Source organism: Novosphingobium sp., from assembly GCF_020852455.1.
Taxonomy (GTDB): Bacteria; Pseudomonadota; Alphaproteobacteria; order Sphingomonadales; family Sphingomonadaceae; genus Novosphingobium.
The window spans coordinates 113,216-164,046 of sequence record NZ_JADZAT010000007.1 but is presented as its reverse complement, the minus strand read 5'-3'; the positions used below and the strand labels follow the sequence as shown (position 1 = coordinate 164,046).

The 50,831-nt window shown below is 65.4% G+C and carries 52 protein-coding genes and 2 riboswitches (1 of these 54 cut by a window edge); of the genes, 30 read left to right on the top strand and 22 right to left on the bottom strand.

The annotated features are described in order from the left end of the window. On the top strand, window positions 1-532 hold a 532-nt coding region (locus IT549_RS03260; protein WP_292969924.1), incomplete at its 5' end, for a DNA translocase FtsK. A 276-nt stretch (window positions 533-808) separates the two neighbouring features. On the opposite strand, the gene IT549_RS03255 is transcribed toward IT549_RS03260, so the two are convergent. From IT549_RS03255 to IT549_RS03245, 3 genes are all read right to left on the bottom strand, one after another. Beyond that, window positions 809-4,627, bottom strand: a complete 3,819-nt coding sequence (locus tag IT549_RS03255; protein WP_292969922.1) for a DUF2339 domain-containing protein — start codon at window positions 4,625-4,627, stop codon at window positions 809-811. A gap of 74 nt (window positions 4,628-4,701) precedes the next feature. Next, the gene (locus IT549_RS03250) at window positions 4,702-5,478 is read right to left on the bottom strand and encodes an SDR family oxidoreductase (RefSeq protein WP_292969920.1); all 777 of its coding nucleotides are present in this window, start codon (window positions 5,476-5,478) and stop codon (window positions 4,702-4,704) included. 129 nt (window positions 5,479-5,607) lie between these two features. Continuing rightward, window positions 5,608-7,026 carry a sigma-54 dependent transcriptional regulator gene (locus IT549_RS03245; protein WP_292969919.1) on the bottom strand — a complete coding sequence of 473 codons (1,419 nt, stop codon included), beginning with the start codon at window positions 7,024-7,026 and terminating at the stop codon, window positions 5,608-5,610. A gap of 173 nt (window positions 7,027-7,199) precedes the next feature. On the opposite strand from IT549_RS03245, the gene IT549_RS03240 reads away from it, so the two are divergent. The 19 genes from IT549_RS03240 (at window position 7,200) to IT549_RS03150 (ending at window position 23,614) form a co-directional block, all read left to right on the top strand. Then, window positions 7,200-7,325, top strand: coding sequence for an aa3-type cytochrome c oxidase subunit IV (locus IT549_RS03240; RefSeq protein ID WP_292969918.1), 126 nt, complete (start codon window positions 7,200-7,202; stop codon window positions 7,323-7,325). A 16-nt stretch (window positions 7,326-7,341) separates the two neighbouring features. Beyond that, window positions 7,342-8,457 carry an NAD(P) transhydrogenase subunit alpha gene (locus IT549_RS03235; RefSeq protein ID WP_292969917.1) on the top strand — a complete coding sequence of 372 codons (1,116 nt, stop codon included), beginning with the start codon at window positions 7,342-7,344 and terminating at the stop codon, window positions 8,455-8,457. Beyond that, entirely contained in the window at window positions 8,454-8,924 is a 471-nt protein-coding gene (locus tag IT549_RS03230; RefSeq protein ID WP_365776086.1) for an endonuclease domain-containing protein, read from the top strand. Before IT549_RS03235 ends, IT549_RS03230 begins: the two co-directional genes overlap by 4 nt. Then, a complete protein-coding gene (locus tag IT549_RS03225; RefSeq protein ID WP_292969916.1) occupies window positions 8,924-9,205 on the top strand; it encodes an NAD(P) transhydrogenase subunit alpha in 282 nt (93 codons plus the stop codon). Before IT549_RS03230 ends, IT549_RS03225 begins: the two co-directional genes overlap by 1 nt. A 52-nt stretch (window positions 9,206-9,257) precedes the next feature. Continuing rightward, the gene (locus tag IT549_RS03220; RefSeq protein WP_292969915.1) at window positions 9,258-10,745 is read left to right on the top strand and encodes an NAD(P)(+) transhydrogenase (Re/Si-specific) subunit beta; all 1,488 of its coding nucleotides are present in this window, start codon (window positions 9,258-9,260) and stop codon (window positions 10,743-10,745) included. 1 nt (window position 10,746) lies between these two features. Then, the gene (locus IT549_RS03215; protein ID WP_292969914.1) at window positions 10,747-12,117 is read left to right on the top strand and encodes an APC family permease; all 1,371 of its coding nucleotides are present in this window, start codon (window positions 10,747-10,749) and stop codon (window positions 12,115-12,117) included. Continuing rightward, the gene (locus IT549_RS03210; RefSeq protein ID WP_292969912.1) at window positions 12,107-12,439 is read left to right on the top strand and encodes a hypothetical protein; all 333 of its coding nucleotides are present in this window, start codon (window positions 12,107-12,109) and stop codon (window positions 12,437-12,439) included. The genes IT549_RS03215 and IT549_RS03210 overlap by 11 nt, the downstream gene beginning before the upstream one ends. A gap of 52 nt (window positions 12,440-12,491) precedes the next feature. After that, entirely contained in the window at window positions 12,492-13,700 is a 1,209-nt protein-coding gene (locus tag IT549_RS03205; RefSeq protein ID WP_365776083.1) for a parallel beta-helix domain-containing protein, read from the top strand. After that, the gene (locus tag IT549_RS03200) at window positions 13,697-14,680 is read left to right on the top strand and encodes an SO2930 family diheme c-type cytochrome (RefSeq protein ID WP_292969910.1); all 984 of its coding nucleotides are present in this window, start codon (window positions 13,697-13,699) and stop codon (window positions 14,678-14,680) included. Before IT549_RS03205 ends, IT549_RS03200 begins: the two co-directional genes overlap by 4 nt. Window positions 14,681-14,758: 78 nt before the next feature. After that, window positions 14,759-15,454, top strand: coding sequence for an amino acid racemase (locus tag IT549_RS03195; protein ID WP_292969908.1), 696 nt, complete (start codon window positions 14,759-14,761; stop codon window positions 15,452-15,454). Window positions 15,455-15,526: 72 nt separating this feature from the next. Next, entirely contained in the window at window positions 15,527-15,940 is a 414-nt protein-coding gene (locus IT549_RS03190) for a DUF559 domain-containing protein (protein ID WP_292969907.1), read from the top strand. Next, window positions 15,937-17,094, top strand: a complete 1,158-nt coding sequence (locus tag IT549_RS03185; protein WP_292969906.1) for a deoxyguanosinetriphosphate triphosphohydrolase — start codon at window positions 15,937-15,939, stop codon at window positions 17,092-17,094. Before IT549_RS03190 ends, IT549_RS03185 begins: the two co-directional genes overlap by 4 nt. After that, a complete protein-coding gene (locus IT549_RS03180; RefSeq protein ID WP_292969904.1) occupies window positions 17,087-17,761 on the top strand; it encodes an NAD(P)H-binding protein in 675 nt (224 codons plus the stop codon). The genes IT549_RS03185 and IT549_RS03180 overlap by 8 nt, the downstream gene beginning before the upstream one ends. Before the next feature lie 75 nt (window positions 17,762-17,836). Next, window positions 17,837-17,930: riboswitch (glycine riboswitch) on the top strand. Next, window positions 17,931-18,031, top strand: a riboswitch (glycine riboswitch). It begins immediately after the preceding riboswitch. Window positions 18,032-18,060: 29 nt separating this feature from the next. Next, the gene (gene gcvT, locus IT549_RS03175) at window positions 18,061-19,185 is read left to right on the top strand and encodes a glycine cleavage system aminomethyltransferase GcvT (RefSeq protein WP_292969903.1); all 1,125 of its coding nucleotides are present in this window, start codon (window positions 18,061-18,063) and stop codon (window positions 19,183-19,185) included. Between the two features lie 12 nt (window positions 19,186-19,197). Beyond that, a complete protein-coding gene (gcvH, locus tag IT549_RS03170) occupies window positions 19,198-19,569 on the top strand; it encodes a glycine cleavage system protein GcvH (protein ID WP_292969902.1) in 372 nt (123 codons plus the stop codon). A 139-nt stretch (window positions 19,570-19,708) separates the two neighbouring features. Beyond that, complete coding sequence (gene gcvPA / locus IT549_RS03165) at window positions 19,709-21,067, top strand: aminomethyl-transferring glycine dehydrogenase subunit GcvPA (protein ID WP_292969901.1); 1,359 nt, start codon at window positions 19,709-19,711, stop codon at window positions 21,065-21,067. Next, window positions 21,064-22,626: an aminomethyl-transferring glycine dehydrogenase subunit GcvPB gene (gene gcvPB, locus IT549_RS03160; protein WP_292969899.1), complete on the top strand. Its 1,563-nt coding sequence runs from the start codon at window positions 21,064-21,066 to the stop codon at window positions 22,624-22,626. The genes gcvPA and gcvPB overlap by 4 nt, the downstream gene beginning before the upstream one ends. A 10-nt stretch (window positions 22,627-22,636) precedes the next feature. Then, window positions 22,637-23,158, top strand: coding sequence for a CcdC protein domain-containing protein (locus IT549_RS03155; protein ID WP_292969897.1), 522 nt, complete (start codon window positions 22,637-22,639; stop codon window positions 23,156-23,158). 3 nt (window positions 23,159-23,161) lie between these two features. Continuing rightward, a complete protein-coding gene (locus IT549_RS03150) occupies window positions 23,162-23,614 on the top strand; it encodes an ABA4-like family protein (RefSeq protein WP_292969895.1) in 453 nt (150 codons plus the stop codon). Here IT549_RS03150 and IT549_RS03145 read toward each other — a convergent pair. From IT549_RS03145 to IT549_RS03135, 3 genes are all read right to left on the bottom strand, one after another. Further along, window positions 23,611-24,807, bottom strand: coding sequence for a hypothetical protein (locus IT549_RS03145; protein WP_292969894.1), 1,197 nt, complete (start codon window positions 24,805-24,807; stop codon window positions 23,611-23,613). The two genes, IT549_RS03150 and IT549_RS03145, sit on opposite strands and share 4 nt — an antisense overlap. Window positions 24,808-24,904: 97 nt before the next feature. Beyond that, entirely contained in the window at window positions 24,905-25,036 is a 132-nt protein-coding gene (locus IT549_RS03140; RefSeq protein WP_292969893.1) for an entericidin A/B family lipoprotein, read from the bottom strand. 97 nt (window positions 25,037-25,133) lie between these two features. Then, window positions 25,134-26,057: a DMT family transporter gene (locus tag IT549_RS03135; RefSeq protein ID WP_292969892.1), complete on the bottom strand. Its 924-nt coding sequence runs from the start codon at window positions 26,055-26,057 to the stop codon at window positions 25,134-25,136. 22 nt (window positions 26,058-26,079) lie between these two features. On the opposite strand from IT549_RS03135, the gene IT549_RS03130 reads away from it, so the two are divergent. Next, entirely contained in the window at window positions 26,080-26,316 is a 237-nt protein-coding gene (locus IT549_RS03130) for a hypothetical protein (RefSeq protein ID WP_292969890.1), read from the top strand. Here IT549_RS03130 and IT549_RS03125 read toward each other — a convergent pair. The 7 genes from IT549_RS03125 to IT549_RS03095 all read right to left on the bottom strand — a co-directional run bounded on the left by IT549_RS03125 (window position 26,313) and on the right by IT549_RS03095 (window position 33,935). Further along, entirely contained in the window at window positions 26,313-27,038 is a 726-nt protein-coding gene (locus IT549_RS03125; protein WP_292969889.1) for a hypothetical protein, read from the bottom strand. The two genes, IT549_RS03130 and IT549_RS03125, sit on opposite strands and share 4 nt — an antisense overlap. Window positions 27,039-27,291: 253 nt before the next feature. Continuing rightward, window positions 27,292-28,824, bottom strand: a complete 1,533-nt coding sequence (locus IT549_RS03120) for a CpaF family protein (RefSeq protein WP_292969887.1) — start codon at window positions 28,822-28,824, stop codon at window positions 27,292-27,294. Between the two features lie 98 nt (window positions 28,825-28,922). Then, the gene (locus tag IT549_RS03115; RefSeq protein WP_292969886.1) at window positions 28,923-29,873 is read right to left on the bottom strand and encodes a hypothetical protein; all 951 of its coding nucleotides are present in this window, start codon (window positions 29,871-29,873) and stop codon (window positions 28,923-28,925) included. Further along, window positions 29,870-30,781, bottom strand: coding sequence for a sulfotransferase (locus IT549_RS03110; protein WP_292969885.1), 912 nt, complete (start codon window positions 30,779-30,781; stop codon window positions 29,870-29,872). The genes IT549_RS03115 and IT549_RS03110 overlap by 4 nt, the downstream gene beginning before the upstream one ends. Beyond that, window positions 30,781-30,918, bottom strand: coding sequence for a hypothetical protein (locus IT549_RS03105; protein WP_292969883.1), 138 nt, complete (start codon window positions 30,916-30,918; stop codon window positions 30,781-30,783). The genes IT549_RS03110 and IT549_RS03105 overlap by 1 nt, the downstream gene beginning before the upstream one ends. 4 nt (window positions 30,919-30,922) lie before the next feature. Then, a complete protein-coding gene (locus tag IT549_RS03100) occupies window positions 30,923-32,068 on the bottom strand; it encodes an MBOAT family O-acyltransferase (RefSeq protein ID WP_292969882.1) in 1,146 nt (381 codons plus the stop codon). 19 nt (window positions 32,069-32,087) lie between these two features. After that, window positions 32,088-33,935, bottom strand: a complete 1,848-nt coding sequence (locus tag IT549_RS03095; protein WP_292969881.1) for an AMP-binding protein — start codon at window positions 33,933-33,935, stop codon at window positions 32,088-32,090. A 177-nt stretch (window positions 33,936-34,112) separates the two neighbouring features. Here IT549_RS03095 and IT549_RS03090 point away from each other — a divergent pair, with 177 nt between their 5' ends. Together IT549_RS03090 and IT549_RS03085 are read left to right on the top strand one after the other, a co-directional pair. Then, on the top strand, window positions 34,113-34,577 hold the full coding sequence (locus tag IT549_RS03090) for a DUF6265 family protein (RefSeq protein ID WP_292969880.1): 465 nt from the start codon (window positions 34,113-34,115) through the stop codon (window positions 34,575-34,577). 11 nt (window positions 34,578-34,588) lie between these two features. Next, on the top strand, window positions 34,589-35,431 hold the full coding sequence (locus tag IT549_RS03085) for a PhzF family phenazine biosynthesis protein (protein ID WP_292969878.1): 843 nt from the start codon (window positions 34,589-34,591) through the stop codon (window positions 35,429-35,431). A 109-nt stretch (window positions 35,432-35,540) separates the two neighbouring features. Here the strand turns inward: IT549_RS03085 and IT549_RS03080 are convergent, their stop codons facing one another. From IT549_RS03080 to IT549_RS03060, 5 genes are all read right to left on the bottom strand, one after another. Beyond that, window positions 35,541-35,798 carry an ATP synthase F1 subunit epsilon gene (locus IT549_RS03080; protein WP_292969876.1) on the bottom strand — a complete coding sequence of 86 codons (258 nt, stop codon included), beginning with the start codon at window positions 35,796-35,798 and terminating at the stop codon, window positions 35,541-35,543. 6 nt (window positions 35,799-35,804) lie between these two features. Further along, complete coding sequence (atpD, locus tag IT549_RS03075) at window positions 35,805-37,310, bottom strand: F0F1 ATP synthase subunit beta (RefSeq protein WP_292969874.1); 1,506 nt, start codon at window positions 37,308-37,310, stop codon at window positions 35,805-35,807. Between the two features lie 26 nt (window positions 37,311-37,336). Then, on the bottom strand, window positions 37,337-38,221 hold the full coding sequence (locus IT549_RS03070) for a F0F1 ATP synthase subunit gamma (RefSeq protein ID WP_292969873.1): 885 nt from the start codon (window positions 38,219-38,221) through the stop codon (window positions 37,337-37,339). A gap of 110 nt (window positions 38,222-38,331) precedes the next feature. Further along, on the bottom strand, window positions 38,332-39,861 hold the full coding sequence (gene atpA / locus IT549_RS03065) for a F0F1 ATP synthase subunit alpha (protein ID WP_292969872.1): 1,530 nt from the start codon (window positions 39,859-39,861) through the stop codon (window positions 38,332-38,334). 6 nt (window positions 39,862-39,867) lie between these two features. Then, complete coding sequence (locus IT549_RS03060) at window positions 39,868-40,434, bottom strand: F0F1 ATP synthase subunit delta (protein ID WP_292969871.1); 567 nt, start codon at window positions 40,432-40,434, stop codon at window positions 39,868-39,870. Window positions 40,435-40,592: 158 nt separating this feature from the next. Here IT549_RS03060 and IT549_RS03055 point away from each other — a divergent pair, with 158 nt between their 5' ends. Together IT549_RS03055 and IT549_RS03050 are read left to right on the top strand one after the other, a co-directional pair. After that, entirely contained in the window at window positions 40,593-41,273 is a 681-nt protein-coding gene (locus IT549_RS03055; RefSeq protein ID WP_292969870.1) for a dienelactone hydrolase family protein, read from the top strand. A 2-nt stretch (window positions 41,274-41,275) separates the two neighbouring features. Next, window positions 41,276-42,001, top strand: a complete 726-nt coding sequence (locus IT549_RS03050) for a type 1 glutamine amidotransferase domain-containing protein (protein ID WP_292969869.1) — start codon at window positions 41,276-41,278, stop codon at window positions 41,999-42,001. On the opposite strand, the gene IT549_RS03045 is transcribed toward IT549_RS03050, so the two are convergent. Then, a complete protein-coding gene (locus tag IT549_RS03045) occupies window positions 41,998-42,540 on the bottom strand; it encodes a DUF2202 domain-containing protein (protein WP_292969867.1) in 543 nt (180 codons plus the stop codon). The two genes, IT549_RS03050 and IT549_RS03045, sit on opposite strands and share 4 nt — an antisense overlap. Window positions 42,541-42,693: 153 nt before the next feature. Here IT549_RS03045 and IT549_RS03040 point away from each other — a divergent pair, with 153 nt between their 5' ends. Genes IT549_RS03040 through IT549_RS03025 form a run of 4 tightly spaced genes read left to right on the top strand, consistent with a single transcriptional unit; the run spans window position 42,694 to window position 45,859 of the window. Beyond that, entirely contained in the window at window positions 42,694-43,170 is a 477-nt protein-coding gene (locus IT549_RS03040; RefSeq protein ID WP_292969866.1) for a DUF1203 domain-containing protein, read from the top strand. Further along, window positions 43,170-44,189 carry a methylated-DNA--[protein]-cysteine S-methyltransferase gene (locus IT549_RS03035; RefSeq protein WP_292969865.1) on the top strand — a complete coding sequence of 340 codons (1,020 nt, stop codon included), beginning with the start codon at window positions 43,170-43,172 and terminating at the stop codon, window positions 44,187-44,189. The genes IT549_RS03040 and IT549_RS03035 overlap by 1 nt, the downstream gene beginning before the upstream one ends. Beyond that, window positions 44,189-44,953: an isocitrate lyase/phosphoenolpyruvate mutase family protein gene (locus tag IT549_RS03030; RefSeq protein WP_292969864.1), complete on the top strand. Its 765-nt coding sequence runs from the start codon at window positions 44,189-44,191 to the stop codon at window positions 44,951-44,953. The genes IT549_RS03035 and IT549_RS03030 overlap by 1 nt, the downstream gene beginning before the upstream one ends. Before the next feature lie 51 nt (window positions 44,954-45,004). After that, a complete protein-coding gene (locus IT549_RS03025; protein WP_292969863.1) occupies window positions 45,005-45,859 on the top strand; it encodes a type II CAAX endopeptidase family protein in 855 nt (284 codons plus the stop codon). On the opposite strand, the gene IT549_RS03020 is transcribed toward IT549_RS03025, so the two are convergent. The 3 genes from IT549_RS03020 to IT549_RS03010 form a co-directional block, all read right to left on the bottom strand. Next, on the bottom strand, window positions 45,851-46,483 hold the full coding sequence (locus IT549_RS03020) for a glutathione S-transferase (protein ID WP_292969861.1): 633 nt from the start codon (window positions 46,481-46,483) through the stop codon (window positions 45,851-45,853). The two genes, IT549_RS03025 and IT549_RS03020, sit on opposite strands and share 9 nt — an antisense overlap. A gap of 99 nt (window positions 46,484-46,582) precedes the next feature. Next, window positions 46,583-48,106 carry a hypothetical protein gene (locus tag IT549_RS03015; protein WP_292969860.1) on the bottom strand — a complete coding sequence of 508 codons (1,524 nt, stop codon included), beginning with the start codon at window positions 48,104-48,106 and terminating at the stop codon, window positions 46,583-46,585. Window positions 48,107-48,152: 46 nt separating this feature from the next. Beyond that, window positions 48,153-50,318, bottom strand: coding sequence for a primosomal protein N' (locus IT549_RS03010; protein ID WP_292969858.1), 2,166 nt, complete (start codon window positions 50,316-50,318; stop codon window positions 48,153-48,155). Between the two features lie 67 nt (window positions 50,319-50,385). On the opposite strand from IT549_RS03010, the gene IT549_RS03005 reads away from it, so the two are divergent. After that, a protein-coding gene (locus tag IT549_RS03005; protein ID WP_292969857.1) for a DUF4197 domain-containing protein crosses the window boundary here: on the top strand, window positions 50,386-50,831 show its 5' portion. 235 nt of this gene lie beyond the right edge of the window; only the first 446 of its 681 coding nucleotides appear in the window; its start codon is at window positions 50,386-50,388; its stop codon lies off the right edge, out of view.

Genomic DNA, 50,831 nt, shown 5'->3' with positions numbered 1-50,831 from the left:
CCCATCGGTCGATGTCATCACCGGGGTGATCAAGGCCAACCTGCCGACCCGGATCAGCTTTGCCGTGACCAGCCGGATCGACAGCCGCACGATTCTGGGCGAACAGGGCGCCGAACAGCTGCTGGGCAAGGGCGACATGCTCTACAAGCCCAACACCGATCCGATCCGCCGCGTCCACGGCCCGTTCGTTTCGGACGAGGAAGTGGAACGGATCGCCGATTTCTGGCGCGGCCAGGGCAGCCCGGAATACGTCGATTCGGTGACCGAAGAACCCGAAGACGGCAGCTTCGGCTTTGACGATCTTGACGCGACCGCATCGGACAACCCCGATGAACGCAAGTATCGCCAGGCCTGCCAGATCGTGTTCGAAAGCCAGAAGGCTTCGGCCTCTTGGCTCCAGCGCCAGATGGGCGTGGGCTACAACACAGCGGCGAAATGGGTCGAACGGATGGAAGCGGACGGTTTCGTCGGCCCCGCCAACCATGTGGGGCGGCGCGAAATCTACCGCGACAAGGACGGCAGCCCGCTTTAGAGCCTGTCCTGTTTAGCTGGAGGCATCGTCATCGCATCAGGAAGGCCGCTGGATAGGAGCGGTGTGCAGAAGGGGCTTGGGTTGCCCCTGAAAGCGACGCGACGCCACCAGAGGCCTTCCTGATGCGACCCCGCAGGGGCGGGCCGAATTTGGCCCAGCGCCGCGTTGCTCGTCGGTCACTATGCAACGGCATGGCTCCCTCCTCGCGCCTCACGCTGAGCCAAATTCGGCTCCGTGCCGACGCTTCCACCTAATCAGGACAGGCTCTAGGTCCGCTTACTCAGCCTTCTGCTCGTCGCGGCGCAATTGGCGGCTGTAGAGCCAGCCGATCCCGATCAGGCTGAAGCCCAGCGCCACAAAGCTGGCGATCCGCAGCAGTCCCTCCAGGCCCGAGGCATCGAGCAGGAAGACCTTGGCCACCGCGACCAGCATCAGCACCAGGCTGGCAATCCGCCAGTCGTGCCGCTTGCGGCGGATCCCCCACAGCAGGAAGCCCACCGCCAGGCCAATCCCCAGGATCGAGCGCAGGATATCTTCCACCTCGCTCACCCCCGGATCGACCAGCAGGGTGCCGTGGAAAGCCTGGCGCAGGCTGGCCCAGGCAAAGGCAACGACCGAGAGCATCAGCACCGGCTGCATGATCCGTCCGATCGGCCCGGCAAGGCGCGGCTGCGCCTGGCCCAGCACGTGCAGCCCCAGCGGCAGCAGCGCGAACAGCGGGGCAATCAGGTTGAGCACTGGCCAGGCGCCAACCTGCTGCGCGCTCCACAGCGGGTTGTGCAGCAGCAGGCTGTACCAGGTGACATGGAAGGCAGCGGTTGCCGCCAGCACCGCCGCGCTGCCCTGCGCGACCGTGCTGCCCGCCTTGCGCCGCAGCAGCAGCCAGCTTGCGCCCAGCAGCAGCGCCGCCCACAGCAAGCGCTGGGCCGGGCCGGTTGCGACAAAATCGGTGCCGAACAGCGCCGCGAACAGGTGGCGGTAAAGCAGGTGGACCGAAAGCAGGCCAAGAGTGCCGGCGATCAGCACCAGCCAGGGCAGGACCCGCTGCGGTACACGCTGGCGCTGGAGCCAGATCGAACCGCCCAGCAGCAGGGCCGGACCCGCGAGGCGCCGGCCCACTTCGAGTGCGGCCAGATCGGGCCGGTCAAGCAGGAAGGGGATCCCCGCGAGCGAGCGCAGCGCCTGATCGAGCCACTGGGCGATCGGCAAGGCCGCCCAGCCGATGATCAGGGCCAGCAGCGCTGCGGAACCCAGCGCCAGCAGCGGCCAGGGCCGCGTGCGGCTCCACCCGCTGACCGCGAGCAGCGCGGCAGGGGCCACCAGCGGCAGCAATTGCAGCGGCACGATTTGCGCCAGCGCGCCATAGCCCAGCAGAGCCGCGCCCACTTCGCCCAGCTGGCGTAGCGGCGTCAGGCGGGACCGCCAGGCGAAGAACGCGCCCAGCAGCGCCACCATGCCCCAGCGCGCGGCAGCCACGCCGCTCAGCGTGCCGTCACCCGTGCCGAACAGCCGCTGCCATTCGCCCGCCGGATCGCTGCCGCTGCACATCAAGAGGCCGATTGCGGCGGCAGCGAAGACCAGCGCCTGCCATTCGGAGCGGGGCTCTGCGCGGCGGGTCAGCCCGTAGAGGCCCAGTGCTGCGATTGCTGCCATCACGATCGGCAGGGTCCATCCGGGCACAACCTGCGCCAGCGCGCCATAGGCAAAGGTCATCGCGCCGAACTGGCCAAGCGTGCGCAGCGGCGCGGTGCGGGCCCGTGCGGCGCAAAGCAGCGCCAGCGCCGCCACCGCCGCCCAGCGCAGCAGCGCCAGCGGGTCTGGCCCGGCGGGACCGCTGTCGCTCAACCGCGCCCAGGCGTCCACCGGGCTATCGCCGGTGATTGCCAGCAAGGCGACGCTGGCAAAGGCAAACAGGGCCACCAGCAGATCGCTTTCGCGGCCTTCGCGCCGGGTCAGGATCAACAGAAGAGCGCCGCTCAGCGCGGCCATGACGATCGGCAGCGTCCATTCGGGGACCAGCTGCGCCAGCGCGCCATAGCTGAGCGCGGTGGTCAGTGCATAACCGGTGATCGCAATCTGCTTCGATCCGGCACGCCAGGCGAACAGCGCAAAGCCTGCGGCCAGCGCGCCCCAGCGCAGCAGCGAATCGAGCCCCAGCGGATCGAGTGCGACGCCCAGCGGCAGGCCGAATTCGCCCATCCGGCCGGTCAGCGCGGTGAAACCCAGCTGGACCAGCGCGACCAGCGACACCACGAAGCCCAGCGGCTCGATCCGCTTGTCGCCCGATGGCGGGGCCAGCAGCAACAGGGCTACCGCGATGGCCATGGTCCAGACCGGGGCTTGCCAGTGCGCGAAGGCGAACCAGGCGGCGGTTACCAGCAAGGCTGCGGCACCGGCGAACAGGATCGCCAGCCGGCTGTCGGCCTGCCGTTCGGGCACTTTCCACCCGCGCGCCGCTGCCGCCAGCAGCATGATCGCGCCGCCCAGCGCGCTCAGCGCCACGGTCAGGTCATTGGCATCGCCTGGGTGATAGACCTGCCGCAGCGCGACAATCGGCGCGGCCAGCGCGATGGCGGCCAGCTCGATCGTGCGTTGCAGCCGGGGCGGGGCTTCCCACAGCCGCACGAACAGCGGGGCGGCATGGATCGCGGCCAGCACCAGGCCGAAGGTCAGCAGCCAGCCGTGATCGGGCTGGGGCCACAGCATCAGCAGGATGAACGCCAGCGCCGCACCGATCGTCGGCACGATCGCGAAGTCACGCTCGCGCCAGGCGATAAACTGGGCGGCGGCCGCAAGCAGCGCGAACAGCCCCCAGTGGAGCGGCTGGAACCCGCCCAGCGCCACCAGCAGGCCAAGCTGGGCCGCACCCACCACCGCCGCCACCGCGCGCAGCAGTTGCCGGCCCTTGTCGGTCATGACGAACAGCGGCAGCGCCAGCGCCAGCAAGGCAACAAAGCCGCCGACCGACAAGGCTCCGACCGTTTCCAGCGCCTTGCCCATGATGATCAGCCACAGGCTCCACCCGGCGCCGCCCAGCAGCGCGATCAGCGCCAGCCAGGGCCAGCGCTGGACCCGCGCCACGCCGACCAGTCCGGCGATGGTGAAGCCCAGATAGACCGCCAGCAGCGGGACATTGGCTTCGTAGCCCAGGGTCAGCGCCGGCGCGGCAAGCCCGCCCGCCAGCCCCAGCAGCGCGGTCGGCATGCCATGCCGCAACGACAGCCACAGCGCTCCGCCGGTGACCAGTGCCAGTCCGAAGAAGGCGGTCAGCGGGGAAATCAGGCCATAGAGGTTCGCCGCCACCAGGGTTGCGGCATAGAGCGTCGATATCCCCGCGCCCGACAGCGCCTGGCTGATCCGCGGGTCGGCCACCTTTTCGCGCTGGCGCCAGGCCCATTCGGCCCCGCCGATCAGTCCCAGACCGAACAGCAGCCCGCAGACCGCCTGGACCCCGGGGGTGAAGATCCGCCCGAAGATCCCCTGGTCGATCGCATATTTGACGATCAGGATGCCCGCGATTGCCAGCGTGATCCCGCCAGCCCAGATCGGCAGGCGGCGCCCGAATAGTTCCTCGAAATTGATCGCCGCGCGCTGCATCGCGGGCGCCGGTTCCTCGCTGCGCACGGGTTCTTCCTGCCGGTCGGCTTCGGGTTCGAACTCGGGTTGGACTTCGGGTTCGGGTTCCGGCTCGACCGGCGCGGTGATCCGGCTGGCGGGAATGTCCATCGCCGCCGCGCGTACCGGTTCGGGTTCGGACTCCTCAAGCACTTCGGGGGGCAGGTCCGCGACCGGCTCAGGCTCGACCGGAAGCGGCTCGGGCTCCGGCTCCGGCTCCGGCTCCGGTTCCGGTTCCGGTTCGGGCGTCCAGGTCTCGCCCGGCTGGTAGTCCTCAACTGGTGCGGGCGGCAGCGGGGCAGCGCCGGGGCGCTTCGCATCGGTGGCGGCGAGCGCGGAATAGAGCTCCAGCTGGATTTCGTGGCGCAGCCACTTGCCCATCAGCGTCCCGGCAAATCCGCCGAGGATGAGGCCGGCCGCGCCATTGTCGGCCAGCAACATTCCGATCAGCGCCCCGGCCACTGCCGCCCACAAGACCATCGGCTACCTCTCTTGCCAAACAGCTGTCCAGCTTGGCAGGATTTGCCGCGAATGGAAGCGCTTGGCGCGTCTTTTCAGGGGGAAGCCGCTGAGCCAGCCAGCAACCCGCCATCGATGTTCAGCTCGCTGCCGGTGATATAGCCCGCCTCGTCGCTGGCCAGCAGTACGGCCAGCGCGGCGACTTCCTCGACCCGGGCAAAGCGTTTGAGCGGGGTATCGGCGACAAAGCTGGCCATGCGGGCCTCGCGATCAGGCCCGTCACCAAGCACGGCTTCCCACATCTCGGTCAGCACGGCGGCGGGGTGGATCGAATTGCAGCGGATCGCCCAGCCGTTCTGCGCGCACCACAGCGCAACCGACTTGGTATGATTGCGCACCGCGGCTTTCGAACTGGCATAGGCCGCCGCGCCGGGGATCCCGACCAGCCCTGAGCGTGACGAGATGTTGATGATCGAGCCGGTGCCCCCGGCTTTCATCGCACCGATCGCATAGCGGCAGCCCAGGAAGGTGCCATCCAGGTTGGTGGCATGAACCGCGCGCCAGTCGGCCAGGCTGGCCTGCTCGGGATCGTGCGGGCCGGGCAGGCTTTCATAGCCGGTGATCCCGGCGTTGTTGACCAGCACGTCCAGCGCCGGGACCTCGCGCGCCAGCGCGGTCCAGTCTGCCTCCTCGCGCACGTCGAGCGGCATGAACCGCGCGCCCAGCTGGTCGGCGGTACGTTGACCGGTCTCGCGGTCGATATCGGTCACGATCACCTGCGCGCCCTCGGCGGCGAAGGCGGCGCAGATCGCCCGGCCGATGCCGCGCGCGGCGCCGGTTACCAGGCACAATTTTCCCTGAAGTCGGGGCATGGAAGTTCCTTTGGAATGCAATTGGTCGGCGCGGGCCCTGGCCGGGCCGCGATGCTGATCAGATCCGCCGGGGCGGTGTCACTGGACCAAGTGCTGGAACTCCTTGCTATCAATCACGCGATAGCCGGTTCAGCCTGCCTCGCCAATCCCCAGCTCGGAGAGCTTGCGGTAGAGCGTCGAGCGGCCGATGCCCAGACGGCGGGCGACTTCGGTCATCCGGCCGCGATAGTGGCCGATCGCCAGCCGGATCACATCGGCTTCGATTTCTTCCAGCGGGCGCAGGTTGCCGTCGGAGGCATAGAGCATCACGCCGACGCCTTCCTGCAGCGGAGCCTGGCTGGCCCCGCCTTCGCCGAGCAGGTCGGACAGTTGGGGGAAATCCTCGGCAGTCAGCGCGTCGCCATCGCAGAACACTGCGGCGCGGAACAGCACCGCCTGCAGCTGGCGGACGTTGCCCGGCCAGTCATAGGCCGAAAGCAATTGCAGCGCGGCATCGGTGATCCCCAGCGGACGCAGCCCCGGCTGTTCGCCGATCCGGGCCAGGAAGTGCCGGGCCAGGGCCGGGATATCGCCCGCGCGGTCGCGCAGCGGCGGCAGGTAAACGGTGGTGCCGGATATGGCGGTCAGCAGTTCGGGCAGGAAATGCCCGCCGGCCGCCATGTCCTTCAGCGGCAGGTTCGAAGCCGCGATCAGCCGCACGTCGATCCGGAATGAATGGCGCGCGCCGATCGGGCGGACATCGCCCTTCTGGACGCTTTCAAGCAGGCGCTGCTGGACGTGGATCGGCAGGCGGTCGATTTCGTCGAGCGCCAGGGTACCCCCGTCGGCATGTTGCAGCGCACCGATGTGACGATCGAAGGCCCCCGGAAAGGCGCCTTTCTCATGCCCGAACAGCGCGCTTTCCACCGAATTGCCGGGTATCGCCCCGATGTTGAGCAGCCGGAACGGGGCCTTGGCCCGCGGGCTGGCAGCCTGCATCGCGCGGACCAGCATTTCCTTGCCGGTCCCGCTTTCGCCCTCGATCAGCACCGGTCCATGCCCGCGCGCCGCCTTGGCGGCTACCGCCAAAGCAGTGCGGAAAGCCGGCGATGCCCCGATCATCGCGTCGAAATCGGGGGTTGAGGGCATCTTTTCGGTCAGCGGCTGCAATTCATCGCGCGGGGCCTCGCGCGTCGTCGCCATCCGCAGCGCCTGCATCATCCGGTCGGGCGCGACCGGTTTGATCAGGTAATCGGTAGCGCCTGCGCGCATCGCCTCGACCGCCAGCAGCGGCGAAGCGCTGGTGGTCAGCATCAGGATCGGCAGGGCCGGGCGGCGGCTGCGCAGTTCGGCGATCAGGCTGCAGGCCTCGTCGCCCGGAACCCATTGATCAAGAATGATTGCGGAAAGCGCCATGCCCTGGCGCGTGCCCAGCGTGGCAATCGCGGTTTCGGCATCGCGGACAACCAGCGTGCGCCAGCCCTCACGCGCGGCAAGCGCCGTGATCAGCCGGCTTTGGGCCGGCTCATCGTCGATCAGCATCAACAATCGCTGTTCGATTTCGGCCATTGGCTTACGCGTATCCCCCAAGTTTCCACCCCGGGGCATAGCGCCAGACAGTAAAGAGCCGATTAAGGCTGGGCATTGACCGCAAAAAGTATCCCGAAGCCCTTGAGCCACGCGGGAACGGGCGATAGGGAAGTCCGCGAAACCGGCGTCACGCCAGAGACAGGGAACAGCACATGGCCAGCGGCAACGACTACAAGGCGCACAATGCAACCTACGAAGGCTTCCTCGGACTGGTGAAGTGGGGGATCGTGGCGACGGTGCTGGTCACCGTGTTCGTTATTTTCATGATCACCAACTAAGCCAGCGGTCCCGGCCATGCGGATCGCGGTGATGAAGGAAACCGCGAACGGGGAAACCCGGGTTGCGGCAAGCCCCGAAACGGTGAAGAAATTCATCGCCTTGGGTGCGGAAGTTGCAGTCCAGCCCGGTGCCGGGGAAAGCGCGGCCATCGCCGATGCCGACTATGCCGCAGTGGGTGCGATCCTGGCCAAGGACGCGGTCAAGGGCGCGCAGATCGTGCTGGGCGTGCAAGGCCCCGATCCCAAGGCGCTGAAGGGTGCGGCCGACGGGGCCTGGATCGTTGCCGGGCTCGATCCGTTCGGCCAGCGCGCTCGCGTAGATCTCTATGCCAAGGGCGGTTTCGAAGCCCTGGCAATGGAATTCATGCCGCGGATCACCCGCGCGCAAAGCATGGATATCCTTTCCAGCCAGTCGAACCTGTCGGGCTACAAGGCGGTGATCGAAGCTGCCAACCTCTATGGCCGCGCCTTCCCGATGATGATGACCGCGGCGGGAACCGTCAGCGCCGCCAAGTGCTTTGTGATGGGCGTGGGCGTGGCCGGCTTGCAGGCGATCGCCACCGCGCGCCGGCTGGGGGCGCAGGTTTCGGCCACCGACGTGCGCTCTGCCACCAAGGAACAGATCCTCTCGCTGGGCGCCAAGCCGATCTTCGTAGAAAGCGTCGCGGGGATCGAGGGTGAGGGTGCGGGCGGCTATGCCACCGAAATGAGCGAGGAATACCAGAAGGCCCAGGCCGAACTGGTGAGCAGCCACATCGCCAAGCAGGATATCGTGATCACCACCGCGCTGATCCCGGGGCGCGCCGCTCCCCGGCTGATCAGCGATGCGCAGATCGCCAGCATGAAGCCGGGCAGCGTGATCTTCGATCTTGCCGTGGCGCAGGGCGGCAATGTCGAGGGATCGAAGCCCGATCAGGTGGTGGAGAAGCACGGCGTCAAGATCCTGGGCTATTCGAACACCCCGGCGCACCTGGCGGCGGATTCCTCGGCACTGTTCGCGCGCAACCTCTACAACTTCCTCTCCGCGTTCTGGGACAAGGAGCAGGGGAGGCCCGTGCTGGACGAGGAAATCGGCGATGCGATCCGGCTGACCCAGGGCGGGAAGGTTGTGAACGCGAGGCTGCTGGGGTGAGGGCAAGCGAACTGGAGCCTCCCCGGAACGGGGAGGGGGACCACGCGAAGCGTGGTGGTGGGGACTCGCGGTTTGTAGCAAGGCCTGCGGTCAAGCACGCGCGCCAATTGCGACGTGAAATGAGTTTGCCTGAGCGCCTGCTGTGGCAACAGCTGCGCTTGCGACCGGCTGGCCTGAGATTTCGCCGCCAGCATCCTATTGGGCCATATATTGTCGATTTCTACTGTTCCTCGGCCCGCATGGCCGTGGAGATCGATGGCATTTCGCACGATATGGGCGACAATCCGGCGCGCGACATCGAGCGAACCAATTTCTTGAAGGAAAACGGGCACAGGGTCCTGCGGGTATCTGCGCAGCGCGTTCTCAGTGATGTCGTCGGCACTGCCGAAGCCATCGCCGCGCGTGCGGAGAATCCCCACCACCGTCCTGCGGACGGTCCCCCTCCCCGTACCGGGGAGGCTAAGTAGTGGACTTCATCTCAATCCTCTCGATATTCGTAATGGCCTGTTTCGTGGGTTATTACGTCGTCTGGTCGGTTACTCCGGCACTGCATACGCCCTTGATGGCGGTGACAAATGCGATCTCCTCGGTGATCATCGTCGGGGCGCTGATCGCGGCGGCGGCGGCAGGTAGCGCAGGCTCGAAGTGGCTGGGGCTGCTGGCGGTGGTGCTGGCCAGCGTCAACATCTTCGGCGGCTTTGCGGTGACGGCGCGGATGCTGGCGATGTACAAGAAGAAGGATCGCTAAGACGATGTGCGAAGAAGCGATCCCCGGTGGCTGCGCCCAAGTGGCCGACGCCATGACTTCCGCGGCTAACGCAGCGCTGCCCCATGCGGCAACGCCGGCTTGGGCGATGCTCGCCTATCTTGCCTCGGGCGTGCTGTTCATCCTGGCGCTGCGCGGGCTTTCCAGCCCCAGCACCAGCCGGGCGGGCAACCGTTATGGCATGATCGGGATGACGATTGCGATGGTGACCACGCTGGTCACGCACATTCCCGTCATTCCCGGTACCGAGCCCGATGAGTTCTATAACGCGGTCTATTGGGATTTTGCCTCGTTTGGCGAAATCCTCGCCGCGATCGCTATCGGCGGCGGGATCGGCTGGGTGATTGCGCGCCGTATCGCGATGACCGACATGCCGCAGCTGGTCGCCGCGTTCCACTCGCTGGTCGGCCTGGCGGCGGTGCTGGTTGGCTGGGCAGCCTATTTGAATCCCGAAGCTTTCGGGATTCTTGGCGCAGACGGTCAGATCAATCCGGTCTCGCGGCTGGAGGCGGGCCTGGGCATTGCCATCGGCGCCATCACGTTCAGCGGCTCGGTGATCGCCTTCCTCAAGCTGGCCGGCAAGATGAGCGGCGCGCCGATCCTGCTGCCACTGCGCCATGTCATCAACCTGGGTACGCTGATCGCGATCCTCGGCCTGACCGGCTATTTCATGACCGACCAGTCGCTGTGGGTGATTGCCACGATCACCGTGCTGGCCTTCCTGATCGGCTTCCTGCTGATCATCCCGATCGGCGGGGCGGACATGCCGGTGGTGGTGTCGATGCTCAACTCGTATTCGGGCTGGGCGGCGGCGGCGATGGGCTTTACGCTGCACAACACCGCGATGATCATAACCGGGGCGCTGGTCGGCTCATCGGGTGCGATCCTGTCCTACATCATGTGCAAGGCGATGAACCGCGGATTCCTTTCAGTGATCGCCGGCGGCTTCGGGGCGGAAGCCGGCCCGGCGGGTGAAGCGAAGGAACAGCGCCCTTGGAAGCGCGGCAGCGCCGAGGACGCGGCCTATATGCTGGGCGAGGCCGAGAAGGTCATCATCATCCCGGGCTATGGCATGGCGGTCAGCCAGGCGCAGCACGCGCTGCGCGAAATGGCCGATCTGCTGAAGGCCAAGGGCGTCGAGGTGAAGTACGCGATCCACCCGGTCGCGGGCCGCATGCCCGGGCACATGAACGTGCTGCTGGCCGAAGCCAACGTCCCCTATGACGAGGTGTTCGAGCTGGAAGACATCAACAGCGAATTCGCCACCGCCGACGTCGCCTTCATCATCGGCGCCAACGACGTGGTCAATCCGGCCGCCAAGACAGACAAGTCATCGCCGATCTATGGCATGCCGGTGTTCGACGTGGACAAGGCCAAGCAGGTGTTCTTCATCAAGCGCTCGATGGGCGGGGTCGGCTATGCCGGGGTCGATAACGACGTGTTCTACATGGACCAGACCCTGATGCTGCTGGCCGACGCCAAGAAGATGGTCGAGGATATCAACAAGGGCCTGGCGCACTAGCGTGGCCGGTGGCGGCCCAAAACTCGACCGGGTGCTGAGCCCGGCCGAAGTGCTGCTGCTGACGCTATCAGCGCTGTCGCCGGTGCTGTCGGTGTTCCTGGGCGGGAATGCCGTGCTGCATCTGGCGGGCACCGGGGCGGCGCTGGCCTTCATCGCCGGCGGGGTGGCGTCGGCGCTGATGGCGCTGCTCTATGCCGAACTGGCCGCGGCCCATCCCGGCGCGGGCGGGGCCTATCCGGCGCTCTATGCATTGCTGGGGCCGCGCTGGACCTTTCCCTATGTGATGCTGCGGATGGTCTATATCTTCCCGATGCTGGCCTTCTTCGCGGTCGGCTTCGGGTCCTATGCGCGCACCATGCTGCCGGGCATTCCGGTCGAGGCGCTGTCGCTGGTGGCAATCGCGCTGGCGGCCACGATCGCGCTGTTCAATGTCAAGCGCAGTTCGCACGTAGTAGCGTTGTTCCTGGCGGTGGAACTGGTTGCACTGCTGGTGCTGGCGGGGGTGGCAGCGCTGCACCTGCAGCGCCCGCTGGCCGAAGTGCTGGCCCATCCGGTCATGCTGAAGGCCGGGGCGATGGTCGCCACCGATCCCTGGACCATGGCGCTGGCCTTTGTCGCCGGGGCATCGATGTGCGCCGGGGCCGAATGGGCGATGTATTTTGCCGAGGACATGGCCGATGCCCAGCGCCGGATCGGGCGGGTGGTGGCCTGGGCCGGGCTGCTCGCCGCGCTGACCATTGCGGTGCCGATGGTGCTGGTGGTGCTGGCGATCGACGATTTGCCGCAAGTGCTGGCGGCCGAAGCGCCGCTGGCCGAATTCCTGTCGCGCAGTGCCGGGCCATGGGTGGGCACGCTGGTGTCGATCGGGGTGGTCGCCGCAATCTTCAACGCGATCGTCGCCGCCATGCTGGGCCTGTCGCGGCAACTGTTCGCGATCGGGCGCGACGGGGCCTTCCCGCCGGCGATCAACCGCCTGCTTTCGACCCTGCACCCACGCTACCACTCGCCAACCTGGGCCGTGCTGGTGCTGGCCGTGCTGGGCGGGCTGTGTGTCCTGCTGGGTGAAAAGCGGCTGGTGCTGTTCGTTAGCGGCAACTTTTCGGAATTCCTGCTGATGGCGCTGGCGGTGATCGCCGGGCGCAGGCTGGCCGATACGGGCAGCTTTCGCGCGCCGCTGCATCCCTTGCTGCCGATTGGCAGCCTGGCCATGGCGGTGCTGGTGGTGGCGGCCAACTGGGCCGATGCCGAAACCGCGCGGCTTTCGATGGGGATCCTGCTGGGCACTTTCGTGATTGCGTTCATCTGGCATGAAGCACGGGTGCGGCAAGGGAAGGATCCGATCCGACTCAAGGGTACCGACATTGAAGACTGACCGCCTGCTGCTGCCTCCGATGCTGCTGCCACCGTTGCTAACGATCGCCGCCTGCACTCCCAGCAAGATCGCCTATGGCTCGGTCAAGAGCGCGATGACCGATGCTGGCCTGTCTGATGCCAATGCTGCCTGCATGGCTTCGCGCATGACTGACCGGCTGAGCCTGATTCAGCTCAACAAGCTGCGCCAGCTCAAGGGCGAAAAGCGCAGCCTGGCCGACTATGTTGATGCAGTACGCCGGGTTGGCGATGCCGAGGCACTGTCGGTCACCGCCAGCAGCGCTGCGCTGTGCGCCACGGGGCTGGCTAAAGAGAAGAAATAGCATCGCGACCGACCCGGTTGACTTACACGCCTGTCAGTCCATCATTCCGCCCATGAGGATGTCCGCAACGCTTATCGCCGCGGCCTCGGCGCTTGCCCTGGCTGCCCCGCTTCACGCCAAGACGATCGAGGTCGCCGCCGGGGATGGCGCGCAAGGCCGTTTGCAGGAGGCGCTGATCCTGGCCGAACCGGGCGACACGGTGCAGCTTGGCGCGGGGCGCTTCGTGCTGACCGACGGGCTTTCGCTCGACGTCAACGGGGTTACCGTGCGCGGTGCGGGGATGGACGCATCGGTGCTCGATTTCACCGGCCAGAAAGGCGCAGGCGAGGGGCTGCTGGTGACCAGCGATGACGTGACTCTGCGCGATTTCGCGGTTGAAAACACCAAGGGCGACGGGATCAAGAGCAAGGGCGCCGACAACGTGGTCTATTACCGCATCCGCGTGACCTGGACCGGCGGACCGAAGGAAACAAATGGCGCTTACGGGATCTATCCGGTGTCCAGCACCGGGGTGCTGGTCGATGGCTGCAAGGTTTCCGGCGCCAGCGACGCCGGGATCTATGTCGGCCAGTCAAAGGCGATCACCGTCCGCTACAACTATGTCGAACAGTCGGTCGCCGGGATCGAGATCGAGAACAGCCGCGATGCGCTGGTTACCGGCAATCTGGTTACCCGCAACACCGGCGGAATCCTGGTGTTCGACCTGCCCAACCTGCCGGTGATGGGCGGCGGCAACACCCGGATCAGCGGCAATCTGGTGGTCGGCAACGATACCCCCAACTTCGCCCCCAAGGGCAATATTGTCGCCGGGGTTCCGCGCGGGACCGGGATCATGGTCATGGCCAACGACGGGGTCTGGATCCGCGCCAACCATCTGGCCAACAATCCCACCGGGCATGTGCTGGTGGTATCCTATCCCAAGCCGTTCACCGACAAGACCTATAACCCGCTGCCGCGCAACATCGTGGTTGAAGAGAACGCCTATGTCGGCGGCGGTGACGAACCGCAACTGCCCGGGGCAGCGCCGCTGCTGGCAGCCCTCGGCGGACGGCTGCCACCGGTTGTGTGGGACGGGATCGGCCCGCAGATGCCGTTCGTGACCAATGGCAAGGCGTTCCTCTCGCTGGGCATTCCCGGCCCTGATGTCGGCATGGCCGAGGCCAAGCCCGGCCTGGTCAAGGATGACAAGGCACGGACCTTGCCCACGCCCACCGCTCCCTTCGGCGCGCCCGCCGCGCTTGATTCCCGCGCCCGGCCATGAGGCTGCTGGCCGCCGCCTTGCTGGTGCTGGGCACCGCGCTGGCGGCGGCGCCCGCGCCGGTGCCGGTGAATGACGCGGTGGTAACCGGCGGCGGCTATCCGCAGACGCTGGGTGAGCTGGGCTTCTTCACTGATCCGGGGGCGCGCCAGCCCGCAGCCGGGGTTGTGCCCTATCGGCTCCAGACCCCGCTGTGGACCGATGGGGCGGAAAAGGACCGCTTCGTTTACGTGCCCGCCGGGCAGCAGGCCAGGGCACAGGGCGACGGCCTGATCGATCTGCCGGTTGGCTCGGCGCTGATCAAGCACTTCGCCTTTGGCGGCAAGCTGATCGAAACCCGCGTGCTGCTCCACCGTAAGGATGGCTGGCTGGCGCTGCCCTATGTCTGGAATGCCGCGCAGAACGAGGCAAGGCTGGCACTGGCCGGCAAGCGGATTGATCTGGTCACTCCGACCGGGCAGGCGATATCCTATGGCGTGCCCAACAAGAACCAGTGCAAGGACTGCCACAGCCTCGACAACGTCACCATGCCGATCGGGCCCAAGGCCTATAACCTTTCGGCGGCGTGGCTCACTGCTTTCGCCAAGAGCGGGAAGCTGGACCGGGTGCCTGTTGTCGATCGCCGGATCCCGCTGTGGGAACAGCGCGCGAAGGTGCCGGTGGCCGATGCCGCGCGCGGCTATCTCGATGCCAATTGCGCGCATTGCCACAACCCGAAAGGGGCGGCGTCGAATTCGGGGCTCTACCTCGGCTGGCAGGTCACCGATCGGATCGCGCTGGGCGTGATGAAGCGGCCGGTCGCGGCCGGGCGCGGGGCCGGGCCGCATGAATTCGACGTGGTGCCCGGCCAGCCCGACCACTCGATCCTGCTCTACCGTTTCGCCTCCACCGAAGGCGGCGTGGCCATGCCCGAACTGGGCCGTGAGACGCGTGATCCGGCCGGCGAGGCGGTGGTCCGGGCCTGGATTGCGGGGATGCGTTAAGGCGCGGGGGTGGACCTGACGCGGCTCCTCCCGTAAGTGGCGGCCAAACAGGGGTTTCTCATCCCGGGGAGTTTTAACTTGCGCAAACTTGGCCTGATCGGCGGCATGAGCTGGCTGTCGACCCGCACTTACTATGATCACATCAACAAGCTGGTCCAGGCCCGCGCCGGCCAGCGCAGCAGCGCGCCGCTGCTGATCGAAAGCCTGAACTTCGCCGATCTTTCCCGCCTGTCGAGCGGCGAAGAATGGAAGCGCGCCGCCGGCATTCTGGCCGACAGCGCCAAGCGGCTGGAAAAGGCCGGGGCCAGCGCGATCCTGATCGGCGCCAATTCGATGCACAAGGTCTATGATCAGGTGGCCGCGGCGGTGAAGGTGCCGGTGATCCACATCGCCGAATGCGTCGCCGGGCGGATGGAGGCCGATGGGGTCAAGAAGGCCGCGCTGATCGGCACCCGCAATGTCATGCTGGAAAGCTTCTACCGCCAGAAACTGATCCAGCGCGATATCGAACTGCTGCCGCCCGAAATGCAGTTCGTCGAAACGCTTGACCGGATCATTTACGACGAACTGCTGCTGGGCAAGGCCAGCCGCCAGGCCGAACGTGAGCTGAAGACGATCCTGACCAATCTGGAACAGGACGGTGCCGAAGCCGTGGTGCTGGGCTGCACCGAGCTGGAAATGGTGGTCGATGTCGATGCCAATGTGCTGCCGATCTATGACTGCACGCGGATCCACGCCGAAGCCGGGGTGGACTGGATCCTGGGCGAAGGGTAGTAAATCCTCCCCCCTTGGGGGAGGGGGACCGCCGCGAAGCGGTGGTGGTGGGGGAAGCGAAAGCAGATCGGCATGGAAGACCATACTGCTGAAGCTTTGGAAAATGCTCGGGCACTAAGGCGCACCATGTCGCTTCCCGAAGTTCTGCTTTGGCAGCAACTCCGGTGCCGACCGTTGGGCGTGAAGTTTCGTCGCCAGCATCCTATTGGACAGTTCGTTGCCGACTTCTATTGCGCTTCCGCCAGGACAGTGATTGAGGTCGACGGTATTGCGCATGACAACAAGCACAGGGCCGCGCGTGACGAGCGAAGGACTCTTTGGTTGCAAGGGCGAGGTTACACAGTGCTGCGAATTCCAGCGAGCGACGTTTTGAAGGACAGTATGGCCGTTGCCGAGTCCTTGGCTTTGCATTGCAAGCACGCGCCCCCACCGTCAGGTGCTGGCGCACCTGCCACCTCCCCCAAAGGGGGAGGATTTTCGAAGTGATCGCCCGTTACGCCTCTGACCCGGCGCAGAGCCGCGGGCGCGAGTTCGGGATCGAGCAGTCGCTGGCGCGCGGGCCGCGCAGTGCGTTCCAGCGCGACCGCGACCGGATCGTCCATTCGATCGCTTTCCGCCGGCTGCGCCACAAGACCCAGGTGTTCATCGCCCCCGATGGCGATCACTACCGCGTCCGGCTGACCCACAGCCTGGAAGTGGCGCAGATTGGCCGGGTGATCGCCCGCGCGCTGGGACTGGACGAGGATCTGACCGAAGCGCTGTGCCTGGCGCACGATATCGGCCATCCGCCGTTTGGTCATGCCGGTGAGGAAGCGCTCGACAATGCGCTGGGCAAGTGGGGCGGGTTCGATCACAACGCGCAGTGCCTGCGGGTGCTGATGCGGCTGGAAAGCCCCTATTGCGAACATGAGGGGCTGAACCTGTCATGGGAAGTGCTGGAAGGGTTGGCCAAGCACAACGGCCCGGTCGGCATGGTGCCCTGGGCGCTGGACGAGCTTGACCGGCAGTTCCCGCTTGATCTGGCGCTGTGGCCCAGTCTTGAGGCGCAGGTCGCCGCGCTGGCCGACGATATCGCCTATGACAACCACGATATCGACGATGGCCTGCGCGCAGGCTTCCTGGAGCTTGACGATCTGCTCAGCCTCGATTTCGTGGCCGAGCAGTGGCGCGCGATCGAGGCGAAGTTCCCCGGTGCACCGCAGGACCGGCGTCTGCGCGAACTGGTCCGCAGCCAGATCGGGCTGATGGTCAACGATCTGATCGCCGAGACTGCCGGGCGGGTGCAGGGGGTGGGCAGCGCTGACGAAGTCCGCCAGGCCGGCCGCGCGCTGGCCGGATTCAGTCCGGCCATGGCCGCCAACGAACGCAGCCTGAAGCGCTTCATGTACGACAAGCTCTATCACCACCCGCAGCAATTGCAGACCGCCGAGCGGGCCCGCGCGGTTACTGCCGAGCTTTATGCCGCGTTGGTTCAGGACCCCGGCCTGATGGATGAAGGCTGGCTGGCCCGCCTGCCGCAAGAGGAACCGGCGCGCAGCCGTCATGTGGCCGACTATGTCGCCGGGATGACCGACCGTTTCGCGATCTCGCTGCATGCGCGGATCTATGGCCGCACGCATGAGGGGCTGAGCAATGTCTAGCCCGACCCGCATTGCCCTGGTCGGCGCGACCGGCCTGATCGGGATGAGCCTGATCCGGCTGGCGGTGGGGCGCAGCGATATCCGGATCGTCGGGATCGCCCGGCGCGAGGCGCAATTGCCGCCGGGCGCGCGGATGGAAATGCTGCTTGCCCCGCCCGAAAGCTGGCCCGATGCGATCGCCGCCGCCAACGCTTCGGTGCTGGTCTCGGCGCTGGGCACCACTTGGAAGAAGGCCGGCAAGGACGAAGCGGCGTTCCGCACGGTCGATCAGGATCTGGTGCTGTCCTGCGCCAGGGCCGCCAAGGATCATGGCCTGCGGCAGATGATCGCGATCAGCTCGGTCGGGGCCGATCCGCTGTCGAAGAACTTCTACCTCAAGGTCAAGGGTGAGGTCGAGCAGCAGCTTGGTCGCGTTGGCGTGCCGCGGCTTGACATCATCCGCCCGGGACTGCTGCGCGGCCCGCGTGAGGAACTGCGCCCGGCCGAACGGCTTGGGATGGTGGCCAGCCCCGTGCTCGACCTGTTCCTGCAGGGGAAATACAGCAAGTACCGCTCGGTCCATGCCGATCTGGTGGCCAAGGCGATCGTCGGGCTGACCCGCGAAAAGATGGCCGGGCGTTTCGTGTTCGAACACGACGCGATCCTGCGCGCGGCCAGCCGGGCCTAGTTCCTCCCCGCTCCGGGGAGGATTGAATCCCCGCCATTGACACCATCAGGTCATACGGTCATGACCATAAGTGTCGCTGATCGCGCGGGAGAGGGCAGGTGATTCTTCACTTGCCGCCGAAGGAGCAACCGCCCCGGAATCTCTCAGGCAAAAGGACCGCGTGGGTCGATAGTGACGCTCTGGAAAGTGTCTGCCGCCAGGCAGGCCGCCGAAGGGGTAACCGGGTCCTGCCCGGGAAAGCTCTCAGGCTTCCGTGACAGAGGGGGCACAGAAACTGCGTTTGAAGCGGAGCTGTGCCTATGTCCGAAGTCGAAGATGATATCGCCATCGAAACCCTGATCCTGCCGCTTGACCAGTGGCACCGCGCACGCGGTGGCCGGATGGTGGAGTTCGCGGGTTACTGGATGCCGGTCCAGTACGAAGGGATCATGGCTGAACACGAATGGACCCGCAGCAGCGCGGGGCTGTTCGATGTCAGCCACATGGGCCAGCTGTTCGTCAGCGGGGAAGGGGTGGAAGCTGCCCTGGAAGCAGTGCTGCCGATCGACCTTGCCACGCTGAAGCCCTTCGGTCCGCGCTATTCGATGCTGCTGGATGAGTACGGCGGGATCCTGGATGACCTGATGGTCACGCGCTGGAATTCCGGCTTCTATCTGGTGGTCAACGGCGCGACCAAGTGGGACGATATCGCCCACCTGCGCGAAAATCTGCCCGATGAAGTGAACCTGATGCACATGGAGGACAATGCCCTTCTGGCGCTGCAGGGACCCAAGGCGGCCGAGGCACTGGCGCGGGTGACCGAGGGCGAATGGCCGCTGGCCGATCTCAAGTTCATGAAGGGCGGACAGTTCAAGATCGGCGGGGTCGATGCCTGGATCAGCCGCTCGGGCTATACTGGCGAAGACGGCTTCGAAATCGCGATCCCGGCGGAGGAAGCCGCCAAGGTGGCCGAACTGATCTGCGCCCAGCCGGAAGTGAAGCCGATCGGTCTGGGCGCGCGGGATTCGCTGCGGCTTGAGGCCGGTCTGCCGCTCTATGGCCATGACCTCAGCCCGGATCATTCGCCGGTCGATGCCGACCTGCTGTTCGCGGTCAACAAGCGCCGCCGCAGCGAAGGCGGCTTCATCGGTGCCGAACGCGTGCTGCGCGACCTGGCCCAGGGCACGCCGCAAAAGCGCGTGGGCCTGGCGCTCGAAGGTCGTCAGGCCGCGCGCGAAGGCGCCGAGGTTTATGCCGGTGATCAAAAGGTTGGCGTGCTGACTTCGGGTGGATTCTCGCCCACGCTCGGCCATCCGGTCGCCATGGCCTATGTCGATCAGGCGCATTGCGCCGATGGCACCGCGCTTGAAGTGGACGTGCGCGGCAAGCGCCTGCCGGCCCGCGTCGCCCCCATGCCTTTCGTTCCCCATCGCTATTACCGCTAAGGAGTCCTCCCCATGAGCCGCTACTTTACCCAGGACCACGAATGGATCGACGTTGATGGCGATAGCGCCACCGTTGGCATCACCGACTATGCGCAGAGCCAGCTGGGCGACATCACCTTCGTCGAACTGCCCGCCGCCGGCACCGCGGTGAAGAAGGGCGATGCGCCCTGCGTGGTCGACAGCGTCAAGGCCGCCAGCGATGTCTATTCGCCCGCCAGCGGTACCGTCACCGAAGAAAACGCCGCGCTGGCCGACGAGCCCGAACTGGTCAATTCCGATGCCGAAGGTGCCGGCTGGCTGTTCCGCCTGACGCTCTCCGACGCCGGTGAACTCGACGGCCTGATGGACCGCGCCGCCTACGACGAATACGTCGCGGGGCTGTAATCGGATAATCCTCCCCCGTTGGGGAGGTGGACCGCCGCAGGCGGGCCGGAGGGGGCCTGGCAGCGGAAGCATATTCCCCCTCCGTCAGCCCTGCGGGCTGCCACCTCCCCCAAAGGGGGAGGATCTTGAAGGAAGTTTCATGCGCTACCTCCCCCTGACCCCCGCCGAACGCAGCGAAATGCTGGGCGTGATCGGCGCTGCCACGGTCGATGACCTGTTCGTCGATGTGCCCGCCGCGGCGCGGCTGTCCGCGCCGATTGCCGGGCTGCCGATGCACGCCAGCGAAATGGCGGTCGAACGCCACATGGCCGCGCTTTCGGCCAAGAACCTCAGCGCCGGTGCGGTGCCGTTTTTCCTGGGCGCGGGGGCCTATCGCCACCATGTGCCGGCTTCGGTCGATCACCTGATCCAGCGCGGCGAGTTCCTGACCGCCTATACGCCCTACCAGCCGGAAATCGCGCAGGGCACGCTGCAGATGCTGTTCGAGTTCCAGACCCAGGTCGCGCGCCTGTTCGGGACCGAGATCGCCAATGCCTCGATGTACGATGGCTCGACCGCGTGCTGGGAAGCCGTGGCGATGGCCGGGCGGGTGACCCGCCGCAAGCGGGCGGTGCTCTGTTCGGGGCTGCACCCGCACTATGTCGCGACCGTGCGGACCATGGCGAAGTTCACCGGCGACACCATCGAGGCGAGCGCGCCGCGGCTTGAAGCCGAACCCGACACCGCCGGGGTGATCGCCGCGATCGACGATCAGACCAGCTGCGTGGTGGTACAGTATCCCGACATTCTGGGCCGGGTGACCGACCTAGCGGCGATTGCCGAAGCCGCGCATGCCAAGGGCGCGCTGCTGGTGGCGGTGGTGACCGAGCCTGTCGCGCTGGGCCTGATCGAGGCACCGGGCGCGCTGGGCGCCGATATCGTGGTGGGCGAAGGCCAGTCGCTGGGCGTCGGCCTGCAGTTTGGCGGACCCTATCTGGGGCTGTTCGGCTGCAGTGAAAAGTTCGTGCGGCAGATGCCCGGGCGGCTGTGCGGCGAAACCGTCGATGCCGAGGGCAAGCGCGGTTACGTGCTAACGCTTTCGACTCGTGAGCAGCACATCCGGCGCGAGAAGGCGACCAGCAATATCTGCACCAATGCAGGGCTTTGCGCGCTGGCCTTCAGCATTCACATGACCCTGCTGGGTGGAACCGGGCTGGACCGGTTGGCCCGGCTCAACCACGCCCGCGCACAGGCCACTGCCGAGCGGCTGGCGAGGGTCCCGAGCGTTGCGGTGCTGAACAGCGCCTATGTCAACGAGTTTACCGTGGTGCTGCCCCAGGACGCGCGTGAAGTGGTGCGGGCCCTGGCTGACCGGCAGGTGCTGGGCGGGGTTTCGCTCGGGCGGCTCTATCCCGATGCGCCGGATCTTGCCAACGGGCTGCTGGTCTGCGCCAGCGAAATGACCAGCGATGAGGATATCGAAGCGCTAGCCGTGGCGCTGGAAGGAGTACTGGCATGAGCGCCGTGAATGCAGCCGGATGGCGTCCTGAAATGGGCAGTGCCGCAGCCGGCAGCGCCGAAACCACCAGCGGTGACAAGGCGCTGATGCTGGAAGAAGCGCTGATCTTCGAACTGCGCGAGCCGGGCACCTGCGGGGTTGATATCGACGCGGCGGATCGCGGCCCGGTGGCCGGGCTGGCCCGGTTCCTGCGCAAGGCTCCGGCTGCGCTGCCGGGCCTGAGCGAGCCGGAAACGGTGCGCCATTACACCCGCCTCAGCCGCCAGAACTATGCGATCGACCTGGGGCCGTTTCCGCTGGGTTCGTGCACCATGAAGCACAACCCGCGGCTCAACGAAAAGGTCGCGCGGATGCCCGGCTTTGCCGATGTCCACCCGCTGGCTCCGCAGCAATCGGCGCGCGGCGCGCTGGAAGTGATCAACCAGCTGGCCTTCTGGCTGATCGAGCTGACCGGCATGCACGGCGTGGCGATGAGCCCCAAGGCCGGCGCTCATGGCGAGCTGTGCGGGGTGCTGTGCATCAAGGCCGCGCTTGAGGCGCGCGGTGAGAACCGCACGGTGATGCTGGTGCCCGAAAGCGCGCACGGCACCAATCCCGCCACCGCTGCTTTTGCGGGCTTCTCGATCGAATCGATCCCGGCGACCGCCGATGGACGGGTCGATCTGGCCGCGCTGACTGCCCGGCTGGGGCCGGACGTGGCCGGGGTGATGATCACCAATCCCAACACCTGCGGGCTGTTCGAGCGCGAGATGAAGACCATTTCCGACGCGGTTCATGCTGCGGGCGGCTATGTCTATTGCGATGGCGCCAACTTCAACGCGATCGTCGGCAAGGTCCGCCCGGGGGATCTGGGCATCGATGCCATGCACATCAACCTGCACAAGACCTTCTCCACCCCGCACGGCGGGGGCGGGCCGGGTTCGGGGCCGGTGGTGCTGTCAAAGGCGCTCAGCCCGTTCGGGCCGCTGCCTTACACCGCGCGGATGCCCGATGGCACCGTCCGCCTGATTGAAGAGGAAGATGGCGCGGCCGAACATCCGCAAAGCTTTGGCCGGATGGCCGCGTTCCACGGGCAGATGGGCATGTTCACCCGCGCGCTCGCCTATATCCTCAGCCACGGCGCCGATGGCCTGGCGCGGGTGGCGGAAGACGCGGTGCTCAACGCCAATTACGTGCTGCGGTCGCTGGAGGGAGAGCTTGAGGCGCCGTTCGCCGGATCGGGTCCGTGCATGCACGAGGCGCTGTTCAGCGACGCCGGACTGGCCGAAGGTTTCACCACGCTCGACATTGCCAAGGGGCTGATCGACGAAGGGTTCCACCCGATGACGGTCTATTTCCCGCTGGTGGTCCACGGCGCGATGCTGGTCGAGCCGACCGAGACCGAAAGCAAGGCCGGGCTCGATCGCTTCATTGGCAGCTTGCGCAGTCTGGCGCGGCGGGCCAAGCAGGGCGACGAGGGGCTGAAGAGCGCACCGCACTTTGCGCCGCGCCGCCGGCTTGACGAAACCCAGGCCGCGCGCAAGCCGGTGCTGGTGTGGAAGGGCGACGCCGCCGCCTGAAGGGGGAAGAATGGATCCGGAGACCCTGCAGACCTGGCTGCCGCTGGTGATTATCGCGGTGGTCTTCGGCTTCCGCTTTCGCAATCTGAAGCAGGCCAAGCCGTTCAGGCCGGGCGGACTGTTCGTCGCGCCGGTGCTGCTCGCGCTGGTTTTTGGCGCGCTGGTCCTGACCCAGCCGCCGGGCGCGGCGGGCTGGGTGGCGATTGGCTTCGGTCTGGTGATCGGGGCCATTGCCGGGTGGAAGCGCGGGTACCTGATGCACCTGGAGCGCGACCCGCGCAGCGGGCTGCTGATGATCCGCCAGTCGCCGGCGGCGCTGCTGTTCATCCTTGGCGTGCTGGTGGCCAAGCGTGCGCTGAGCGCAGGGCTGGGTATCGATCCCGGCGCGCAGACGGGCGGGCAAATGTCGCAGGCTGCTTTGGTGCTGACCGACGGCTTACTGGGCTTTGCACTGGGCATGGTGGCGGTGATGCGCTGGACGCTGTGGCAGCGGGCCAAGGCAGTTCCTGAACTGGCAGCGAAGGAGGTTTGAGCGATGTGGCCGGCACTGTTCAGTTTTGTCAGCGTTGTGGCGATGATCGGCTGGCTGATGCTGGCTGCCCTGCCGCGCAAGCCGCTGGTCCACAGCGCGATCCTCTACCTTGGCGTTGCGGTGCTGTGCTTCGTCTACCTGGTCTGTTTCACGCTGGTCACCACCGGGCGGATCGATCCGGTCGCGATGCCGGGTGCGGGCAAACCGGGCTTTGGTTCGCTTGAGGACGTCCAGGCGATTTTCCAGAGCCAGGGCGGAACCCTGATCGGCTGGACGCACTACCTGGCCTTTGATCTGTTCATCGGCATGTGGATCGCGCGCGATGCCGATGCCAAGGGCTTTTCGCGGCTGGTGCAGCTGCCGTTCCTGTTCGCGACCTTCATGGCCGGACCGATCGGGCTGTTCTGCTGGCTGGTAGTGCGCGAACGCCGCGCGCGGGCCGCAGGCCGGGGTTAGCCGACCGGCTTGCCCTCGTTGTTCTCGGCGGTCAGTTCGATCATCTCGATCCGCGGACGCTGTTCGCGCACCCGCACATGGGTGCCGGTGACCTGATCGGTCACCCGCGCGACCAGCGTATAGCGTTCAACCATGTAGAACCCGGCCGCCGCATCGCCATCCTGGCGCAGCGGGGCATAGACCCGCTTTGAAATGTTGCCCATCACCGGCTTGGCCCAGTTGACCCCGCCCGACGAGCGCAGCACCTCGACATCGCTGACGTGGCCGTCCTGACCGATCCAGAACCCCAGATCGACCCACTGGCCATTGCTTTTGGTTGAATAGGTGTTGCGGCCGTTGCTCATCCCGCCGGCGACCGGCAGCTGCCCGGCCCAGGGATCGATCTTGCTGAGCGGTTCGGCAAACAGCAGCACCGGCCGCGCGGCGCCGCCCTTTTGCGCGAAGGACTTGATCAGATCATCGGTCGAGGCGTTTGATCCGGCCTTGCGATCCTTGCGCGCGCGCAGCACCTTGGCGACCAGCACGAAATCGTCGCTGTTGGGTAGCGGGCTGTCGATCATCTGCGCCAGCCGTTCATCCAGTACGGCGCGGTTGCGCGCGCTGGGATCGTCCTCGAACCGGTTTTGCGCCAGCATCGCCTGGCGCAGCCGGGCGAAAGTCGCGACGCGGTAATGCTTCAGTTCCAGCGCGCGCTTTTCGACATCGCGATAGATCTGATCGGCTTCCATCGGGAAGCCCAGCTTGGCGCGGCTGTCACCCACCTCGATCTGCGCGGCCAGCGTGCGGAAATCGTCCGCGCCCAGACCCGACTTCAGGGTGTCACGCATGTCGAGCGTCGAGATCTGGAAGCTCTTCGCTTCGCCTAGGTGTTCGGCCACCCGGCCGTTGGCGCGCAGCACGCTGGAAAGCTCCACCGGATAGGCCTTGCCATGCTTGCGATTGCGGCCCAGCGATTCGCGCAGGGTCTTGCGCGAGCCGTGATAGTCGCCCGCAACGAACTGGTTTTCGGCATGGGCCAGCGTGGCGGCCATATCCTCGTTCGGCGGACAGCCGCGCTTGATGCATTCTTCAAGGTCGGCGGCGGTATCCTTGAGCGGCTTGCCGGTCACCACGATATCCTCGGCCTGCACCGGCCCGGCAACAAGCAGAGCGGCGGCGGCAGCGGCACGCAGCAGGTGGTTCGACAAAGGCACTGGCAGTTCTCCCGGACGGTTGTGTTACCGGGATAGACCAAACCTGCGAGTATTCGTTCGGCGGATCGACGAACCGCTCAAGTAAATCCGTCAAACGTCAGCGCGTTGCGCGGTCACCTGCTTCGCCGACCGACTGGATATCCTTGCCCAGGCCCTTGACCGTGTTGCAGGCCGAAGCGCCCATCGCCAGCGCGCCCGCCGCCAGCACAATTGCAAATTTCCTGATCATGATGCCTCCAGATGCGCCCTGGCGCCGGGATAGTTGAACAGCACAAGGTTAGGGCTTGATGATCCGGCGGGGCAGGGGGGAACGGTGGCCTCGTCGCTCATTCGCCACTGCTGGCCGCAGCGGGCGGAGTGCGGCGGTTATGCAAATGCTCGCGCCAGGCAATCACTGCCCCCGCGCCGATGATCGCCGGCGCGCCCAGCCAGGTCGCCGCGGGTGGCAATTCACTCCACACCAGCCAGCCCCACAGGGTGGCCCAGACCAGCGCGGTGTAATCCATCACGATCACGCTCGCGACCTGGCCATAACGCAGCGATGCGGTTAGCAGGATCTGACCCAGGCAGCCCAGCACGCCGCCCAGGATCAGCAGGAACCACTGCCAGGCACTGTGCGGGGTATAATAGAACGGCAGCGCAACCAGCAGCAGCGGTGCCGAAAGCGCGGCGAACCAGAACACGATCGAGATCGATTCATCGGTCCGCCCCAGATCGCGCACCTGGATTGATATCAGGGCGACCATGAAGCCCGCGCCCAGGCCAACGAAGGCGCCGAACGGCGGGATCACCGCGTGACCCGGCTGGGCGATGATCACCACCCCGGCAAAGCCCAGCGCCACCGCCAGCCAGCGCACCGGCCCAACCTTTTCGCGCAGCAGCAGTGCAGAAAGGATCACCGCGAAGATCGGGGTGGTAAAGCCCAGCGTGGTCGAAACCGCCAGCGGCAGCAGCACCGGCGCCCCAAAGGTGAAGAACATGCCGGTCAGCCCCAGCATCGCGCGGCGGCCATGCACCGGCAGCCGCTGCGTCTTCAGCCGCGACAGCTGCCCGCGCAGCGCCAGCCAGCCGCCGATCAGGAAGATCGTCGGGACCTGCCGCCAGAACAGGATTTCGGGAAAGCGCACGCCGGCTTCGGCCGTGTATTTGACCAGCATGACCAGCGTGGACAGCACCATGGTCGCCGCCAGCCGCAGCCCCAGTGCCAGCATCGGGCGCTGGATCGGCGGGGCGGGCTGGACAGTCGGCATGGCCAAGCTCTAACGCCCGGCCATGGACTGGCAAGCAATGATCGCCAACTGGCTCGACGAAGACTGGGTGCGCTATCTGCTGATGGGGCTGGGCGCGGCCGTGCTGTCAGGGCTGGCAGGCTGGCAGGAACGCCGCCGCAAGCACCGCAGCGACCCCGACAAGGTGCCCTGGCTGCCCTGGCGCGATCTGGCCTTCTGGTCGAGCTTCGCCGCGTTGCTGCTGTTTGGAGCGGCATTTGCCTTCTGGATCAAGTCCTAGGAAGTTTGCGTTGAATCCTGCTGATCATCAATCAGTTGATAGACCCGGAATGCGATATTGTGCCAATCTTCGGATCGAAGCACCAGCCAGTCGATCCACTGGTCGGCTTCGGTGCGTTCGGGCCCGTCTTCGCCAACCTTGAGATAAAACGGCACGACGTCCTTGAGCACAACCTTGGTCGGAAAACGGTCTTCGTCGCGAAATAGGGAATCGACAGTGCCTTGGTATCCGACGAAGCGATCGTCGTGGATCATCTTGGTGATCACGTAAGCGACGATGAATTTATCGTCTCCTTTGGCGCTTTCGATGACATCCGCGAGAGGGCCGTAAATCTTGGATTTGTCGAGGCGAGACAAGGCGATCCGGCCTGCTGTGAAACCAAGCGCGACTGCGAAGCAGCACAGCAGGAACATGCCCGACCAGAACGACCAGGCCAGTTCCAGCGTAGAACTTCCGGGTTGGGCCAAAAATGCCTGATACGGATTGGCAAGTGGCAGGGCGATGATTGGCGGAATTGCGGCGACACACCATAACGCCAGCACATAGGCGAGATGGACAATGACGCTGAAGATGCCGACGAGCGAAATTCCGTTTGCCGACGACAACGACGGGACAGGAACTTCAACTTCACGGGTCTGACCGGCTAAGTAGTAGGCGCGTGAAGCAACAATTCCAGGCAGAAGGAGCGCTGCTGTAAAAATTGCGAGCAGCGTCAACCCCATTGGCTGGGAAACCTAGCGCGCAATTCGGCGGACAGCCCTGCTGATCAAATCACTGCGGCGTACGACATGTACGCCGCCCTCACGGTGTGAAACCCGCTCAACTTCAAGCCAGCTTCCACCCGCAGCATCAAGTGTCCTCGATGCTGTCGTCATCGAACCATCGGAGTTGATCCGTCCTTTGCTCATGCCAGGAATGTATGGTTGCGGTCGGGCTTTGCCAAGAGCAAATACGATCCGGTTGTTCAGGCTGTGCCTAGAGGCAAGCCTCAAGGTAAGCCTGATCGAACCCGAACTGCCGAGCCTTTTCAAGCGTATAGGGACGCAGGCCGCTTGAGCGGAATTCGCCGATGATCTTGCCGTCGTCGCTTTCGTCGAGGTATTCGAACTTGAACAGCGATTGCGTCACGATCACATCGCCTTCCATCCCGATCACTTCGGTGATTTCGGTGGTGCGGCGTGAACCGTCGCGCAGACGCTTGACCTGCACGATCAGATCGACCGATTCGGCGATCTGGCGCGAAATGGCTTCCTTGGGGATCTTGATGTCGCCCATCAGGATCATGTTTTCCATACGGCCCAGGCATTCACGCGGGCTGTTGGCGTGCAGCGTACACATCGAACCATCGTGACCGGTGTTCATCGCGGCGAGCAGGTCGAAACACTCCGCGCCGCGGATTTCGCCCAGGATGATCCGGTCAGGACGCATACGCAGGGCGTTCTTCACAAGGTCACCGATGGTGATCGCGCCCTGGCCTTCAAGGTTCGGCGGGCGGGTTTCCAGCGGCAGCCAGTGCGGCTGCTGCAGGCGAAGTTCGGCGGCGTCTTCGATGGTCAGCACGCGCTCGCCCGGGTCGATCATCTTCGACAGGGCGTTGAGCATGGTCGTCTTACCCGAACCGGTACCGCCCGAGATGACGATGTTCATCCGGCAGGCGCCGGCGATCTTCAGGCAGGTCGCCATCTTTTCGCTCATCGAACCGAAGTCCTTGAGCATGTCGATGGTGATCGGCTTTTCGGAAAACTTACGAATCGAGATTGCGGTGCCGCGCAAGCTGAGCGGCGGGACGATCACGTTGACGCGGCTGCCGTCCTTCAAGCGGGCGTCGGCCAGCGGCGTGGTCTGGTCAACGCGGCGGCCGACCTGGTTCACGATCCGCTGGGCGATCTGGAACAGGTGGCTTTCATCGCGGAACCGGATCGGGGCCAGCTGCAGCTTGCCCTTCTTTTCGATGTAGGTCTGGTCCGGACCGTTTACCATGATATCCGACACGTCGGGATCGTTGAGCAGTTCTTCCAGTGGACCAAAGCCCAGCAGCTCGTCGATCAGCACCTTTTCCAGCGCGAACTGTTCGCGCCGGTTGAGCGTGACCTTGAGCTCGGCCAGCACTTCCATGATGATCGGGCGGAATTCTTCCGACAGTTCATCCTTGGTCAGTGTTGCCGCCGCTTCGGGATCGACGCGTTCAAGCAGGCGCGGCAGCACCTGCTCCTTGATCTTGTGAACCGAGGCTTCGAAGCCTTCGGCATGGTGCTGGTTTTCGACCACGCCGTTGACCCGGTCCTGCAGACGGGTCATCGCGTCGGACTTGTTCGAACCGCCCATGTCCATTGGCGGCGGCGCAGCGGAATCTTCCCCCGGCAGCGGCGGGAACTGTTCGCCGCCCGGCAGCGGGGCAGCGTTCTTGGTCATGTCCACGCCGCCCTTCATCGGGCGCGCAACGCCGAATTGCGGACGGGCTCCGGGGGTCATTCCGCCCATGCCATTGCGTCGGCCAAATGCGCTCATCGTGTCCAAACCCTCGAAATCAAGGGGCACTCATGCCGGAACATGACTACCTTCTGCCTTATCAAAATGGTGAATAGGCCGGAAACTTTGAAGATTTCCTAATATGCGAAGCCAATTTTCGTCTGCCGGAACAGCTCGGCGAAAAAGGCGGTCTGCCATTCGCGGTCATGTGCCGGATTCATATGGGCAAAGTCGCAATAGACCTGGCGCGGAAAGCGGCTGCCCAGCACCACGGCTGCGGCGTTGGGCAGGTCTGCCAGCCCCAGCTGGGTGAGCAGGTCCCGCCCGCCGACCACCGGGGGGCGGATCGCGGCAAGTTCAGCAGAAACCGGCACGTCGGTAACGATAACCCGGGTGCCGCTGCGCGCCAGCTTTGCCAGGAACGCACGGGCCATGGCGGGGCCGCGACTGTCCTGATCGGGCACCACGAAGCTGCGGAATTCGGCATCGCGGTCGGCGGGCTGCTGGTCAAAGCCCAGGCAGACCTTCAGTGTCGTCTCACCGGTGGCGAAAGGCGTGTAGTCCTTGCCCCACAGGCTTGCCTGCAGCCAGCTCTTGCCCATCCGCGCGCGGGTGAGGGGGGTAAAGTCCTCGCTCAGCAATTCGGGCATCACCACCAGTACATCGGGGCGGCGCGCCTCGATCATCGGCAGAGCCGGGCCAAAGCGTTCGAACCCACCCCAGTTGACCCCGATCACCGTGCTGGCCACCGGCCGCGCGATCCCCGCCGCCCGGGCCGAAGCCGCGACATGCGCGGCATCGAGCGTGACGTTGCGGATCCGCGAGGTACCCAGGAAAACCACCGAAATCGGCTTTTCGCCTTGGCCGCGCAGTTCGGTTAACTGCCGATCAAGATCGGAAAACTGTTTTTCAAACAGCGGCTTGTCAACCACTTCCGGCATCGGGGTGTGAACCCAGGCGAACCAGGTACCCAGCGCAAAGATTGCCAGCAGTACTGCCAGCAGCGCCCGCAGCCATGCGTCGAGCGGCGCTTGCGCGGCGCTGCGCCGGCTGGGCGGGGCATCGGCAATGAAGCCGGTGTCGGTCATTCACCACTGCCCTTGGCATTGTTGTACATCATCGCCAGTTCGTGCAGCCGCATCGCGTCGCCGCTTCCGGCATCGGCGGCGATCGGCGCATAGCCCGCGCGTTCCAGCACCGGGTTGGCAATCGGGGCCAGTTCGGCCTTGATCCGTTCGGGCAGCTGTTCCCAGCGGCCCATGCTGCCTTTCTCCAGACCCTTGGTGGCGAAAGTCTTGTAATCGCCCAGGCCGTGAACGTCCTTGGGGCGAAAGGCTTCGGCCAGCAGTGCCGGCACATCGCAAGGCTCGTCGAGGAAATCGAACAGTTCGCCCAGCACGCCTTCGGGCTCTTCGACCAGGTCTTCATAGCGCAGGCCGAACACATGGTCCGGGTGGGCTTCGGCGGCATCGAGCATGTCGGTGGTGACCTTGGCCCAGGCCGCGGTCCAGGCCGGCATGAAGCGCCGGTGCTGGTTCAGGAACGGCATCAGCTCGGCGATCGGGCCTTCCATCTTTTCGGTGAATTCGGAAAGGCTTACCGCAACGTCACCGCCGTGGCGGACCAGGCAGACGACCCGCGCCTGACCGTCCAGCAGGTCAAGCAGTTCGGGCAGGTAGAAGCTGTCCACCGCGGTCTTGATCGCATAGCGGCGCTTGCCCGCCTTGGCGGCGAGATCGCGGTGGAATGACAGGGTGAAGTCGCGCAGGCGGGCCTTGACCTCGTCGCGGCTGAAGCCCAGCGCGCCCAGCCCGCCGAACGGGCCATAGTCGATTCCCTCGGCCACGGTCTCGCCCGACAGGAACCGCACTGCGGCGCGCAGCAGGAAGCTTTCGCCCGGGCAGTCGATCTGCGGATGCGCAGCCAGCAATCGGCGCAGCAGCGTGGTGCCCGAACGCGGGCAGCCGATGATGATGATGGGCAGGTCGTGGTTCATCACAGGTGTCCATAGCGGAACTCGGCCGCCGGGGCCGAGAAGGAGAGGGCGACCAGCCCCAGCAGCAATGCATAGGCGGCCATGGTGCCCCAGTAGGCGGCGCGTTGGCCAAAGCGGTCGAGCAGGATCTGGTACATTGCTTTATAGCCCCAGCAGGCGGGCCCAGGTGGCCACGGCTTCGGACAGGCTGGGGTGCTGAACCAGCACAAAGCCCAGGAAGATGAAATGCACGGTCAGTAGCACGGCCAGCACCTGCCAGGCCCGGGCCAGCGCGGGCTTGTCCAGCAGCTGGCGTTCAAGCCGCTCGCCCGCCAGCTTGCGCCACTGGTGCCAGGCAACGATCCCCGCGCCGTTGTAAAGCCCCCAGGCGAGGTAGCGCAGCGTGAATTCGTGCCACAGTCCCAACACCGCCATCGAGGCAAGGATCCCCAGGCTGCGGGCGCGGGTCAGCGAGAAGACCGGCGTATAGACATAGTCGCGGCACCAGCTGGTCAGGCTCATGTGCCAGGCGCCCCAGAAGCGCTGGACATTGGGCTTGGTCAGCGGCCTGTCGAAGTTCTCCATCACCCGGTAGCCGAGCAGCCGGGCAAAGCCGATCGCGACATCGGAATAGCCGGCGAACTGAAGGTACCCGTTAAGGCCCTTGGCCACTATGGTGAGGTACGTGTGAGTGGCGCTTTGGGCCGTGTGGTGGGCATCGATCCAGCCCACGAAATGCGTGTCGATCAACACGTTGGCCAGGAAAGTGACCTTCACATAGCCAAACAGGATCCGCTCCAGCCCTTCCGAGAACAGTGCAGCGTTCCAGCGCAGGCGGCGCTGGTCGGCCAGGTAAGGGGCAAAGCGGTGGATCGGGCCGGCGGTGATCGTCGGCAGGAACAGGAAATAGCCAGCGGTATCAGCCAGTTCGTGCCGGGGCAGGGTGCCCTTGTAAGCCTCCAGCACGTAATGCATCCCGCGCAGCGCAAGGTAGGACAGGCCCAGCGGGATCGCGATTCCCTCGATCAGCGGCAGCGGCACCTGGGCATTGAGCCGCCAGGCAATCACCGGAGCCAGCTGCAGCATCGCGGCCAGTGCGATCGCCGGGCCGCTATGCGCCAGCCGCTGGCTGCCCCAGGCCAGCAGGATCGCCAGCAGCAGGAAGGCCAGGGTCAGCGGCGAAAGCCAGCCCAGCAGCGCTGCGGTCAGCCCGGGCAGCACCCACGACCGCAGCTTTTCGGGCGCCAGCCAGTGCGCCGCAGTGACGCCGGCCATCGCGGCCAGCCAGATGGTGGAAAGGATGTCCACGTGCGCCCCGCGCCAGCCCTCAGGCGGCCTGGCGCTTGCGCACGATCTCGATCGCGTCGCCCAGCGTGCGGAACTTCATGATCTCGCGGCTCGACAGCTTGAAGCCGAATTCCTCTTCCAGCGCGAGCATCATCTCGACATGGCTGAGCGAGGTCCAGCCGGCGACGGTCTCGGCCTCGGAGGCGGGCGAAAGCTGGTCGGGCGCGCAGTGCAGCACCCGCGCGGCGAGGCTGTAGATCTGGGCGCCGACATCGCCTGCGGCGCCGGCGGGCGCTTCGTCGCGGCCCTGGTGCAGCGCGTAGAGCGCCTTGATTTCGGCCATCACCACCTTGCCGGCGGGGCCACGCGGGAAGCTTTCGAACTTGGCGATATCGCGCGGCAGCTTCTGCTTCGATGCGCGCTGGAGGAACTGTTCGACGATCGTTTCGACCGACGGATCGGCATTTTCGTCCACGATCACGCAGCTTACCGCGCGTTCGCCCCACATCGGGTCGGGCAGGCCGAAAGTGACCGCATCGAGCACTCCGGGGATCTGGCGGAGCACGCCGTTCACGTCTTCGGGGTAGATGTTCATGCCGCCCGAAATGATCAGGTCCTTCTTGCGGCCGGTAATCCAGTAAAACCCTTCGGCGTCGCGCTTGGCCAGATCGCCGGTGCGGAACCAGCCATCCTGCAGCACTGCGGCGGTGGCTTCAGGGTTGTTGAAATAGCCGCTCATGATGTGATCGCCGCCGACCAGTAGCTCACCCGACTGTTCGATCCCCAGTTCGTTGCCGTCCTCGTCCACGATTTTGGCCAGACTGTCGATCGGCTTGCCGACCGAGCCAAGGCGGCGATGTTCGGCGGCCGGGCCGCAGTACATCGTTTCGCAGACGGTTTCGGTCAGGCCATAGACATTGACCACCTGCATGCCCAAGCGGGCCTCGCAGGCCTGCCACAGCACCGGATCAAGATAGGCGGCGGTCGAGATCACGAAGCGGAATTCGGGATAGTCGAAGCTGGTGTCGAAGCTGCTGTCGAGCGCCTTGGTCAGCGCCAGCACCGAAGGAACGGTCACCAGGTGGCTGATCGCGTGGCGATAGAGGTCCTGCATCATCTGCGGCAGGACATCCGGGGTAAAGGCATAGGGCCGCACGAACGAGGCGCCGGCATAGAGGCTCATCACCGCGCCTTGCGTAAGGCCATCGGTGTGGTGGAACGGAAGCAGGTTCATCACCTTGCTGTCCGCGCCCAGCCCGTAATTCTTCACGAAGGTGCACATCTGCGCGTTGAGCGCGCGGTGCGAGATCATCACGCCCTTGGGCCGCGAGGTGGTGCCCGAAGTGAACAGGATATAGCTGATCGCTTCCTCATCGACCGGCACGGCTTCCAGTGCGGCACCTTTGTGCGCGGCGATGGTTCCGGCGAAGTCGTCAGCAGGCGTGGCTGCGGCAGGCTTGGCGCCGCCGAACAGGCGGAACCCGCCTTTCTTGGGGGCAGCTTCGGCGCCCACCGGCAGGCGCACGGCAATCTGGGCCAGCGCACCGGCGGCGTCGAGACGTTCGATCACTTCGCTGTCGGCCACAATCGCCTTGGCTTGGGCAGCCTCGATCAGCGTGGCCAGCTCGGCCGCGGGGGCCTTGGGGTCAAGGATCGCGATCGTCACGCCAGAAAGCTGCGCGGCGTAGAAGGTGGTCAGCAGCGCGCGGTCCTGCCCGGTCAGCACCAGCAGGCGTTCGCCCGCCAGCTCCTTCGCGCGCAGAAAGGCAGCCAGCGCCGCCACATCGGCTTCCAGCTCGGCATAGGTAAGTTCGCTGGTGCCGATCATGTAGGTCTTGCGGCGATGCTGTTCGAATGCGCCAAGGATCGCTGCGTTCAGTTTCGACATGTTGCCCCATCTCGCCTGTTGGTCCGGCCAGTCGCCGGTCCCATTCCCGTTCAAGGGAAGAGCTAGGCTGCGATGGTTAATTTTGGGTTAGGAACCGCGAACTTGCATGGCACTTTCTCCGCGCGCGATCGGCGGCTAAAGGCGGGGTTCATCCGCTGCAGCGCAAAGGCCTGATCGATGAAGAAACTGCTCCTCGCGGCCGTGCTGATGGCAGCCCCGCTGGCCGCCGAAGCCCCCAAGGGCGCGCCGCTGCCGGCCTGGATGGCGGGCACCTGGATGACCGAGGACGGCACCGACTGGGCCGACGAGGTCTGGACCGATGCGCGCGGCGGGCTGATGCTGGGCCTGTCGCGCACCGGCTTTGGCCCGCAGCTGCAGAACTGGGAAGCGATGCAGATCCAGCAGCGCCGCGATGGGACGATGGTCTTCGTGGTCCAGCTGCAGGGCCGCACGCCGGTCGAATTCCCGATGGTGCTGGTCAGCGAGCAGGCGGTCGAATTCGCCAATCCGGCCAACGACTATCCGCAACGAATCCGCTATGCGAGGCAAGGAAAGTTGCTCGTCGCAGAGATTTCCTTGCTCGACGGCAGCAAGCCGATGCGCTGGAACTATCGCCAGGTAATCCCGCCGCAAGACGAATAAGGACCGATCCGATGCCTCGCAGCCGCCCGTTCACCCAAGTCGATGTCTTCACCCAGGTTCCCTATAAAGGCAATCCGGTGGCCGTGGTGCTCGATGGCGAGGGGCTGTCGGACGCCGAAATGCAGGCTTTCGCCAACTGGACAAACCTCAGCGAGACGACCTTTGTGGTGCCGGTGACCATGCCGGGCGCGGACTATCACCTGCGCATCTTCACCCCCAAGGACGAGCTGCCCTTTGCCGGGCATCCCACGCTGGGCACGGCCCATGCGGTGGTTGCGGCAGGGCTGGCCAGTCCGCGCGATGGCCGGCTGGTCCAGCAGTGCAAGATCGGGCTGGTCGAATTGGCACTGGGGACGCACGGCGTCTCGTTCAAGCTGCCGCGCTATTCGCTGGAAGAGCTGCCCGACCCCGAAGCCAGCGCCTGGCTGGATGAGGGCGTGAAGCTGCTGGGCAAGCCGCATGCGGTCAATGTCGGGCCGACCTGGCTGGTGGCCGAGCTGGCCGATATGGCCGCGCTTGAAAACCTGGCCCACGATCCGGCCCGGCTGACCCGTTACTACGAACGCACCGGGATGACCGGCGCGACGATCTTTGCGCGGGACGGCGAGAAGGTGATGGTCCGCAGCTTCGCGCCAGGCGACGGTATCCCCGAAGATCCGGTCTGCGGCAGCGGCAACGCGGCCGTCGGGGCCTATCGGCTGGCCATGGGGCAGATCGGCGATGGCGACAGCTATCTTGCCAGCCAGGGCCGCCAGCTTGGCCGCGACGGCTGGATCGCGATGCGGATCGAAGGCGCGGATGTCCACGTTGGCGGACACTGCGTGAGCTGTATCGAGGGAACGGTCAGCCTGTAAAATCCTCTCCATATTTGGCGAATGGCGCATTTTGGGAGGACCTTCGAAAGCGCAACAAAAAGGGCGGCCCGAAGGCCGCCCCTTGCTTGTCCGGACTTGTGCGAAAGCCTTAGCCTTCGACGTGCTCCGCCAGAACGGTCAGCCCGTTTTCACCCACTTCGGCGAAACCGCCGGTGACGCGGATTTCTTCCGGTGCGGCGCCTTCGGTCTTGTAGATCCGCACCGCGCCATCGCGCATCGTGGTCATGAAGGGCGCATGGCCCTCCAGCACGCCTTCCTCACCCTCGGTGCCCGGAACGACGACCATATAGACGTCGTCCGAGCGGACGAGGCGGGCGGGGGTGACGAGTTCGAAGTGGAGAGCCATGATGCCTTACGCTTCCTCGGCCAGCTTCTTGGCCTTTTCAACGGCTTCGTCGATGCCGCCGACCATGTAGAAGGCCGCTTCGGGCAGGTGGTCGTATTCGCCGTCAACCACCGCCTTGAACGAGCGGACGGTGTCTTCGACTTGGACGAACTTGCCCGGGATGTTGGTGAACACTTCGGCGACGTGGAACGGCTGCGAGAGGAAGCGCTGGATCTTGCGCGCGCGGGCGACGGTCAGCTTATCTTCTTCGCTCAGTTCGTCCATGCCCAGGATGGCGATGATGTCCTGCAGCGACTTGTACTTCTGCAGCGTTTCCTGAACGCGGCGGGCCGTATCATAGTGCTCCTGGCCGACAACCGCCGGGGTCAGCACGCGCGAGGTGGAGTCGAGCGGGTCAACCGCCGGGTAGATCCCCAGTTCCGAAATCGCGCGGTTCAGCGTGGTGGTTGCGTCCAAGTGGGCGAACGAGGTGGCCGGCGCAGGGTCGGTAAGGTCGTCCGCGGGAACGTAGATCGCCTGGACCGAGGTGATCGAGCCCTTGTTGGTCGAGGTGATGCGTTCCTGCAGCGCGCCCATGTCGGTCGCCAGGGTCGGCTGATAGCCCACCGCCGAAGGAATACGGCCCAGCAGCGCCGACACTTCCGAACCGGCCTGGGTGAAGCGGAAGATGTTGTCCACGAAGAACAGCACGTCCTGGCCTTCCTCGTCACGGAAGTATTCGGCCATGGTCAGGCCCGACAGCGCCACGCGGGCACGCGCGCCCGGGGGTTCGTTCATCTGACCGAACACCAGCGCGACCTTCGAACCATCGGGGGTCGGGTTGCCCTTGGCGTCCTTGGCGATAACCCCGGCGTCGAGGAATTCGTGGTAGAGATCGTTGCCTTCGCGGGTACGTTCACCCACGCCCGCAAACACCGAAACCCCGCCGTGGCCCTTGGCGATGTTGTTGATCAGTTCCTGGATCAGCACGGTCTTGCCCACGCCGGCACCGCCGAACAGGCCGATCTTGCCGCCGCGCGCATAGGGCGCGAGCAGGTCGATCACCTTGATGCCGGTAACCAGGATCGCGGCTTCGGTCGACTGATCGACGAATTCCGGAGCCTTGGCGTGGATCGGGTTGCTCTTGGCAGCGCCAACCGGACCCTGTTCGTCGATCGGCTCACCGATCACGTTCATGATCCGGCCCAGGGTCTTGGGGCCAACCGGGACCGAGATCTGCGCGCCGGTGGCCGAAACGGCCTGGCCGCGGGTCAGACCGTCGGTTGCGTCCATCGCGATGGTGCGGACGGTGTTTTCACCCAGGTGCTGGGCAACTTCGAGCACCAGGCGGTTGCCGTTGTTGTCGGTTTCGAGCGCCGAAAGGATCGCGGGCAGTTCGCCGTCAAAGGTCACGTCGACGACCGCGCCGATGACCTGGCTGATCTTGCCGGTCGCGGCAACGGCAGCCTTGGCGGCCTTGGGAGCTGCGGCCTTCTTGGCCGGGGCCTTGGTGGTCTTAGTGGCGGTAGCCATGGTCAGTTTCCTTGCCTTGAATGTCGTTAGAGCGCTTCGGCGCCCGCAATGATTTCGATGAGTTCAGTGGTAATCGCGGCCTGGCGGCTGCGGTTGTACTGGATTGTCAGCTTGTTGATCAGCTCGCCCGCGTTGCGCGTCGCGTTGTCCATCGCGGTCATCGAGGCGCCCTGTTCCGATGCGGAGTTTTCAAGCAGCGCACCGAACAGCTGGGTGCGCAGGTAGCGCGGCAGCAAGGCGGCGAGGATCGCTTCCTCTTCCGGTTCGTAATCCACCGCGCTGCCAGCGCCCGCGTCCAGCTTGGTTGCGGCGGACTGGGTCGGCACGGGCACGATCTGCTGCTGAGTGGGATCCTGCTGCAACGCGCTCTTGAACTTGGAGTAGAACAGGTGCGCGACGTCGAACTTGCCTTCGTCGTAGAGCGCCATCAGCTCATCGGCGATCGCTTCGGCTTCGGCATAGCCCGGTTCGCGCACGCTGGTGGTGTCGAACGAAGCCAGCACGGCCTTGGGATAGGCGCGGCGGATCACCGCGCGGCCCTTGCGCCCGATCAGGTAGAACAGGACGGTCTTGCCCTGGCCTTCCAGTTCACGCGCGGCCGACAGCGCGGCCTTGACGACGTTCGAGTTGAAGGCGCCGCACAGGCCCTTGTCGCTGTTGGCGACGACCAGCAGATGGACCTGATCCTTGCCCGTGCCGGCCAGCAGCTTGGGGCTGCTTTCCGAAACGGTGACCTTGCCGGCGATCGAGCCCATCACCGCGGCCAGACGGCTGGCATAGGGGCGGGCAGCTTCGGCAGCCGCCTGCGCCTTGCGCAGCTTGGCCGCTGCGACCATCTGCTTGGCCTTGGTGATCTTCTGGGTCGACTTGACCGAGTTGATCCGCCCTTTGAGTTCCTTGAGTGAAGCCACTCTATCGGTTCCTCTTTTGCGTCACCCCGGACTTGATCCGGGGTCCCGCTTTACTGCGCCGCCGCCGAAGCGGGACCCCGGGTCAAGCCCGGGGTGACGGCGCGGGTTGGTTACGCGAACTGCTTCGCAAAGGCTTCGAGCGCGGCGACGGTGGCCTTCTTGGCGTCGTCACCGAAATCGCGGCTGTCACGGATCATGCCCAGCACGTCGGCGTGCTTGTCGCGCATGAAGCTGAGCATTTCGGCTTCGTAGCGGGTCACATCACCGGTGGCGATGCCATCGAGATAGCCGTTGGTGCCGGCGAAGATCGACACGGTCTGCTCTTCGAACGGCAGCGGGCTGAACTGGGCCTGCTTGAGCAGCTCGGTCAGACGTGCGCCGCGGTTGAGCAGCTTCTGGGTCGAAGCGTCGAGGTCCGAGCCGAACTGGGCAAAGGCCGCCATTTCGCGGTACTGCGCCAGTTCCAGCTTGATCGAGCCAGCGACCTTCTTCATCGCCTTGGTCTGGGCCGCACCGCCCACGCGCGACACCGAGAGGCCGACGTTGATGGCCGGGCGCACGCCCTGATAGAACAGGCCGGTTTCAAGGAAGATCTGGCCGTCGGTGATCGAAATCACGTTGGTCGGGATGTAGGCCGAAACGTCGCCGGCCTGGGTTTCGATGATCGGCAATGCGGTCAGCGATCCGCCGCCCATGCTGTCGTTCATCTTGGCCGCACGCTCCAGCAGACGGCTGTGGAGATAGAACACGTCGCCGGGGTAAGCTTCGCGGCCCGGCGGGCGGCGCAGCAGCAGCGACATCTGGCGATAGGCCACGGCCTGCTTGGAAAGGTCGTCGTACACGATGACGGCGTGCATGCCGTTGTCGCGGAAGAATTCGCCCATGGTCGCACCGGTGTAGGGCGCCAGGTACTGCAGCGGGGCGGGCTCCGACGCGGTCGCGGCGACCACGATCGAATATTCCATCGCGCCGTTTTCTTCGAGCTGGCGGACGATCTGCGCAACGGTCGAGCGCTTCTGGCCGACCGCGACGTAAATGCAGTAGAGCTTCTTCTTCTCGTCGGTGCCCGAGTTCGGGCCCTTCTGGTTGATGAAGGTATCGATCGCGACGGCGGTCTTGCCGGTCTGGCGGTCACCGATGATCAGTTCGCGCTGGCCGCGGCCGACGGGGACCAGGGCGTCGATCGCCTTGAGACCGGTCTGCACCGGCTCGTTGACCGACTGGCGCGGGATGATGCCCGGCGCCTTGACTTCGACGCGCTGGCGCTTGTCGGCCTTGATCGGGCCCTTGCCGTCGATCGGGTTGCCCAGAGCGTCAACCACGCGGCCCAGCAGGCCCTTGCCGACGGGGACGTCAACGATCGTGCCGGTGCGCTTCACGGTATCGCCTTCGCGGATTTCCGAGTCCGAACCGAAGATCACGACGCCGACGTTATCGGCTTCGAGGTTCAGGGCCATGCCCTTCACGCCGTTGGCGAATTCGACCATTTCACCGGCCTGGACGTTGTCCAGCCCGTGGATGCGGGCGATACCGTCACCCACCGAGAGCACGGAACCGACTTCCGAGACCTGGGCGGCGGTGCCGAAGCTGGCGATCTGGTCCTTGATGACCTTCGAGATTTCAGCGGCGCGGATATCCATTGCTTCTTAGCCTTTCATCGCTTGCGCGAGGGTGTTCAAACGGGTGCGGATCGAGCTGTCGATTTGCTTGGAGCCGATGCGGACGATCAGCCCACCCAGCACCTCGGGATCGACATTCGCGGAAACTTTGACGTCCTTGCCTTCGCTGGCCTTCAGCTTGGCGACGATCGCCTTGAGCTGGGCATCGCTGAGCGGATGGGCGCTGGTGACCTGCGCCGTCACTTCCCCGCGCGAGGCGGCGGCGATCGCGGCGAAAGCAGCGACCACTTCGGGCAGCGCGGCGAGGCGGCGGTTGTCGGCCAGCACGCCCAGGAACTTGCCGGTCAGCGCATCGAGCTTGAGCGCCTTGCCCAGCGCGGCCATCGCCTGGCCGGCAGCCTGGCGGGTGACGCGCGGGTTGCGAATCAGCGCGGCGAGTTCGGGGCTGGCGAGAATCGCCTGGCGCAGCGCTTCAAGATCGCTTTCGACCTTGCTCACTGCCTTCTTTTCCGCAGCCAGTTCAAACAGCGCAGAGGCATAACGCCCCTGAAGACTGGCGCTTAGACTGGCCGAAATACCGCCGGAATTCTCCACGCGTTCAGGTTCCTTGCATCGGGTGCGTTGGCAGGGTGGAATCAGCGCTTGGCAGCACCACCACCCCTCAGACGGGGGCGCGCATAGCCATGATTGTGCTGCGATGCAAGGTGGGGCAAGGACATTCCCGAATAGGAATGCGGTTGAGAGGACAATCTATGCCCGAATGGCTCAAGCTGACGATGTCTGACGGGCATGAATTGCCCTGCTACCATGTCGAGCCCCAGGGTGAGCGGCGGGGCGGGTTGGTGCTGGTGCAGGAGATTTTCGGAGTCACCGAACATATCCGCGAACTGTGCGAGGAATATGCCGCCGATGGCTATGAGGTGATCAGCCCGGCGCTGTTCGACCGGATCGAGCCGGGGCTGGAGCTGGGCTATACCGGCGCCGAATGGGAACGCGCGGTGCGGATCGCGCGCGACGAGCAGCCGCTCGATACCAGCCTGGCCGATGTGCAAAGCTGCATCGAATGGATCCACGTGCGCGGCGGTCCGACCTTCATCGTCGGCTATTGCTATGGCGGCTCGCTCGCCTGGCGTTCGGCTCAGACCTCGGACCTGCTCGATGCGGCGAGCTGTTACTATGGCGGTCATGTCGCCGGCCGCTGGGCCGACGAGGCGCCGAAATGCGCGACAATCACTCATTTCGGGAGGTACGATTCGATGGTGCCGATCGAGCCGGTCGAACAGCTGATCGCCAAGCAACACCCCACCGCGCAGCACTTTATCTATGAGGCCGGGCACGGCTTCAATTCCGACCGGCGCAAGGACTATCACCCCGAAAGCGCCGAACTGGCGAAGCAGCGCACGCTGATGCTGTTCCGGGCACTGGGAGGCTGAACATGGCCAAGATCCTGATCATCCTGCCCGAATTCGACTATGACCCCAGCGAGGTCGCTCTGCCCTGGCTGGTCTGGTCACAGGCCGGGCATGAGGTGTGCTTTGCCACCGACAGCGGCCAGCCGGCCTATGCCGATCCGATCACACTGACCGGCGAGGGACTGCCGCTGATCGCCGCGTCGCTCAAGGCGCGGATGGAGGCTGAGGCGGCCTATGCCACCATGATCGCCGCGCCGCATTTCAAGAAACCGGTCAAATGGGCCAAGGCCAGGGCCGGCGACTATGCCGCGCTGCATTTCCCCGGCGGGCACGCGCCGGGGATGAAGAGCTATTGCGAAAGCCCGGAGGTGTTCCGGCTTGGCAAGGAAGCCTTTGCCGCCAACCAGCCGGTCAGCGCGATCTGTCACGGGGTATTGCCGCTGGCCCGCGCAGGCCTGCTCAAGGGCAAGCGCACCACCGCGCTGACCCACATCATGGAAGAGATTGCGGTGCGCCTCACTGCCAAGGCGCTGCCCGGCCATTATCGCACCTATCCGATCAGCGTTGAGACCGAAGTGTGCCAGCGGATCGGCAAGACCGGCAAATTCGAACGCGGCGGGCTGTTCCCGCGCTACGCCGGATCAAAGGCGCCAAACGCGGGTTTCGTGGTGCAGGATGGCAACTACCTGTCGGCGCGCTGGCCGGGAGACGCCTGGACATTGGCGGTGCGGCTGGGCGAATTGCTCTAGCCCTGCCAGCCACCGCGCCGACCGGATCCTCCACCCGGGCCCATACCGGGGAATCCGCCGCGATCGACGCAGCGCTGAAAGGCGGGCAAGTGGTTTTCCCGCGAGGCCCACTGCAGCCGGGTCAGGACGTCCTTTGCCGCAGGGTCATCAATTGTAGGCAGCAGCCGGTCATAAAGTGCGATGTTGGCCACCTCGGCCTTGACCCCGGTCTGGCAGGCTTCGAGCATGCTGGCGGGCGCGGCGATCTTTCCGGTGTAGCGGTTGGCCGGATAGCTCCAGCTGCGCCGGTCAAGCTCTGCCTTGACCATTTGCTGGTGGCGGCGCTCTGCCTGGATAATGTTGCTGAACGGTCGGACATCGCCGTACTTGTCCAGCACCGCCTGATAGGTGGCTTCGGCCAGATATTCGTCATCTACCGCAGCCAGCAACGCGGCACGGACTGGTTCGTCGGATTGCTGGGCGGGTCTGGCAGCGAGGCTGAGGGTGGCGATGCCCGCCATCGCGGCGGCAGTGAGTGAGAACTTGGCGACTCGGTTCATGATCGTTCCTCCTTCTCTCAATATTAGTAACGACTAATTGAACTTGCACTCGCTTCAATGTCGCAATTTGTCGCGCGTGTTTTGAACGCAAGGCCCGGGACGCGCGGCGAATTGCTGGCGGTTAGGCAGGGGCCACAGACGAAAGGACCCGCCATGACTTACCGCATCACCGGGCTTGCCCCCGATGCTTTCGCCGCACTGTTCGACCTGTCAGACGCCGAACTCGCCAGCCGCAATGCGCGCCGCGTGGTTGCCCAGGCGGATCGCGGCTTTCCCTGCCGGATCAGCCTGGAGGATGCCCGCGCAGGCGAAGAGCTGATCCTGCTGCACCACACCAGTCACGATGTCGTCACGCCCTATCGCAGCGCCTATGCAATCTATGTCCGCCGGGACGTAACGGCGGCCGACCTGATCGATGCAACCCCGCAGGTCTTCGAGGGGCGCCCGCTGGGGCTGCGCGGGTTCGACCAGGAAGGCAATCTGCGCGATGCGCGGCTGGCCTTGCCGGGCGAGGCCGACAGCAGGATTCGCGACCTGTTCGCCAATCCCGCTATCGCCTATATCCATGCCCACAACGCCGCGCACGGCTGCTTCGCCGCGCGGATCGATCGCCATGGGGAGACCGCGTGATGCTGGCCGATGAAGACGCCTGGACCGCCGTGCTGGCCCGCGACCGGGCCTTTGACGGGCGGTTCGTTACCGGAGTGCTGAGCACCGGGATCTATTGCCGCCCGAGCTGCGCCGCGCGGCACCCTGCGCGCCACAACGTGCGCTTTTTCGCCAATGGCGAAGCCGCGCGCGGGGCGGGATTGCGTCCGTGCAAGCGCTGCCTGCCCGACGATGTCAGCCGCGACGAACGCGCGGTGCTGAGCGCGATTGCCGCGATCAAGGCCGCCGAACAGCCACTCGCGCTGGCGGCGCTGGCCGAAGAGACCGGCTATTCGCCCAGCCATTTCCAGCGGGTCTTCACCCGTCACACCGGACTTTCGCCCGCGGCCTATGCCCGCGCGCTGATGGCTGAACGCGCGGCTGAGGCCTTGACCGCAGAGGGCCGGGTGACCGATGCCATCTATGCGGCGGGCTATTCGGCACCGTCGCGGTTCTATGAAGCCAATCAGGGGAGACTGGGAATGGCGCCTTCGGCCTGGGCCAATGGCGGCAAGGGCGCGACGATCCATTGGGCGGTGGTCGAAACCTCGCTGGGATCGATGCTGGTTGCCGCGACCGACAAGGGGGTCTGCCGCCTTTCGTTCAACGAGGGGCGTGAGGCACTGGAAGACCGTTTTCCGAACGCGGAGCTGGTTGAGGGCGGGGCTGAGTTTGGCGCGCTGCTCAAATCCGTGGTCGAAGCGGTAGAGGCACCGGGCGATTTCAGCCACATCCCGCTCGACGTGAAGGGAACTGCCTTTCAGGAAGCGGTCTGGCGCGAGCTGCAACGGATTCCGGCCGGTGAAACCCGCACCTATGCCGAACTCGCTGCCGCTGTCGGCAAACCCAGGGCGGTGCGTGCGGCGGGCAGCGCCAACGGGGCGAACAATGTCGCGGTGCTGATCCCGTGCCACCGGGTGATCCGTACCGGCGGGCACCTGGGCGGTTACGCCTATGGATTGGATATCAAGCGCAAGCTCTTGGAAAAGGAAGCAAAGTGATGAGCCAGGTCGAACAGTTCCGCGCGCTGCACGTGCCGGGCGATCCGCTGATGCTGTTCAACATCTGGGACGCCGGCAGCGCCAAGGCGGTGGCCCGAGCGGGCGCCAGGGCAATCGCCACCGGCAGCTATGGCGTGGCCGAGGCCGAGGGGTTCAGGGATGGCGAGGACTTTTCGATCGAGGACGCGTTGCGCAACCTGGAACGGATTGTTGCCTCGGTCGAGCTGCCGGTCACGCTCGATTTCGAAAGCGGCTATGGCGATACGCCTGAGCAAGTCCGTGCCTCGGTCAAGCGCGCCTTTGATGCCGGGGCTGCCGGGATCAACATGGAAGACCGCATGCCGGGCGAAACGGAACTGCTGCCGCTGGCTCAGGCCGCCGAGCGGATCGCTGCTGCGGCGGCCAGCGGGCTGTTCGTCAATGCGCGCTGCGACGTCTATCGCGGGGTCAAGCCCGAGGACTATGGCCAGCAGCACATTGATCAGGTGATCGAACGCGCCCAGGCCTATGCCAGGGCCGGGGCAGGCGGGCTGTTCGTGCCGTTCCTGGGCGATCATGCGATCATCCGCACGATCTGCGCCGCATCGCCGCTGCCGGTCAACATTCTGTGGGGACCGGGGCGGGGCACCCGCGCCGAACTGGCGGCCTGCGGGGTTGGTCGGATCAGCTATGGCCACGGCCCCTGGGCTGCGGCGATGGACTGGCTGGCCGGGCAGGCCAAGGCGGTCTTTGCCGGAGAAATCGTGCCCTACGCCCGGGATTGACCGGTCCGTGCTTGGCTGTATCAATTGCTTAATACAGTCACCGGAGGGGCCATGTTAAAGCGCATAGTACGGTTTCCGCTGAGCCTGCTGGTGCTGGAAGCGCTGGCGGTAGTCCTTGTCGCATCGCTCTATTCAGCCGCCGCGCACAGGATCGGGGTGGGCCGCGATGGCCCGCTGCATTTTGTCGGAGCGCTGGGGCTGGTTGCCGCGCTGATCGGGCTGTGGAAGCTGCTGCGCCGCTTTCTGGAAGGCGAAGACGATCGCGAACTGGTATTTGCGGGCGCTCCGCGCGAACTGGGGGCGGGGCTGCTGACCGGGCTGTGCCTGTTCAGCCTGATGACGGCGATTGTCGCCCTGCTGGACGGGTTTGAAGTGCTGGGGCTGCGCGGTTGGGGCGCGATCTGGCCGATGGCGGCCATGGCGGTGACCAGCGGCACTTTCGAAGAGATGCTGTTTCGCGGGGTGCTGTTCCGCCACATCGAAAGCATGCTGGGCAGCTGGGCCGCACTGGGAATCACGTCGGTGCTGTTCGGCGCCGCGCATCTGTCGAACCCCGGATCCTCGATCTTTGCCGCCGTTGCGATCGCGCTGGAAGCCGGGGTGCTGCTGGGCGCGGCCTATATGGTCACGCGGCGGCTGTGGCTGGCGATCGGCATCCATGTCGGCTGGAACTTTACGCAGGGTTGGATCTTCTCGATCCCGGTTTCGGGCGGCGACGCGCCGATCGGCCTGCTGGTGACCCGGCGGCTCGGACCAGACTGGCTGACCGGCGGGGAGTTCGGGCTGGAAGCCAGCGTGGTCGCCATGGTGGTGGCAACCACCGCCGGTGTGATGCTGCTGGCGCGGGTGCTCCGCAATCACGGAACCATCGCGCCGATGTGGCGACGTCCGGGCGTTTCAGCTTAGCATCGGCGGCATGCCCGGCTCGCACTGCGCCATCGCCCGCTGATAGGCGGGACGCTGGCCGATCCGTTGCAGATAGGCGGCAATATTGGGGAAGGGTTCAAGCGAGGCCCCGCCGAAGGCACGCGACGTCGTCAGGTTGAAGCCCATCATGATGTCAGCGGTGGTCAGCTGCGACCCGCCGAAGAATTCCGCCTCGCCCAGCCGCGCTTCGGCCAGCTGCCAGCTCTTGGCCCCGCGATCGGCCACGAAGGCCGGCAGTTCGCTGGCCCCGGCAGCCTGTGCCGCCAATGCCATCATCCCGTTGGTCATGAAGGTGGCGTTGGAAAAATGGAACCAGAAAAGGTGCCCGGCGAAGTCCGGGCTGTCCGGTCCCGGTGAAAAGCGCGAACCGCCATATTTGCGGTCAATATATTCGCAGATCGCCCCGCTTTCGCCCAGCACCAAGTCGCCATCGGTAATTACCGGGGCGATCCCCATCGGGTGCAGCGCCTTGTAATCGTCGGGTGCCAGCCGGTTGTCCTCGCGCCGGTTGTAGAGCTTGAGCTCGTAATCGAGCCCCAGTTCCTCGCACAGCCAGACGACCCGCTCGCTTTGCGAGATGCGCAGGTGATGGACGGTCAGCATTGGCGTGTTCTCCCAGACGTTGTTTGGCCTGCTTCTACACGAAACTGCGCGGATCGAAATCCAGACCGGCCACTTGCTGCTGAGCAGGGCCGGGCCGGATCATTCCTCGGGTTTGGGAGCCTTGCGATCGCGCATCGCCTTGATCCGTTCCAGCAGCCGTTCGCCCTGGGCTCCGCTGTGGGGATTGAAGGCCAGCGTTTCTGCCAGCTTGATCGCCTCGTCGAAGCGGTTCTGGGCGGCCAGATCGTAAGCATACCGGGCGCGGATGTCTGGCTGTTCGGGAACCAGTTCGAAGGCCCGGGCCAGCCCGTCGCGGGCAGTCTGGCTTGGTTCGCGGCGCTGGCGGCCAAAACTGTCGTACCAGGCGACCAGCACCATGGGATCGTCGCTTGCTGCCTGATTGGCCGTAAGCAGATAGGCCCGCGCGGCTGACCACTTTTCAGGGCTGGTCTCGCCGGCCAGGCGCAGGCGCCGCATGACATAGTCAGCCTTGATGACATTGGCGCGGACATGCTTTGGATTGAGCGCCAGGGCGCGATCGACAGCGGCCTCGGCCTTGGTATCAAGGGCACTGCGCACTTCGGGCGATGCCTTGGCCGCAAGCCCGCGATAGGTCATGGCCAGCTCATAAAGTGGCTCGGCCTCGGCCGGGAAGCGCGCAGCCAGCTGTTCAAGGCGCGCCGGCAAGTCCGCAATGTCCGATGCTGACAGGCGTTTGAGTCGCAGCGGGATCAGGCCATCGGTCATCGCGTCGAGCGGAACCACAGTAAGCGTCGTGTCTGTGTTGAGCGGGCTGCGCGAGGAAATGAAGGTCAGCTTCTCGCGCTGATAGCGATCAAGTGTTTTGTCCAGTTCGGCCAGATCGCCAAGCGCCTCGATCGCAGCCTGGCGCTGATCCTTGCCTGCAGCGATTCCGCCGAAATAGATTCCCAGCTTCTTGTTGTGTTCAGGCCGGGTCAGCAGCATGTGGGTCAGCAGCCACGAACGGCCGTAAAAGACACTTGTCTCGTTCTTGGTAAGCCCCTGATAGCGGCCGAACAGCAGCTTTTCGATCGGCAGCCGCTCCATCTTCAATAGACTGTATGCCCGGTGATTCGCGGGCTTGCCCATTGTCCAGTTGCCGGCATCATCAATGGTTGTAGTCGAGACGAATTCGGCAAACCCTTCGACATACCAGGTGGGGTAGGGGAAGGCCGCATTGCGGAACATGAAGAAGTGGCCGTATTCGTGCATCAGGGTGCCATCGCTGCCCAGATCGAACTGGTTGGCGGCCTTTTCCCGATTGGCTACCGCATAGCTGCCTTCCGCCCGGGTCGAAAAGAACCCGGCGGCATTGGGCAGCCAGCCCTTGGTCAGCGCAGCCACGTCGCTGCGCCGCTCAAGGAAATAGATCGGCAGCTTTGGCTGGTGTGGCTTGTCTTCGAAGCCGAGTTTCAGCTTGAGCAAGGCATCGAACCGCTCCAGCCGGATCGCCGCAGCGCGCAGCTCTTTCTCGCTGCCTTCACTATAGATGATGAAGTGCCTTGTTTCAGCCTTCAGCCATTTGGCGTGGGCCGCAGAAGGAACAAGTAGCTGTGCGAACACCGCCAGCAAGGCGGCAAAACAGAAGCGAATCCAGTGCATGTGGCTGTTATTGCCGAACTAGTGGGGTTGCGGCAACTCCCTGCGTTCAGACAAACGAATAGGGATCGATATCCACCCCGACCCGCACCCCTTGGGGAAATTCGAGCTTGCCCAGCCACTGGCGGATCACATCCTGCAACTGCGCCGAGCGGCGGGCGTTGATCAGCAGGCGATAGCGATAGCGCCCGCGCAGCAGCGAAAGCGGGGCAGGGGCGGGGCCCAGCACCATGACATCGGGCAGATCGGGCCGCATCGCGCCGATCGCGCGCGCCGCCTCGCGTGCTTCGGGTTCGCTTTCCGACGAGACGATGATCGCCGCCCAGCGCCCGAACGGCGGGGCATGGGCTTCCTTGCGCGCTTCGGCTTCGGCGGCATAGAAGGCGTCGCGGTCCCCGGCAGCCAGTGCGGCGATCACCGCGGCTTCGGGATGGCGGGTCTGGATCAGCACTTCGCCCGGCTTCTCGCCGCGCCCGGCGCGCCCGGCAACCTGGGCGACCTGCTGATAGGTCCGCTCGGCTGCGCGCAGGTCGCCGCCTTCCAGCCCCAGATCGGCATCAACCACGCCGACCAGGGTAAGCTCGGGAAAGTGATAGCCCTTGGTGACCAGCTGCGTGCCGACGATCACGTCGATCGCCTTCTGCTCGGCTGCGGCGACGAACCCGGCGATCTTTTCCGGGCTGTTGAGCGTATCGGAGGTGACCACCGCTACCCGCGCATCGGGCAAGGTCTCGCGCACTTCATCGGCGATCCGCTCCACCCCCGGGCCGCAGGCGACCAGGCAATCGCCGGTGTGACATTCGGGGCATTCCTCGGGCGTGGCCAGTTCGTGCCCGCAATGGTGGCAGGCCAGCCGCCGCGAGAGCCGGTGTTCGACCAGCCAGGCGCTGCAATTGGGGCATTGAAAGCGATAGCCGCAATGCCGGCACAGGGTCAGCGGAGCATAGCCGCGGCGGTTGAGGAACAGCAGTGACTGTTCGCCCTTGGCCAGCCGGTCCTGCAATTCGGCCACCAGCCGGGGGGCCAGCCAGTGACCGCGTTCGGGCACTTCCTTGCGCAGATCGACGATCGAGACTTCGGGCAGGCTGGCCCCGCCGAACCGGTCGGGCAGGTCGATCTTGGTATAGACCCCGGCCTCGGCCAGTTGCAGCGATTCAAGCGCGGGAGTGGCACTGGCCAGGATCACCGGGATCGCTTCGAACCGGGCGCGGATCACCGCGACATCGCGGGCGTTGTAGCGCACCCCGTCGTCCTGTTTGAAGCTGACCTCGTGCGCTTCATCGACCACGATCAGCCCCAGCGCCTTGTAGGGCAGGAACAGGGCCGAGCGCGCGCCGACCACCACTTGCGCCTCACCCGAAACGATCGCCCGCCAGGCCCGCCGCCGCTCGCTTTGCTTGACCGAGGAGTGCCACAGCACCGGCGGCACGCCAAAGCGGGCCTCGAACCGGCGCAGGAAGTTCTGGGTCAGGGCGATTTCGGGCAGCAGCACCAGCACCTGGCGCTTGTGGCGCAGCGCTTCGGCAATGGCTTCGAAATAGCATTCGGTCTTGCCCGATCCGGTCACCCCGTCGAGCAGGAACGGCGTGAAGCCGCCGCCGCGCACTGCCGCGACGAAGGTATCCGCCGCGCCCTGCTGGGCCTCGCTCAGCTCAGGGACGGCATGGTCGGGCCGGGCGCGGGGGTAGGGGCGGTCAAGATCGACCGTCACCGGCTCAAGGATCCCCGCGCCGACCATCCCGCGCAGCACCCCTTCGGAAACCGAGGCGAGCGCCGCCAGTTCACGGATGCTCGCCTGTTCGCCGTCCAGCGCGTCCATCGCGGCGGCGCGCTGCGGGGTAAGCCGCTTGGGCTCGTGGCCCGAAAGCCGGTATTCGGTAGTGGTCCCGCCGCCGCGCAGCGCGGCCATCGATCCCAGCGCCATCCGCGCCACCGAATTCATCGGCGCGACATAGTAGTCGGCGGTCCATTCGATCAGGCTGCGCAGCGCCGGCGAAAACGGGGGAACCGGCAGCACTTCCAGGATCGGGCGCAGTTTGGCTTCGGGTACTTCGTCACCCGCCAGCCGCGCGGGATCCCAGACGATCCCCAGCACCTGGCGCGGACCCAGCGGGGCGATCACCAGTTGCCCGAATTCTGTCGCCATTCCAGCAGGAAGGCGGTAATCAAGCACCGAAAGCACGGGATTGAAGACAAGGAGTCGGACGCGGTTCATCTGCGCGTCTCTATGGCGAGAAACCAAGGGCGGTGACAGCCGCAATTTTGTGAAGGAGTGGGGCATCATGGATAGCTTGGACAATCGACTGATCGCGCGCCGCGCATTCCTGGCCGGGACTACCGCCGCAGGATTGCTGGCCTTGCCGGGCTGCCAGTCGATGGGCGGGTTTTCGATGGTCGATGCAATCCGCCGCCTGCTCGATATCTCGGCCAGGAACGCCTTCGCCAAGCTGACCGCACCGGGCGGCTTCTGGGACAGCGAAGTGGCCCGGTTCGACCTGCCCGAAATGTTCGGGGCGAGTGGCGGGATCAGAAGCCTGCTGACCTCGGCAGTGTTCAAGCAGAACCTGCAAAAGCAGCTGAACGTGGTGGCCGAAAAGGGCGCAGCACGGGCCGCGCCGCTGGTCTATGAAGCGGTCACCAATATTTCGATCCCTGATGCCGTTGCAATCGTGCGCGGCGGTTCCAGCGCGGCAACCGGCTATCTGCGCAGCCAGATGGGGCAGGGTCT

Excerpts from the sequence above, each read along its gene's own strand:
- IT549_RS03255 (WP_292969922.1), bottom strand. The coding sequence starts at position 4,627 with ATGGTCTTGTGGGCGGCAGTGGCCGGGGCGCTGATCGGAATGTTGCTG.
- IT549_RS03250 (WP_292969920.1), bottom strand. The coding sequence starts at position 5,478 with ATGCCCCGACTTCAGGGAAAATTGTGCCTGGTAACCGGCGCCGCGCGC.
- IT549_RS03245 (WP_292969919.1), bottom strand. The coding sequence starts at position 7,026 with ATGGCCGAAATCGAACAGCGATTGTTGATGCTGATCGACGATGAGCCG.
- IT549_RS03240 (WP_292969918.1), top strand. The coding sequence starts at position 7,200 with ATGGCCAGCGGCAACGACTACAAGGCGCACAATGCAACCTACGAAGGC.
- IT549_RS03235 (WP_292969917.1), top strand. The coding sequence starts at position 7,342 with ATGCGGATCGCGGTGATGAAGGAAACCGCGAACGGGGAAACCCGGGTT.
- IT549_RS03220 (WP_292969915.1), top strand. The coding sequence starts at position 9,258 with ATGACTTCCGCGGCTAACGCAGCGCTGCCCCATGCGGCAACGCCGGCT.
- IT549_RS03205 (WP_365776083.1), top strand. The coding sequence starts at position 12,492 with ATGAGGATGTCCGCAACGCTTATCGCCGCGGCCTCGGCGCTTGCCCTG.
- IT549_RS03200 (WP_292969910.1), top strand. The coding sequence starts at position 13,697 with ATGAGGCTGCTGGCCGCCGCCTTGCTGGTGCTGGGCACCGCGCTGGCG.
- IT549_RS03190 (WP_292969907.1), top strand. The coding sequence starts at position 15,527 with ATGGAAGACCATACTGCTGAAGCTTTGGAAAATGCTCGGGCACTAAGG.
- IT549_RS03180 (WP_292969904.1), top strand. The coding sequence starts at position 17,087 with ATGTCTAGCCCGACCCGCATTGCCCTGGTCGGCGCGACCGGCCTGATC.
- gcvT (WP_292969903.1), top strand. The coding sequence starts at position 18,061 with ATGTCCGAAGTCGAAGATGATATCGCCATCGAAACCCTGATCCTGCCG.
- gcvH (WP_292969902.1), top strand. The coding sequence starts at position 19,198 with ATGAGCCGCTACTTTACCCAGGACCACGAATGGATCGACGTTGATGGC.
- gcvPA (WP_292969901.1), top strand. The coding sequence starts at position 19,709 with ATGCGCTACCTCCCCCTGACCCCCGCCGAACGCAGCGAAATGCTGGGC.
- gcvPB (WP_292969899.1), top strand. The coding sequence starts at position 21,064 with ATGAGCGCCGTGAATGCAGCCGGATGGCGTCCTGAAATGGGCAGTGCC.
- IT549_RS03155 (WP_292969897.1), top strand. The coding sequence starts at position 22,637 with ATGGATCCGGAGACCCTGCAGACCTGGCTGCCGCTGGTGATTATCGCG.
- IT549_RS03150 (WP_292969895.1), top strand. The coding sequence starts at position 23,162 with ATGTGGCCGGCACTGTTCAGTTTTGTCAGCGTTGTGGCGATGATCGGC.
- IT549_RS03140 (WP_292969893.1), bottom strand. The coding sequence starts at position 25,036 with ATGATCAGGAAATTTGCAATTGTGCTGGCGGCGGGCGCGCTGGCGATG.
- IT549_RS03135 (WP_292969892.1), bottom strand. The coding sequence starts at position 26,057 with ATGCCGACTGTCCAGCCCGCCCCGCCGATCCAGCGCCCGATGCTGGCA.
- IT549_RS03130 (WP_292969890.1), top strand. The coding sequence starts at position 26,080 with ATGGACTGGCAAGCAATGATCGCCAACTGGCTCGACGAAGACTGGGTG.
- IT549_RS03125 (WP_292969889.1), bottom strand. The coding sequence starts at position 27,038 with ATGGGGTTGACGCTGCTCGCAATTTTTACAGCAGCGCTCCTTCTGCCT.
- IT549_RS03120 (WP_292969887.1), bottom strand. The coding sequence starts at position 28,824 with ATGAGCGCATTTGGCCGACGCAATGGCATGGGCGGAATGACCCCCGGA.
- IT549_RS03115 (WP_292969886.1), bottom strand. The coding sequence starts at position 29,873 with ATGACCGACACCGGCTTCATTGCCGATGCCCCGCCCAGCCGGCGCAGC.
- IT549_RS03110 (WP_292969885.1), bottom strand. The coding sequence starts at position 30,781 with ATGAACCACGACCTGCCCATCATCATCATCGGCTGCCCGCGTTCGGGC.
- IT549_RS03105 (WP_292969883.1), bottom strand. The coding sequence starts at position 30,918 with ATGTACCAGATCCTGCTCGACCGCTTTGGCCAACGCGCCGCCTACTGG.
- IT549_RS03095 (WP_292969881.1), bottom strand. The coding sequence starts at position 33,935 with ATGTCGAAACTGAACGCAGCGATCCTTGGCGCATTCGAACAGCATCGC.
- IT549_RS03090 (WP_292969880.1), top strand. The coding sequence starts at position 34,113 with ATGAAGAAACTGCTCCTCGCGGCCGTGCTGATGGCAGCCCCGCTGGCC.
- IT549_RS03085 (WP_292969878.1), top strand. The coding sequence starts at position 34,589 with ATGCCTCGCAGCCGCCCGTTCACCCAAGTCGATGTCTTCACCCAGGTT.
- IT549_RS03080 (WP_292969876.1), bottom strand. The coding sequence starts at position 35,798 with ATGGCTCTCCACTTCGAACTCGTCACCCCCGCCCGCCTCGTCCGCTCG.
- atpD (WP_292969874.1), bottom strand. The coding sequence starts at position 37,310 with ATGGCTACCGCCACTAAGACCACCAAGGCCCCGGCCAAGAAGGCCGCA.
- atpA (WP_292969872.1), bottom strand. The coding sequence starts at position 39,861 with ATGGATATCCGCGCCGCTGAAATCTCGAAGGTCATCAAGGACCAGATC.
- IT549_RS03055 (WP_292969870.1), top strand. The coding sequence starts at position 40,593 with ATGCCCGAATGGCTCAAGCTGACGATGTCTGACGGGCATGAATTGCCC.
- IT549_RS03050 (WP_292969869.1), top strand. The coding sequence starts at position 41,276 with ATGGCCAAGATCCTGATCATCCTGCCCGAATTCGACTATGACCCCAGC.
- IT549_RS03045 (WP_292969867.1), bottom strand. The coding sequence starts at position 42,540 with ATGAACCGAGTCGCCAAGTTCTCACTCACTGCCGCCGCGATGGCGGGC.
- IT549_RS03040 (WP_292969866.1), top strand. The coding sequence starts at position 42,694 with ATGACTTACCGCATCACCGGGCTTGCCCCCGATGCTTTCGCCGCACTG.
- IT549_RS03035 (WP_292969865.1), top strand. The coding sequence starts at position 43,170 with ATGCTGGCCGATGAAGACGCCTGGACCGCCGTGCTGGCCCGCGACCGG.
- IT549_RS03030 (WP_292969864.1), top strand. The coding sequence starts at position 44,189 with ATGAGCCAGGTCGAACAGTTCCGCGCGCTGCACGTGCCGGGCGATCCG.
- IT549_RS03025 (WP_292969863.1), top strand. The coding sequence starts at position 45,005 with ATGTTAAAGCGCATAGTACGGTTTCCGCTGAGCCTGCTGGTGCTGGAA.
- IT549_RS03020 (WP_292969861.1), bottom strand. The coding sequence starts at position 46,483 with ATGCTGACCGTCCATCACCTGCGCATCTCGCAAAGCGAGCGGGTCGTC.
- IT549_RS03015 (WP_292969860.1), bottom strand. The coding sequence starts at position 48,106 with ATGCACTGGATTCGCTTCTGTTTTGCCGCCTTGCTGGCGGTGTTCGCA.
- IT549_RS03010 (WP_292969858.1), bottom strand. The coding sequence starts at position 50,318 with ATGAACCGCGTCCGACTCCTTGTCTTCAATCCCGTGCTTTCGGTGCTT.